Raw genomic sequence first — 57671 nt, forward strand, 5'->3', positions numbered from 1 at the left:
CTCGCCGCCGGCACAGTGCCCGGCAGCACCCCGGCGCAGCGCGAGATGGCCGGCCAGGCACTCGTCGACCTGCGCGTCTTGACCGGCGACGACGGCGCTGTCGCGGCTGCCTGGCACGGCATCTGGAAGTACGTGTGGCCGCGCGACGCCGCCTGGGCCGCGGCCGCCTACACGGTCACCGGACACGGCGACGACGCCGCCCAAGTGCTGCGCCACCTCGCCGGACTGCAGCGCCCCGACGGCACCTGGGAAGCCCGCTACCGGCTCGACGGCGGCAAGGTCGGCGACGGCCGCGCCGCCCAGCTCGACGCCAACGGCTGGATGCCGTGGGCGACCTGGTTCTGGTACGTGCGTCAGCGCCCGGAGGACCCCGGGGTCCGCGGCACCCTCGCCGCGCTGTGGCCCGCCGTCCGCACCGCCGCCGACAAGGCCGCGGACTCGCTCGGCCGCGACGGCCTGCCGCCGGCCGCGCCCGACTACTGGGAGACCCGCACCGACCAGCAGACCCTCGGCACCGCCGCGCCGCTGCTCGCGGGCCTGCGCGGCGCCGCCGACCTGGCCCGCCGCACCGGCGCGGCCGCCGAGGCGCAGCGCTGGTCGAGCGCCGCCGAGCGTCTCGCCGGAGCGGTACGCAAACGTTTCGGCACCCACGGGTACAACCGGACGCCGTCCGAGCGGAGCGGTGCCGACGCGGCCGTGGTGTGGCTGGGCCCGCCGTTCGCCGCGCCGGACCCCGGGGTGGCCGCGGCGGCGGCCCGGACCGCGCACGAACTCACGCTGCCCAACGGGGGAATTCTGCCGGGCAAGGCGTGGCGCGGCGACCCGCATGCGGCGTGGACGCCGGAGACGGCCGGTTTCGCGCTGTACGCCGCGGCGTCCGGCGACCGGGCGGGCGCGGACGCGTACCTCGACTGGCTGGCGGCGCATCGCACCGCGGCCGGGTCGCTGCCGGAGAAGGTCGACGTGCACGGGCAGCCCGCGTCCGTCGCGCCGCTGGCGTGGACCGCGGCGACGGTGCTGCTGGCGCTGGCCGCGCAGGAGCAGCCGCTGCCGGTGCCGCCGGGCTGACCGGTCCGCCAACCCGTCGGCACGTCGGCCCCTGAGTCAGTCGGCCCCTCGGTCGGCCCGTAAGTCGGCCCGTAGTCGAGCGGTCGGTCAGCTGTGGTGGGCGCCCGGGCGGCGGTCCGCGGGCAGGGCGCAGGCGGGGGTCCCGCCGGGGAGCTTGTAGCGGTTCTCGGCGATGAGGCGGTAGACCGCGGCCGCGGTCTTGTCGACGCCGGGGAGCTGGAGCACCGCGCCGGGCAACGTCCAAGGGCCGCGTTCGAAGGCCAGGAGCTTGGCGAACGCCTCGGCGCCGCCGTACACGTCCCCGATCGGGGTGACCAGCAGGACTTCGTGCTGGGCCCGTTCCGCGGTCACGCCGAGTTCGTCGAGGTCGGCGAACTGCCAGGCGACGACCTCGACATCGGGGCCGACGAGGCGCTCCAGGACCTCGACGGACTTCGTGCAGAAGCCGCAGTCGCCGTCGTAGACGAGGACGGGGCGCTGTTCCGCCGGTGCGTGTGCTGCCGTCGCTGCCATTGCTGCCTGCCTTCACCGCCGGCCCGGACGCCGGCGCGGTCGGGTGTCGCGGCCGTTGTGGCCCTGCGTGCTGCGTGCTGCGTGCTGTGTGGGTCGGCCGGGTGCTCAGTCGACCGGCCACGCGTCGGCGATCATCGCGCGCGTGTCGGCCAGCAGCTGCGGGAGCACCTTGGTGTGTCCCACGACCGGCATGAAGTTGGTGTCGCCGCCCCAGCGCGGGACCAGGTGCTGGTGCAGGTGCGCGGCGATGCCCGCGCCCGCGACGTGGCCCTGGTTCATGCCGATGTTGAAGCCCTGCGCGCCGGACGCCTTGCGCAGCGCGGTCATCGCGCGCTTGGTGAAGTCGGCGAGTTCGGCCGTCTCCGGCTCGTCGAGGTCCGTGTAGTCGGCGACGTGGCGGTACGGCACGACCATCAGGTGGCCGCCGTTGTACGGGTACAGGTTGAGCACCGCATAGACGCTCTCGCCGCGCTGCACGATCAGCCCGTCGGTGTCGCTCATCGTGGGGATCTCGCAGAACGGGCAGCCGTCCGCGGCCGCGGGGCCACTGGGCTTGCCCTCGCCCTTGATGTAGGCCATCCGGTGCGGAGTCCACAGGCGCTGGAACGCATCCGGTTCGCCTACCCCGTTCTGGATCTCCGGCTCGCTCGTCATGGGGGAAATCCTATGCCGCGCCGCCGTCACGCCCCGCGCACGGGTCGGTCGCCGACCGGCGGCCCGCGACGCCGCGGGCCGGGCACCCCGTGCGGGGTGCCCGGCCCGGTGTCCGGCGGGTGGCGCGGTCCGGATCAGACCTGGACGCGGTCCGCGACGGCCTTGGCGATCTCGGCGACCGCGTCGTCGACCGGGATGCCGTTCTTCTGCTCGCCGTTGCGGTAGCGGAACGACACCGCGCCCTGCGACACGTCCTCGTCGCCGGCCAGCAGCATGTACGGGATCTTGGACTTCTGCGCGTTGCGGATCTTCTTCTGCATGCGGTCGTCCGACATGTCGACCTCGACGCGGATGCCCTGCGCCCGCAGCTTCGCCGCGACTTCCTGGAGGTACGGCACGTGGGCGTCGGTGATCGGGATACCGACCACCTGCACCGGGGCCAGCCACGCCGGGAACGCGCCCGCGTAGTGCTCCAGCAGCACCGCGAAGAACCGCTCGATCGAGCCGAACAGCGCGCGGTGGATCATCACCGGGCGCTGCCGGGTGCCGTCCGAGCCCTGGTACTCCAGGTCGAACCGCTGCGGCAGCTGGAAGTCGACCTGGATGGTCGACATCTGCCAGGTGCGGCCGATCGCGTCCTTGGCCTGGACGGAGATCTTCGGGCCGTAGAACGCCGCGCCGCCCGGGTCCATGACCAGGTCCAGGCTCTGCTTCTCGGCGGCCGCGCGGAGCGTCTCGGTGGCTTCCTCCCAGTCCTCGTCGGACCCGATGTACTTCTCCGGGTCCTTCGTGGACAGTTCGAGGTAGAAGTCGTCGAGGCCGTAGTCGCGCAGCAGGTTCAGCACGAAGGTCAGCAGCGAGTCCAGCTCGCCGGCCATCTGCTCCTTGGTGCAGTAGATGTGCGCGTCGTCCTGGGTGAAGCCGCGGGCCCGGGTCAAGCCGTGCACGACACCCGACTTCTCGTACCGGTACACCGTGCCGAACTCGAACAGTCGCAGCGGGAGTTCCCGGTAGGAACGGCCGCGGGCCCGGTAGATCAGGTTGTGCATCGGGCAGTTCATCGGCTTGAGGTAGTAGTCGACGCCCTCGTCGAGCTGCATGGGCGGGTACATGCCGTCGGCGTACCAGTCCAGGTGCCCGGAGAGCTCGAACAGCTTCCCCTTGGTGGCGTGCGGCGTGTAGACGAACTCGTAGCCGGCCTCCTCGTGGCGGCGGCGCGAGTAGTCCTCCATGACGCGGCGGATGATGCCGCCCTTGGGGTGGAAGACCGCGAGGCCGGAGCCGATCTCCTCGGGGATGGAGAACAGGTCCAGCTCGTTGCCGAGCTTGCGGTGGTCGCGCTTCTCGGCTTCTTCGAGGAAACTCAGGTGCGCCTTGAGGGCGTCCTTGCTCGGCCACGCGGTGCCGTAGATCCGCTGCAGCTGCTTGTTCTTCTCGCTGCCGCGCCAGTAGGCGGCGGCGCTGCGCATGAGCCGGAACGCGGGGATGTTGCGGGTCGTCGGCAGGTGCGGGCCCCGGCAGAGGTCCTTCCAGCACAGGTCGCCGGTCTTGGCGTCCAGGTTGTCGTAGATCGTCAGCTCGCCGGCGCCGACCTCGACGTTCGCGCCGTCGTCGCTGGACGCGGCCCCCTTGAGGCCGATCAGCTCCAGCTTGTACGGCTCCGCGGCCAGCTCCGTGCGGGCGTCGTCGTCGGCGACGACCCGGCGGGAGAACCGCTGGCCCTGCTTGACGATCTCCTGCATCTTCTTCTCGATGCGCTTGAGGTCGTCCGGGGTGAACGGGGTCTCGACGTCGAAGTCGTAGTAGAACCCGTCCTTGATGGGCGGGCCGATGCCCAGCTTGGCCTCGGGGAACAGCTCCTGCACGGCCTGCGCCATCACGTGCGCGGCCGAGTGGCGCAGGATGTTGAGGCCGTCCTCGGAGTCCATCGCGACGGGCTCGACCTCGTCGCCGTCCACGACGACGTACGCAAGGTCCTTCAGCTGGCCCGCGACCCGCGCGGCCACCACCGAGCGGTCGCCGCCGAACAACTCGGCGGCCGTCGTCCCCGTGGCCACCAAGCGCTCTTCCCGCTCCGGGTCGCGTTTGATGATCACTCGGGCGTCGGACACAGCCTTCTCCTGACTCATGATGTGAACGGATGCGCCTCCGATGCTATCGGGGCGCGGGAGGAAGACGCGCTGCCCGGGCGAGGACCGGGCCCGCCGTTTGCGCAGTCGGCCTCCACCACCGGCCGCAGCGATAGCACGTCCCGTGCTGCCTTGCGGGCCGCGTTCGTCTCGAACCATGCCTCCCCGCGTGCCAGCTCGGCCGCGATCGGCCGTAGCAGGCACGACCGCTCGGGCTCCGGCAGACGGTCGAGCCACGGCACCGCGCCCGCCGACAAACCCTCGAGGTCGCGCACGTCGACGACGCCCTCGGCCCGGTACTGCGCGACCGCGACCCGGGCGATCAGCGCGTCCGGTGACGCGGCGCCGAGCGCGAGCAGCAGCACCGCGCCGGCCAGCGCGGCGATCCGCGGCAGGTGCCGCGCCGCTCGCCGCACCGGACCGAGCACCACGATCAGCACCAGCAACACGCCCAGCCACAACTCGAACGTGGCCGCGCACAAGCGCAGCCGGGTGAGCCCGGAGTACGCGACGTACAGGCGCAGCCGGTGCAGAGCGGCCACGACGACCGCCAATGCCAGCAGACACAGCACGCCGACCAGCGCCTCGAACAGCCGCCGTCCCGGCGTCCCCCGCCGCGGTCCGTACGCCGATGCCACGGCCGTCGCCGGGCGCCTGCACCGGCTCCTTGTGGAAAGCCGCGGACTGTCCCACGGTCTGCCCCGTCGCCGGGTCCAGCACCCGAAGCCGACCGCAGTCGGTCCTGGCGACCACGATCGGACGACCGTCCGCCACCGCCGGCGCCGCCACTGAGGCCCGCCCGCCCGAGCCCGCGAGGCGGGGCCGCTTCTCCACACCACTTCCCGCCACCCGCCCCGGACCAGCCGCTCTCGGCCCCACCCGCGCCCGTCGTCCGCGCCCGTCGTCCGTGCCCGGCACCGCAGACGGCCCCTCCGTCCATCCGTCCCCAGGCGGACGCCAACTGGATTGCCTACCGCCCGCCCGCCTGCTGGGATGCCGTCATGGGTCCGGGCAGTGCGTCGGAAGGGGCTCCGATGGCCGACATGGCCGCGTTCCGTGCCGCCGTGGCCGCATGGGCGGCCGGCGCCCCCGGCGACGACGCGGCCCGCACGATCGCCGCGGGCCCGCCGATCCGGACGACGGTCCTGCTCGAAGGCCCCAGTGACGTCGCCGCGGTCGAGGCACTGGCGACGAGCCGCGGACGGGATCTGCCCGGCGACGGAATCTGCGTCCTGGCGATGGGCGGCGCGATGAGCGTCGGCCGCTTCGCCCGGTTCCTCGGCCCGAACGGGCTCGGCCTGCATCTCACCGGCCTGTGCGACGAGCGGGAACGCGACTTCTACGTCCGCGGCTGGGCCGGTGCCGGAGCCGACGACCGGGACTTCTTCGTCTGCAGGGCCGACCTCGAGGACGAGCTGATCCGCGCGCTCGGCGTCGACCGGGTGACCGAGCTGATCGCCGCGGAAGGCGACCTGCGGGCCTTGGAGACCTTCCTCCAGCAGCCCGCGCAGCGCACCCGCCCCGCCCCCCAGCAGCTCCGGCGTTTCCTCGGCACCAAGAAGGGCCGCAAGATCCACTACGGTCGCGTCCTCGCCGCCGCGCTGACCCCCGACCGGGTCCCCGCCCCGCTCGCCGGCCTGTTCGCCGTGCTCTGAGGCGCAAGACCGCCCACGGCCGCACAGGACCCGGCCGCCCGTTTTGGCGGCATCGCCACGGATCGTGTCCCGATCGCGCTAGGAGTTACGCCTTTGCGGCCGTGAAATATCCCTCCCGGGGCTTACACGGTCACCCGTTCGGGTGAGAATGGGGCCCGTGACGCATCGGACGGACTTCGTGGCCGCATCGCTGCGGCCCGCCGTTCGGGTGTTGGCCGTGGCGTTGTTCGTGCTCGCCGCCGTGACGGGCGGGGCCTTCCCCGCACACGCGGAGCGCGCCGCCACGCCGCCGCCGGTCGTGCCGTTCACCGGGCCGATCGCCTGCCCGTACCACGTCAGCGGCCCGCACGAGCCGCAAGGCGGCAGCGGAGGCTGCGGCGGCGAGGTCCGGGTGTGCCAGGTGTCCACGGTGCCGCCGCTGCCGCCGGTGGTGGACGTGCCGGACGGCTCGTTCGTGCCGCCGTGGCTGGTCGACCCGGACGGTTCCGGTCCCGCCCTCGGCGCCGCGCCCAGCGCGGTGTTCCACGACCTGCACGACCTCTGCGTCAGTCGGACCTGACCGGCTTCCCGCGCACCCCTGGCACGTCCCGGGGCGAGTGCGCGTGCCCGCAGACCACCGACACATCACGAATGACTTTCCCCGGAGGGGATCATGGCGCCGCAGTCCGGCACCTCGAAGAAGCAGAACAAGGCCGCGAAGAACGCGAAGATGGCGGCCACCCGCCAGCGGGTGGCCGAGCAGCGGGAACGCGACCGGAAGGCCGCCAAGCGGCGTTCCATCCTGATCGGCGGCACCGCGGCCGTGGTCGCGGCCGGTGTCATCGCCGGCTTGGTCGCGGTCGTGATGACGTCCGACGACGGCAAGAGCGGCAACAACCTGTCGGGCAACATCACCGCCGACGTCTCGGCGGCCCCGAACATCACCAGTCCGATCGAGGGCGTGGCGACGTACACGGCGTCGCAGGGCCACGAGCCGAACAAGAACATCACCTACAAGCAGACCCCGCCGGTCGGCGGCCAGCACGACCCGGTGTGGCAGAACTGCGGCATCTACAGCCAGCCCATCCAGGACCGCAACGGCGTCCACTCGATGGAGCACGGCGCCGTCTGGATCACCTACAACCCGTCGCTGCCCGCCGACCAGGTCGCGAAGCTGCAGACCAAGGCGCGCACCGACTTCATGCTGCTGAGCCCGCACGACGGCATGTCGTCGCCGATCACGGTCACCTCGTGGGGCTTCCAGCTCAAGGTCGACAACCCCGACGACCCACGGATCGACGCGTTCATCAAGCAGTACCGGGTCAACAAGCAGACGACGCCGGAGTACGGCGCCGCGTGCACCGGCGGGATCGGGAAGCCGGAGTGAACCGCCGGATGAAGGCGGCCGCGCTCGTCGCGACCGCGGTACTCGGCCTGCCCGCACTCGCCGCGTGCTCCTCGGACGACGGCGGCAAGAAGCCGGCCGCGACGGGCTCCCCCGTCATGCTGGGCGTGCCGAAGGCCGAGGTCGCCAACCCGCCGTCGGACACCTCCGTGGACGCGGGCTTCGCACGCGACATGAAGGTGCACCACACGCAGGCCGTGGAAATGAGCATGATCGTCCGCGACCTGACGCAGGACGAGGAGACGCGGCGGCTGGCGTACGACATCGCCATGACGCAGCAGAACCAGATCGGCCAGATGACCGGCTGGCTCGATCTGTGGGGCCTGACCCAGACGACGATGGCGCCGCCCATGCAGTGGATGAGCCAGCAGGGCATGACCGCGATGATGGGCGACCACACGATGCCGATGGGGACGCCGGGTCCGGACGACCCGCTGATGCCCGGCATGGCGACCAAGGCGGAGCTGGAAAAGCTCAAGACGCTCAAGGGCCGCGAGGCCGAGGTGATGTTCCTGCAGCTGATGATCAAGCACCACCAGGCGGGTGTGCAGATGGCGCAGGACGCCCTCGACCACGCGCAGTCGCAGGTGGCGAAGGACCTCGCCAAGACGATGGTCGTCGGCCAGAACTCGGAGATCGACCTGATGCGCCAGATGCTGGCGGCCCGCGGCGCCTGACGCGGACACCTGTCGGGGCCGGATGCGCACCGCGTATCCGGCCCCCGGCCTTTCCGGGGCTTCCGGCGGTACGGTCAGCCGATTTCGGCCGCGGCTTCGGCCGGTTCCGCGGCGGCGTCCAGCCGCCGCTGCCGCACCGCGCGCACCAGGCGCGCGGGTATGCCGACCAGCAACGGCACCGACGCCCCGAGGGCCATGCCGCAGCCCGCGACCACCAGCGGACTGTCGTGCACGAACTGGCCGGCGAGCGCGCCGAGGGTCAGCGCGTACGACATCGATATACAGGCACCCACCAGCGTGGCTGCCCGGAAGTCCCGCGGCGGGTAACCCACCCGTCCCGCAAGGATGTTGACCGCGGTCCGACCACCGGGCAGGAACCGTGCCGCCACCAACGCGGCCATCCCGCCGCGGTTGAGCGCACTCTCGGCAAGATCGAAGGCCTTCTGCCGCCGCGGCCCGAGGGTCATGTCCCCGCCCCGGCGCAGCTTGGCCCGGCCCACCGCGTACGCGCACTGGTCGCCGACGAAGGCGCCCATGGCTGCCAGCAGCAGCACGAGGGCGAGATAGCCGAAATGGTCGCGTCCGACCGCCGCGGCGGCCATGACGAGTTCGTCGCCGGGGATGATCGGGACCACGGAGTCCGCACAGACGATGAGCGGCAGTACGAACCAGAGCCAAGGCGAGAACAGTAGGCCTGTTCCGGCCGCGGTCACGGGGTGCCTCCGGTCGACCGGTTGGTGCCGGTTAGGTCGATGTCGGTGTCGGTCACCGACCGATCATCGCGCGTCGCCCCACCCACCCCGACAGCGGGTCCCGCCTCACCACTCACCCGGCTCCCCACGAGCCGATGCCCGAAACCCCAGGTGAACGCCCCTCCACCCCCGAACACCCAACGAACTGGACGCCCCGAAGCCCACGCCGCAACAGGAAGACAAGACAAGAGGACACCCACCCGCCCGCAAGCCCACCACAAAGAGCCGGCAAGGGGCGCAGCCCCAAACCCCTCAGATCCGCACTCACCCCAAAAGCGGGGGCAAGGGGCGCAGCCCCAATCCCCCTCAGATCCGCACTCACCCCAAAAGCGGGGGCAAGGGGCGCAGCCCCAATCCCCCTCAGATCCGCACTCACCGCAGAAGCGGGGGCAAGGGGCGCAGCCCCAAGAGGGGGGTGCGGGTGGGCGAAGCCCCCCGCCGCGGCGAAGCCGCCAAAAAACGACGAGGGCGACCCGGTCTGCGCTCTCCGCAGACACAGGTCGCCCAAGCCCGAGTGGGCGATACTGGTTTCGAACCAGTGACCTCTTCGGTGTGAACGAAGCGCTCTCCCGCTGAGCTAATCGCCCGGGTGCAGAAGAACCTTACCGCATCGCCGGGGTGGCCCCGCACCATCGGGCGGGGCCTCGCGGCCTAGGGCAGCGCGAGCCCGTACTTCCATACGTAGAGGCCGGCCGCGGCGGCGATCAGGATGACGCCGACGATCAGGATGATCAGGTTGCGGCGGCGGGTGCGCGGGTCGAGGGCGCGTTGGGCGGCCTTGGTGGCCTGGTCTTTCGTCCAGAGCAACGTGCGCTGCGCCCAGACGAATTCGGTGCCGAGGATGGCCAGGCCGACGAGCACGGCGGGGATGCCGGGGCCGGGGATGACCATCATGATCAGGCCCGCGACGATGACCGCGAACCCGACGATCGCGACGCCGATCTGCCATGTCAGGTGGAGCGGGCGCGAGCGTTTGACGAAGTGCGGTGCGCGCGAGCCGTGTGCCCGCGGGCGTGGCACGGCGCCGTCGGTGTTTTTGGTCTCGGCGTCGGGCGCCTCGCCGACGTTCTTGGTCGCGTCGGCGCTCTCGGCGCCTGCGGCCCCCGTGTCCATGGCCACGTGTCCCCTCGCTGTCGTGTCGCTGCCGTGCCGGTCGGTGCGTGGTTCCGCGCCGCTTCCCCCGACGACGCGCCCCGCCTGACGCTCCTTGGGCTGCTCTTGGCAACCTGCTGAGCTGCCGTTGGGCTCCGCTTGGGCGCGTGTTGGTACGGGGCGTCCACGGTACAAGGGCTCGCCGCCCGGCGCCGCCTCCGTTTTGCATCGGTTGTGCCACAGGAGGTTGCGGGTTGCGTCACGGGTGTCATGGGGCACCCGGGACGGGGCATCGGTACCGCATGCGCAACCCGTATCAGAACACCTGTTCGGCGAAGTCCGGCGGTCGCCGGAACTACGCCGTACGGCTGCGCGGGACGGGAATCCCGGGTTTCCGGGGACCGTCGCCCTTAAGGATGACCCAGAGCCGCGTATATCGGGCAACGACGTTTACGAACCGCGCGTAGGTGGGATGTTGCGAACGCCGAGTGCGAATCCCCGAGCGCACACTGAGCGAAAGGCCATGGCGCTTATGAACACCACGGTGAGCTGCGAGCTGCACCTGCGCCTCGTCGTCTCCGCGGAGTCTTCGCTTCCCGTCCCCGCGGGACTGCGCTACGACTCCTCGGACCCCTACGCAGTGCATGCCACTTTCCACACCGGTGCGGATGAGACGGTCGACTGGGTGTTCGCCCGCGATCTGCTCGCCGAAGGGCTGCGCCAGCCCGCAGGCACCGGCGATGTCCGCGTCTGGCCTTCCCGGAGCCACGGCCAGGGCATCGTGTGCATCGCGCTGAGCTCCCCCGAGGGCGAAGCGCTTCTCGAGGCCCCCGCGCGGGCCCTCGAATCCTTCCTGAAGCGCACCAACGCCGCGGTCGCGCCGGGTGCCGAACACCGGTACTTCGACCTGGACCGCGAGCTGTCGCAGATCCTCGCGGAGAGCTGACCGGGGCTCGCGCCCCTCGTCGGCCGCGCAGCGGAGCCGACCGGCCCCCCACTCGGGGAAGAGGGCCCGGTCGGCTCCGTCGTCTCTGGAGGCGTTCCGGAGGCCTCCGGGGCCGGACGGACGGACGCCGGCACGTCGTGGACGTGCCGGCGTCCGCATTTCTTGGAACTGCCGTCTTTTGGGTTCCCCTTGGGTTCGACTTGTTCCGGACCTGATTGCGGTTGACTGATCGGGGCCCGCGCCGACTTTCCCGGTATTTGCGCATACCTATTCGCGGGAGCGCATCCCGGGCTTTGCGGAACGCGTGCCGGGGTCGGGCGAGTTCGCCGGAGAAGGCGGACGGGGCGGTCTCGGGATGCGGACGAGCGCGTATCAGCGGACAATACGGCCGCAGGGCAGATGCCCGATATGCACTAACCCACGCGCATTATCCGGTTGCCCGCCGGTCAGATTCCGCGACGCTTGAGGATCTCTTCGATCTCCGCGAACTCGTTGCCCAGGCCGGTGTCGTCACGCCCCCGGCGCGGTTGCTTCTGCTTGGCGGGCTTGGGCTGCCGGCCGGCCGCCGCCTGGCCGCCGGACTGCTGCGCCTGCGCTTGCCCCGTGGGCAGCGAACGCCCGGCACCGCCGGTCAGGCCCGCCAGCCCGGCCCAGTCGGTGTCGCCGCCGGCCCGCGCCTCCGGACGGGACTCCCCCGCACCCCCGCGCCGCGCGCCGACCATGCGCACGACCAGCAGGATCGACACCCCGACGGCCAGAATGGCGACCCCGGCCCAGGCCTGGATGCCGAACGCGAGGTTCGTCGCCCAGTCGGTCAGCGCGCTGCCGACCCGGCGGCCGAGCGTCGCCAGCCCGGTCAGGTACATGCCGATCGGGAGCAAGCCGATCCCGACCCACCGCGCCGCCTTGAGGTACCCGCCCCGCTGCGCCGACCGCACCGCCCACACGAAGCAGAGCCCGGTCAATGCCGCGCACACCGCCCCCGTCACCACGCCCGCGCCGGACATGTCGCGCTCCCTCCGCATTGGAACAACTCCCATAGTGCCTTGCGGGCCGCGCTGCGGTGGCGGTCGACGGGGTGGGGCGGGGACGGCCGAGGGTCGCCGTCGGTGCTGGGAGACTGGGCGGATGACTGGTCGTGTGGTGTCGCGGATCGACGTGTGGTGTGAGTTGCAGTGTCCGGATTGCCGGACCGCGCTGGGTGACCTGGCCTTGCTGCGGGACCGCTTCGGGGACGAACTCGTCGTCGAGCTGCGGCATTTCCCGCTGGAGAAGCACAAGCACGCGCACATCGCCGCACAGGCCGCGGAGGAGGCCCGGGCGCAGGGCGCGCTGTGGCCGTACGTCGAAGCCGTGCTGGCGCGTGTGGAGGACCTGGCGAAGGCGAAGGGGGCCGCTGCCGAGCGCCTGCTGGTGGAGATCGCGCGGTCGGTGGGCCTGGATGCCGACGAGCTGGAGTTGGCGCTGATCGACGGGCGGCACATTTTCCAGGTGGACGCCGACGAGGCGGAGGGTGCGGCGATCGGCGTGAAGGGGACGCCGACGTACGAGGTCGCGGGCCGGCTGCTCGACGGCAGCAAGGACCAGACGGGGCTGCGGGAGAAGATCGAGGAGCTGCTGGCGGCGGCCGGACAGGGCGCCTGAGCACGGAGCAAACGGCCGCGCCCGCGGCCGGACACGTCACGCGGCGCCTGTCAGGCGAAGCGCCGGTTCACAGGATGGCCTTGCCGAGCTGGCGGCTCTGTGTCCGGTAGCCCAGCGCGGCGGCGAGGTGGCGGGGGCCGGGTGCGGGGCCGAGGAGTTCGAGGCCGAGTTCGCCGAGGCCGGCGCGGTAGGCGAGGTGCTCGGCGGTGCGCAGGAGGAGGCGGCCGTGGCCGCGGCCTTGGGCTTCCGGGGCGACGTCGAGGGCACGGATCTCGGCGCGGCCGGGTATGCCGGGCGAGGGGGCGGCCCACAGGGTGCCGAGGAGGCTGCCGCCGGAGTCGGTCAGGGCGTAGGCGGGCATTCCGGTGTCCGCCGGTCCCCCTGCCGGTGGTTCCTCGCTGCCCAGGCGGGCTGCGGTACGGAGGTCGGCGTGTCGGGGCTGCCAGCCGGCGGCGGTGAGGTCGGCGGTGTAGCGGGCGCGGGCGCCGGCGGTGTAGGCGGCGTGTTCATCGGCGCTCATCGGGGCGAGGGTGAGGCCGGGCGGCGGTTTGGGGAGGGTGCGGGCGGCGCCGAGGCCGCCGCGGACGCGGGCCAGGAGGTAGCGGCTGTCGAAGACGTAGCCGAGGGTGGCGGCGAGACGTAGGCCGGCGAGGTTGCCTTCGGGGACTTCGACGGCGACGCGTCCGCAGCCGCGGCCGCGGAGTATCTCCTCGGCGGCGAGCAGCGCGACGCAGGCGTGGCCGCGGCGGCGGCGCGAGGCGAGGATCTCGACGTGGTCGATCCAGCCCGTGCCGGGGCCCCAGGTGCCGTAGGTGGCGAGGTGGAGGCGGCCGATGGGGCGGCCGTTGGCGCAGACCGCGTACCAGTCGCCGGGGTCCGGGTCGGCGTGGTGGGCCGGGGGTGCGGGCCGGAGCGTCGTGGTCACCTGGGCATCCTCCGATCCGGCGGGGCGGCGTGCCCGGCGACGTTGCCACGTCGGGCTCGACGGCGCGGCCGCGCGGGGCGGCGACGCCGTCGAGGTGGTGCTGCCCCGGGGCGGCGGGTGTCAACCGGGGCGGTGCGGCGGCCGGAGGTCCGGCGAACGTCAGGGGTCGATGTCGTCGGCTGCGCGGGCGGCGAAGGCTGCCATCGCGGCGCGGGTCAACGGTCCTGGGGTGCCGGGGAGTTCGCGGTCGTCGACGCGGTCGACGGGTTGGATGTCGCGGAGCGAAGAGGTGATGAACACCTCGTCGGCGTCGGCGAGGACGGCGAACGGCAGGTCGGCTTCTTCCGCGTCGGTCCATTCCAGGACGAGGGCGCGGGTGATGCCGCCGAGGCAGCCGGCCGCGAGGGGCGGGGTGAGGAGCTTGCCGCCGATGCCGACGAAGACGTTCGAGCCGGTGCCCTCGCAGAGGTTGCCGGCGGTGTTCGCGAAGACCGCTTCGGAGGCGCCGCGGCGGGTGGCGTGCGCGAGCATGACGACGTTGTCGGCGTAGCTGGTGGTCTTGAGGCCCGCCGTGGGCGCGTTCTCGTTGCGCGTCCACGGGACGGTGGCGATGGCGGCGCGGTCGGCCGGGGGCCGGGACGGGCCGACGGCGACCACGAGGGTCGCGGGGGCGCCGCCGCGGTCGGAGCCGAGGGGGGCCGCGCCGCCGGTGTAGGTGACGCGCACGCGGGCGCCGCCGTCCGTCGGGTTCGCGGCGAGGACCTGCTCGCATGCGTCGCGGACGAGGTCGTGGTCCGGGTCGGGCAGGCCGAGGCCGCGGGCGGACCGGGTGAGGCGGTCGAGGTGGCGGGTGAGCGCGAAGGCTTGGCCGTCGACGGTCTTCATCGTCTCGAAGACGCCGTCGCCCACGGTGAACCCGTGGTCGACGACGGAGACGGTGGCATCTTCCGGGTGGACGAGGCCGCCGCCGGTGCTGTCGCCGAGCCAGATCTTCATGCGGGTCCTCGGTCTCCTTCGGGTCGTGCGGTGCGCGGGGCTTCCGGGGCCCGGCCGGGGCCGTCGTCGCCCGCGGCGACGGACAGCAGGTGCCAGGCCTTGAGTTCGGTTTCGTCCCATTCGCCTTGCGGGTCGGAGCCGTAGGTGATTCCGGCGCCGGTGCCGAAGCATAGGCGGCCCTCGGCGTCGATGGAGAAGGTGCGGATGCCGACGGCCAGCTCGCCTTCGCGGCGGTCCGCGTCGACCCAGCCGACGGCGCCGCAGTAGGGGCCGCGCGGGACGGGCTCCAGTTCGGCGATGATGCGCAGCGCACTCGATTTCGGAGCGCCGCTGACCGATCCGGGCGGGAATGTCGCGGCGAACAGCTCGGGCCATCCGGCGCCGTCGGCGAGACGGCCTTCGACGAGGGAGACGAGGTGCACCAGCCCGGGGTGCTTCTCGACGATGCACAGGTCGGGGACGGTGACGGTGCCGGTCGCGCTGGTGCGACTCAGGTCGTTGCGCACCAGGTCGACGATCATGATGTTCTCCGCGTAGTCCTTGGGCAGTAGGTCGGCTTCGGTCCGGCCGGTGCCCTTGATCGGCCCGGACTCGATCCGGTCGCCGCGCCGGCGCAGGAACAATTCGGGTGAGGCGCAGGCGACGTGGATGCCGTGTCCGGGCAGGCGTATGACGCCGCCGTACGGTGCCGGGTTGCCGCGGGCGAGGCGGGCGGCGAGGCCGGTGATGTCGGCACGTGCCGGATCGGGCAGCGGAGCGGTGAGCATGCGGCACAGGTTGGCCTGGTAGACCTCGCCCTGCTCGATGGAGCCGCGGATGCGGCGGACGCCCTCGCGGTAGGCGTCGGCGTCCAGCGAACTGGTCCACGCGTCGGGCGCGGGGCCGTGCCACGGGGCGGGGGGCAGCGGGCCTTCGCGGACGTCGTCGAACCGGGCGCACACGAGGCCGCCTTCGAAATCCGCGACGACCGCCCAGAATCCGTGCGAGTCGAGAGCGGCCGGGTCGTCGGTGACGTCGCGCAGCCCGGTCGCCAGGCGGCCGCCCAAGTGGGCGAGCGCGGGAAGGTCGTTGGTTTTCACGGGACCCACGGAAATCGTCGGGGCGGGATGCGGGGCGGACACCTATTGTATGGATGATCCCGACTCCTCACGGTGCGGGACCGCTGCTGCACATGCCGTCCGGACATCGTGATCTGGTCACCCGTTCCGGCGAAGACCGGCACACGGCATGATGCGGTGTCGGGGGGCGAGGAGATGCTTGTGCGCCCGCGGTGGTGGGCGGGACGGACGGCCGGGGCGGACTCCGCGAACGGACGGCCGGAAGCCCTTCCACCGCCAGGCCTGTGGCCTGATTCCCACGCAGTGCCAACCGACTGGCTGTTCGCCATCGACGTCACCGAAGGGTTCCATTCGTGCTCTGTCCCGCTTGCGGCACCTGGTCCACCCAGGCCGACCGCTGCTCGCACTGCGGCGCCGCACCGGCCGCGCCGCCGGCTCCTGTTCCGCCGGCCGGCGCCGCGACTTCCCAGCCTGCCGCGGCGCCCGCGCCGTACGGGCAGCCGTCGCCCGGACAGGCCCTGCCGAATCCTTACGGCGCCGCACCGGGCGCCCCGTCCGCGCCGCCCATGCCACCCGGGTACGCGGCGCCGGGGCAGCCGCCTGGGCAGCCGATGATGCCGCCGGCGATGCCGGGGCAAGCGCTATACCCGTACCCCGGGCAGATGCCGGCCCCGGTGGGGGCGCCCATGGGTGCGCCGATGACCGGGCAAATGCCGATGCCGGGGCAGATGCCGATGTACGGCGCACAGCAGCCGTACGGACAGGCCCCGTTCGCGCCCCCGGCCGTGCCGGGCTACGCGGCGCCGGGCTACGGAGGTGCGTACCCGCAGGTGGCCGGGGCCTACCCCGGTGCTCCGGCCTTCCCGGGCTGGCGCCCGCCGCAGCCGTTCAAGCCGCTGCGCGGCCTCGCGACGGCCGTGTACGCCCTGTTCGCGGTGACCGCGATCGGCGCCGTGGTGACGCTGATCGCCTACGTCATGCGCGCGTCGCTGCTGAACGACCTGATCGACGACCCGAGTTCGGTGTCGGTGAGCGAGGCCAACAACGCGGACGACTTCGTCACGGCCGCGGGCGGGCTGACCGGCACGGTGGCCCTCGCCGCCGGCGTGGTGTTCGTCATCTGGTTCTACCGGGCGCGCTGCAACGTCGACCTGTTCGGCCCGTCGCGCCAGCGGCTGGCGCGCGGGTGGGCGATCGGCGGCTGGTTCTGCCCCGTGGTGTGGTGGTGGTTCCCGAAGCTGATCGCGCACGACGTGTGGAAGGCGAGCGACCCGCAGGCGGCGGAACGCGGCGGCGCGACGCCGGGGCGGAAGCCGCTGCTCTGGGTGTGGTGGGTGCTGTGCCTGCTCGGGTCCGGCGCGACGATCGGGACGCTGTTCCTGTACCCGAACCAGGACGACATCACGGTCGACGACGCCTCCGACCTGCGGACGGCCGACTACGTGTCGGGCGGCACGCAGATCCTGATGGTGCTCGCGGCGGTGGCCACGATTCTCGTGGTGCGCAAGATCACGACGTTCCAGCACGCCCGCGAGGCGGCCGCGTTCGCCGCGATGGGGCTCACGACCGACCCGGCGGCGGCCTGGGCGGGCGCCGCGCAGGTGCCGGCTCCGGCGGGGGCGCCCGCGGTGGAGACGGCCGCGGAGGCGGGCCCGGTCGCCGGCGCGACCGCGCAGACCGCACCGCCGATGCCGACGGCGGCTCCGACGGTGACGGCCGAGGCCGCGGAGGCGGCTGCGGAGTCGGCTGCCGAGGCCGGTGCCGGCGCGGCAGCACTGTCGCTGACCAAGGACGACACCGCGGCGGACGCCGGCGATTCGGCGCCGGAGGCGGCCGCGGCGACGACCGTACTGCCCGCGGCCGGACTCGACGCCGAGACGGACGAGTCCGCCGCACCTGCGGCAGCAGTCCCGAGCACGGACATCAAGCAGACGGACGCCGAGGGGACCGACGCCGAGGAGGCAGTCACCCCGGCGGCCGCGACCACGGTGCTGCCTGCCACCCCGGCCGAGGAGCCCGCCCCGTTCGCCGCACCCGCGAAGGCGGAGATCGGCACGGACGCCGAGGAAGCCGCCGCCGCCCCGGCCGCGGCGGAGACCACGGTCCTCCCGGCCGCACCGGCCGACGCCACCCCGGTTGACGCCACCCCGGTTGACGCCGCATCGGCCGGACCCGCGGATGCCGCGCTCGGCACGGACGCGGAGGAGGCCGCGGCTGCCCCGGCCGCCGCCGAGACCACAGTTCTGCCCGCTGCCCCGGTCGACGCCGCACCGGCTGCGGACGCACCCGCCGACGCGGCGACCACGGTGGTTCCGGCCGCCGCCGCGACACCGGCCGAGGACACGGCCGACGAGGCCCCCGCCGCCGCCCCGACGACGGTCCTGCCCGCCGTGGACACCGCGTCCGCGAACGGCACCTCGACGGCCCCGGCCGCCGACTCGGCCGACGGCGCCACCCCGGCCCGCCCCGCCGACGCCGGAACCGAGGCCCCGTCGGAAGGCCGACGCTCCTGACCGCACGCCGCTGAACCACCCCCAGGTCCCCTGGGACACACGGCCCGGCTGCCGATGACGGCAGCCGGGCTTGGTGTTTCTCGGAAACGGGCGCCGAGCGGATCCGCCCCCCAAGTGGGTGCCGCGCGAGGTGACGGAGGCCGAAGATCGTGCCCGGCCCGCGGACGGCAACCGCAAGGGCGGGAGTGGCCGGTTTGCCGTCCCCGTGCGGCTTGGGAGATGGAGGCATGTGCTGCCGGGTGCACGGATCCGGCGGCGGACGGTCTGGCGCTACACCTCGTGTGGGACGCCGCCCACAGCTGAGCAACCTCCTCGACGACACCCCGGCCCGTCCTGACGCACTCCGCTGCGCCGCCGCACCTGCGCGTCCCCCGTCGGCCGGACGGGGAGGCGATCCGCCCGACGTCAACCAGGACTTCCCGGCGTAGTCGCGGGGCGCGAGGTACCCGCCGTGACCGAGTCCGGGTGGGTGGATGACCCGGAGTGAGCGCGGGACGATGGCCGACCGCGCAGCTCGAAGGCAGCGCCGGGTTGCAGGTAAGTGGCTGCGTGGGGCAAGCAAGCCTGCGGCCGCCCGGTGGCCGGGTCGACGGCTGACCGCTGACCGCTGACCGCTGACCGCTGACGAGCATGGAGTGGGCCGCTACCGGGGCCTGCGACGCCGCGCGCTGCCGGGAACCGTGACCGAACGGGCGTCGCCGCCGAGCGGTTGCCGCGACGGGTCACGTGCGCCGGCCGGCGTCGACGTGGCCGCCGGTTCGACTCGCGAAAGCCCGCGCCGACTGCCCCGCGTCTCCCGCGGCACCGCCTCACCGCACAGCGGGCGGTCGGCCGTGGCCGGGCAGCCCGCCCCCGTCACGCAGCCGGAGCCGGGACACATCACGCACGCTCGCCGGGAACAGACCAGGGGACCGAAGCAGGGCATCCGGTGCGGAGCGGGCGTGACGTCACCGACGACCCCCCTTCCCTCGTGCCTCGGCAGCGCCCCTGCCCGTCTGCCCCCGCCTGCCCCCTCCCTGCCCCGTGACCTGCGCATTCGCCCCCCGCACGCCCTTCACCCCGGCAGGGTGGACATTTCGCCCAGGGGACCCGGGTCGGGGAAACGGAATTTGTCCTGGCGTGGGTTTCCGCTAAAGTTCATCACGTCGCCGGGACACGGAAACGCGAAACGGTCGGCACGCGGACGTGGCTCAGTTGGTAGAGCATCACCTTGCCAAGGTGAGGGTCGCGAGTTCGAATCTCGTCGTCCGCTCGGAAGAAGCACAGGGATCGGCAACGGTCCCAAGCTTGGTGGAGTGGCCGAGAGGCGAGGCAACGGCCTGCAAAGCCGTCTACACGGGTTCAAATCCCGTCTCCACCTCTGGAGTGAGTTCCGGTCCGCCGGAACGATCTTCCCCGCGCGATTAGCTCAGCGGGAGAGCACCACACTGACACTGTGGGGGTCACTGGTTCAATCCCAGTATCGCGCACCACCCGATCGGTCGGGCCGCTTTCGGAGCCATCCGGGGCGGCCCTGATCATGAGGGGTGCAGCACCGTAGTAGGATCACCGTGGATCGCAAGATCCGTCCCGCGCGATTAGCTCAGCGGGAGAGCACCACACTGACACTGTGGGGGTCACTGGTTCAATCCCAGTATCGCGCACCGCAGTTGCACGACGCGCAAGGGCCGCCGGAGGGAACTCCGTCGGCCCTTCTTCGTGTTGGCTTTTGGATAGCATGACGTGCCCGGCGACCGGGCACCGCCGGGAGCTTCCTCGACCGACAGGCCTGCCCCTATGACCTTCCTGAGCCGACGGCGTGCCGGCGACCGGGGGGCGATCGCCCCCGAGCCGCGGCCGGGCGACCGCCGGGCCATGGTCGCGGCGTACGCCGCGGTGCTGGCGATCGCGGTGATCGATGCCCTGGTGGATCCGGCGATTCCCGGCGCGGTGTCGCTCGGCCTGATCGCGCCGGCCGCGGCGGGTGTGTGCAGTCGGCGGCAGGTGGCCGGGCTCGCGGTGGTGTCGACGTTGACCGCGGCGCTGTTGGTGACGTGGTGTGAATCCACCACGGTCACGTCGAAGTTCATCCACGTGACGGTGGTCGCCTCGCTCGGTCTGGTGGCGCTCGGGGTGACGTCGACCCGGCTGCGGCGTGAGGCGCAGTTGCGGCATGCCCGTTCGGTCGCGATGACGTTGCAGAGTGCGGTGTTGGAGCCGGTGCCGCCGCGGCTGCCGGGGCTCGACCTGGCGAGCCTGTATATGGCGGCGGAGGCCGAGACGCTGGTCGGCGGCGACTTCTACGCGGTGGTGGACGGGCCGCACGGCATCCGGATGCTCATAGGAGACGTGCGCGGCAAAGGCCTTCCCGCGGTGCACACGGCGGCGGCGCTGATGGCGGCGTTCCGGGAAGCGGCGTATTACGAGAAGGATTTGACGGAGGTCGCGAGCCGATTGGAGGGGCGCATCCACCGGTTGGCGGCGGAGCGCACCGGGCCCGCGGGCGAGCGGTTCGCGACGGCGCTGCTGATGGCGTTCGACGAGACGGACACGCTGCGGCTGGTCACGTGCGGGCACACCGCGCCGATCCTGCTGCGTGAGGGCACCGCGACCGAGCTGGAACTCCCGGACATCGCCCCGCCGCTGGGCTTGTCCACGCTGTATCCGGGCGGGGTCCGGTACGTGGAGCACACGGTCGCGTTCGGTCCCGGCGACACGCTGGTGGCGACGACCGACGGCATCAGCGAAGCACGCGACGCGGAGGGCCGGTTCTACCCCGCCGCGGCTCGGCTCGCCGGGTGGAGCAGGGCGTGGCCGCAGCACATCGTGCTGCACCTGTACAGCGATCTGCGCGGCCACACGGGCGGCCCGTTGCAGGACGACGCGGCGGCCCTGGTGCTGCAGCGTCCGCGGAAGGAGCGGTCGGCGGGGGGTCGGCGGCGGGTGCCGCATTTGATCTGACCGGTCGGCCGCGGACCGGAGTTGCAGCGGCCGCGGCGGTGTGTTGTCAGATCTCTTTCACGTGGCGGCAACATGCCGCGACGGTCGCGGAAACAGCGCCGCCCTCTACTGGGTGGCGACCCGCCGGGACGGCGGGGCGCGGCTAGGGTTCCGCCGCCGGGTGCCGAAACGGCGCGCGGCGGGGCTGGTCCGAGAGCCGCAGGCGGGGCCGACGCCCCGTTCCACGGCGGGAGAAAAGCCCGGGAGGCCAGGTCGATCCGGTGTGTCCGGATCCCGGTCCCGGGAGCTGCCCGTGCCGTGTTCGCTTCTTCGTTCCTCCGGTGCCCAGGGCGCCCGGGTCCCGTGGCGGTGTCGCCCGGGGCCGGTGCGCGGGGTTCGTGCTGCCGCTTTCCGTCGTGAAAGGACCGCGCCATGACCATGCTCAGTGCCCCGTCGGGGCCTCCCCCCGGACCGGATCCGGCGGGCCGCGCCGATGCCGCGGATCTCGCGTCGTTCGGCTATGAACAGCAGTTGCACCGGAAACTGGGCTCGTTCGCCTCGTTCGCGGCCGGGTTCTCGTTCGTGTCGATCCTGACCACGGTTTTCCAGTTGTTCGCGTTCGGGTTCGGGTTCGGCGGGCCGGCCTTCTTCTGGACGTGGCCGCTGGTGTTCGCCGGGCAGCTGCTGGTCGCGTTGTGTTTCGCCGAATTGGCGGCGCGCTATCCGATCGCCGGGTGCGTGTACCAGTGGTCGCGACGGCTTTCGACCGGGGTGACCGGGTGGTTCGCGGGCTGGCTGATGCTGATCGGGCAGGTCGTGTCGGTGGCCGCGGCGGCGATCGCGTTGCAGGTGGTGCTGCCGCAGGTGTGGTCGGGGTTCCAGGTCGTGGGCACGGACACGGCGCTGGCGTCGGGGGACGGTGCGGCGAACGCGGTCCTGCTCGGCACCGCGCTGATCGTGGTGACGACGACGATCACCGCGGTGGGCGTCAAGGCCATGTCGCTGGTCAACAGCGTGGGTGTGGCGTGCGAACTGGTCGGTGTGGCGCTGCTGGTGGTGCTGCTGTTCGGGCATGCCGAGCGGGGGCCGTCGGTGGTGACGCAGACGGGCGGGGCCGGAGGCGGCGGCGGGTATGCCGGGGCGTTCCTCGTGTCGGCGTTGATGGCGGCGTATGTGATGTACGGCTTCGACAGTGCGGGCGAGTTGGCCGAGGAGACGAAGAACCCGCGGCGTACCGCGCCGCGGGCGATCGTGCGGGCTTTGGCGGTGTCCGGTGTGGCGGGGTTGCTGCTTCTGCTGGGTGCGTTGATGGCGGCGCCGAGCCTGTCGGACGGTGAGCTGGCGGCGGGCGGACTGCCGTACGTGGTGACGTCGCAGCTCGGCACCGGGCTGGGCAAGGCGCTGCTGGTCGACGTCGCGGTGGCGATGTTCGTCTGCACGCTGGCGATCCAGACGGCGGCGACGCGGCTGGTGTTCTCGATGTCGCGGGACGGCGTGCTGCCGGGTTCGGCGCGGCTGGCAAAGGTGTCGCCGCGGACCGGGACGCCGGTGCTGCCCGCGCTGGTCGTCGGGTTGTGCGCGGTGGCGCTGCTGGTCGTGAATGTGGGGCGCGCGGAGCTGTTCACGGCGCTGACGTCGGTCGCGATCGTGCTGGTGTACCTGGCGTACTTGCTGGTCACGCTGCCGATGCTGAGGGCGCGCCTGCGGGGCCTGCTGCCCGCGCAGGAGGGGTTCTCGCTCGGCCGGTTCGGTGTGGTGGTGAACATCGGTGCGGTGGTGTACGGCCTTTTGATGACGGTCAACATCGCCTGGCCGCGGGCGGAGGTGTACGACCCGGCCGGCGGCCACTGGTACTTGGCGTGGTTCGCCGTCCTGTTCCTCGCGGGCGCGCTCGCCGCGGGTGCCGGCGCCTATGCGTGGGTGCGCCGCGAACGCCCGGACGCGGAGACCGGTGCGGAAGCCCGTGCGGAGGCCCGGGCCGCGGCGGTGGCGTCGTGACGGCGGCGCACGGGGCGGCGGCGTCCGCCACGGCTGTCGGCTTCACGCACGAGGTCGCGGCGGGTGCGGCGTGGGCGGTGCGGCTGCGCCGGCATCGGGCGCTGCGCCTGACGTGCCTGGACGGCGGCGCGAACGTGTCGGTGCTGATGTACGCGGCTGCCGACCCGCTGGAACGGCTCGATGTCCCCGACACCTTGAAGGCGCAGATGTCGGCGTGTGTGCGTGCCCCGATGGTGCTGATGTCGGACATGGGGCGGGCGCTGGCCTCGGTGACCGGTTCCTCGCTCGACTGGCACGACGCGGTGACCGGGCACAGCACGGACGGGCAGGTGGCGGCGCGGTTCGGGCCGTCGGACTACGCGGCGGACCGCAACGCGTGGCGGCGCAGTGCCCGGTCGGGGCTGACGGACGAGCTGGCGAAGCACGGCCTGGGGAAGCGCGACCTGCACGCGACGGTGAACTTCTTCAGCAAGGTCGTGCCGACGGGTGACGAGCGGGGCTCGCTGGTCTTTGCGCCGGGTCATGCGGCGGCCGGGGACTGGGTCGAACTGCGCACCGAGCAGGACGTGCTGGTGGTGCTGTCGAGTGCGCCGCATCCGCTGGACCCGAATCCGGTGTGGGCGCCGGCGCGGGTGGCGGCGTCGGTGTCGGCCGTGGCGGCGCCGGGGCCGGACGACGCGTCGCGGGTGTTCCGGGCGGAGTCGGGGCGGGCGTTGGCGGCGGCGGAAAGGACGTTCGTATGAGCGCGGGGAGCACGCGGGACGCCGGGCAGTTGTTCGACGTGACGGTCGGTGCGGGCGACGGGTGGATCGGCGAGGTCCCGGCGGGCGGCCGGCTGCGGATTGTCGACCTGTGCGGCAACCAGGCCGTGGACACGTTGTTCTTCGACGCGCACGACTACGCGAACCGCTACAGCGCGGTCGACACGGTGCGCGAGCAGGGCGCGGTCTACCTGACGACGGGCTCGGTGCTGCTGTCGGTCGACCTCGATCCGCTGGCCGTCGTCGTCGCGGACACGTGCGGGCGGCACGACACGCTCGGCGGCGCGTGCTCGCAGGAGAGCAACGTGGTGCGGTACGGGGAGCACACCCGGCACCAGCACGCCTGCCGCACCACGTTCGTGCGCCAGGCGACGGCGTGGGGGCGGGGGCTGGAGAAGCGGGATCTGACGCACAACGTCAACTTCTTCATGAACGTGCCGCTCACTCCGGACGGCGGGCTCACGTTCGAGGACGGCGTCTCGGCGCCGGGGAAGTACGTGGAGCTGCGGGCCGAGCGCGACGTGCTGGTGCTTGTGAGCAACTGCCCGCAGCTGAACAACCCGTGCAACGGCTATGACCCGACGCCGGTGCGGCTCGCGGGGTGGTCGTCGTGACCGCGGCGACGCAGGCGAACCCGGCCGAGGTCCTGTGTGCCGGAGCCGCGACCGCGTTCACCGTCCTCTCCCCCGGTTTGCAGTCGTTGGTCGTCGACCTCGACGGGCGCACCGGGCTGTGGGGTGTCGGCGTCCCGCCGTCGGGGGCGTTCGACGACCGGTCGTTCGCGCTGGCGAACGCGGCGGTGGGGAATCCGCGGTCGGCCGCCGGAATCGAGGCGGTCGTGCGCGGGCCGGTGCTGCGGTGCGAGCGCCGGGTCCTGGTGTGCGTGACCGGGGCGGTCGCGGATGCGCGGCTCGACGGGCGGCCGGTGGTGCCGGGCCGGGTGACCGTGGTGGCGCCCGGGCAGGTCCTGGACCTGGGGGCGGCGGACGGGCCGGGCATGCGGCAGTACCTGGCGGTCGGCGGCGGCATCGCGGTGCCCGCGGTGCTGGGGAGCCGGACGACGTTCCTGCTGGGCAAGTTCGGCGGTTTGGCGGGCCGGGCGCTCGCCGCCGGGGACGCCCTGCCGGCCGGGTCGGCGGAGAACCTGGCGGCGCCGGTCGATGTGACGCCGGTGCTGCCGGAGCTGACCGACCGGTGGGAGCTTCGGGTCGTGCCGGGTCCGCACGGGGCGCCGGTGCATCTGGCGGACGGCGGGCCCGCCAAGCTGTTCGCCGCCGAATGGCGGGTCGACCACCGCGCCGACCGCACGGGTGTGCGGCTGGTGGGTCCGGCGCCCGCGTGGGCGCGGGCGGACGGCGGTGAGGCGGGGCTGCATCCGAGCAACATCCACGACAGCGCCTATCCGGTCGGCGGGATCATGCTGTCCGGCAACACCCCCGTCGTCGTGGGCCCGGACGGGCCGAGCCTCGGCGGGTTCGCGGTGCCGGCGGCGGTGATCCGCGCGGACCGGTGGAAGCTCGCGCAACTGCGGCCGGACGACCGGGTTCGCCTGGTGCCGGTGACTCCGGCCGAGGCGGCGCGCGCGAACCGGGCGCGCGCGGCGGAACTCGCCGATCCCCGCGCCGCGGCCGCGCGGTGGGAGGCGGCCGGTCGGCACGCGTCGGACGCGCCGGCGTCGGGCGCGGGGCCGGAGCGTCCGGACGCGCTGGTGGAGGTTCCGGCGTCCGGGGTGCGACCGGCGCTCACCGTGCGGTATTCCGGCGACCACCATGTCCTGGTCGAAGTAGGCCCGCCCCGCCTGGATCTGACCGTGCGCCTGCAGGTCCACCTGCTGGCACGCGCGTTGGCCGACCGCGGTTTCGGGGTCGGCGGCCCGGCGGGCGTGGTCGAAATGGTGGAGGGCGTGCGCTCGCTGCTGCTGGCGTTCGACACCGCGCGGCTCGACGCGGCGGTCCTGGCCGAGGCGATCGGCGCCGCATGGGCGTCGTCCCCGGACCCGCGCGGCGTCGAACTCCCCGTTCGCGAGGTCGTGCTGCCGATCTCGCTCGACGATCCCGCGGCGCACGAGGCGATGGCCCGCTACCAGCGCGGCGTGCGTCCGGATGCGCCGTGGTGTCCCGACAACGTGGAGTTCATCCGGCGGGTCAACGACTTGCCGTCGCGCGACGCGGTCTTCGACGTCGTGTCCGCCGCGACGTACCTTGTCCTGGGGCTCGGGGACGTGTATCTGGGCGCGCCGGTGGCCGTGCCACTCGACCCGCGGCACCGGCTGGTGACCACGAAGTACGACCCGGCGCGCACCTGGACGCCGGAGAACGCGGTCGGTATCGGCGGGGTCTACCTGTGCGTGTACGGCATGGAGGGCCCCGGCGGCTACCAGCTGGTCGGACGTACCGTCCCGGTGTGGCGGCTGACCGGCCCCCGCGACGAGTTCCCGTGGCAGCTGCGGCTCTTCGACCGGCTGCGGTTCCGGCCGGTGCCGGGTGACGAGCTTCTGCGCCTGCGGGCGGACATCGCCGCGGGGCGGGCCGACCTGGAAACGCATACGGCCACGTTGACGTGGGCGGACCTGACCGCCGCGAACTCCCTGATCACCGAGGAACTACGCCGCGAGGCGGACGAGTTCACGAAACGACGGCAGTCCGCGTTCGCCGCGGAACGCGAGAGGTGGGCGGCCCGGTGACGGTCTGGATCAACCGATATCCCGAGGAGCGGGTGCGGGCCCGCGAGCGGTCCGCCCCGGCCGACGGCCCGCTCGCCGGGGTGCGCTTCGCGGTGAAGGACAACCTCGACGTGGCGGGGCTGCCGACCACGGCGGCATGCCCGGCGCTCGCCGACCGGGTGGCGGAGGCGGACGCCGAGGCGGTGGCGCGGCTGGCGGCGGCCGGGGCGGTGCCGGTCGGAAAGACGAACATGGACCAGTTCGCGACGGGGCTGGTCGGCACGCGCAGCCCGTACGGCGCGTGCCACAGCGTGTTCGCCGCGGACCGCGTCTCCGGCGGCAGCAGTTCGGGCAGCGCGGTGGCCGTGGCACGCGGCGACGTGCCGCTGGCGCTGGGCACCGACACGGCGGGCTCGGGACGGGTCCCGGCGGCCTTCAACGGCATCGTCGGGATCAAACCGACCCGCGGCCTGGTGTCCGCGCGCGGCCTCCTGCCGGCCTGCCGCTCCCTCGACTGCGTCACGGCGTTCACCCGCACGGTCGCCGAGGGACGCACCGCACTGCGGGCGATGGCCGGGTTCGACCCCCGCGACCCGTGGTCGCGGGCCGCGCCCGCGGTGCCGCCGCCGGGCATCGCGGCATCCCTGCGCGTCGCCGCCGTTCCGGCCGGACCGCTCGACCTGGACCCGAAGCACGACGCGGCATGGCAGGCCGCGGTGGCGCGGGCCCGGACCGTGTTCGACGCCGTGGTCGAGGTCGACATCGCACCGTTCCTGGCCGCGGCCCGACTCCTGTACGCGGGACCGTGGCCCGCCGAGCGCTTCGCCGCGTTCGGGTCGCTCCTGACCCCGGACGGGCCGCACCTCGACCCGACGGTGCGCCGGATCGCCCTGGCCGGGCGGGACGTCGGCGGTGCCGACGTGTTCGCGGGCCTGGACCGGCTCGCGGAACTGCGGCGCGCGACCGAGCCCGTGTGGTGGGAGGTCGACACGCTGATGCTGCCGGTCACGCCGGGGCATCCGACGCTCGCGGAGGTGGCGGCGGATCCGGTGGGGGTCAACGCGCGGCTCGGGACGTACACGAACTTCGTGAACCTGCTGGACCTGGCGGCGGTCGCGGTCCCCGCCGGCACGCGGGCGGACGGGCTGCCGTTCGGCGTGCAGTTCGTCGCGCCCGCGTTCGCGGACGAGCCGCTGCTCGACGCGGCGGCGCGGTGGTGCGGCGAACCGTACGCGGACCCGGCCCCGGCTCCCGGCCGGGTCCTGCTCGCGGTCGCGGGCGCGCACCTGAGCGGACTCCCGCTCAACGGGCAGCTGCTGTCCTTCGGGGCGCGCCTGCACCGCCGTACGCGGACGGCCGCCGGATACCGCCTGTTCCGGCTGCCCGGCCCCGGGATTCCCCGGCCGGGGCTGGTCGCGGGCGGCGACGGGCCTGCCGCGGGCATCGCGGTCGAGGTATGGGACGTGCCCGAGCAGGGCGTGGGGTGGCTGCTGTCGCAGATCCCGGCGCCGTTGGGCCTGGGGCGGGTGGCGCTCGCGGACGGGACGTCGGTCGCCGGGTTCGTCACCGTGGAAGGTGCGGTGCGCGACGCCGAAGACGTGTCGCGGTACGGGAGTTGGCGGCGCGTCCTGGCTGCGGCGGACGGCTCGCCGGGGTGAGGGGGACGGTTCCGCACCGGTGCCCGGGTCCGTAGCATGCCGGGCATGTCAGGGGCATCGGGGCGGGAAAAGCCGTACGGGAGCGTCGTGTTGGGTGCGGCGGCGCTGGTGTTCCTGATCGGGCCGCTACCCGTGGCGTTGCGGAACGACGCGTCGCCGTTCGAGGCGGGGAACGCCACGTCGGACGGCGGGCCAGGGCCGGTGCCCACGCCGACGGTCCGGTCGGGGACGCAACTGCCGTCCGACGAGGACGATTTCCCGGGCCCGACGCGGACGCCCCGGGTCCCGGCGACGCGGGAGCCGTCGCCCAGCCGGGCGCGCGACCCGCAGGCGGACGCGTTCGCGGCCGCGGCGCGGGTGGGGACGTGCCTCAACGCGTACAAGACCGGCTACCGCGACGGCGCCGCGTGGAACTCGGACGTGCCGGTGATGGTGGACTGCTCGGCGGATGCGGCGTATGCGCGGGTGGCGGGCGTGAATTCGACGTGCCCGAGCGGGGAATCGGCCTATGCGCGGTTGTCGTACGGCGACGTTTCGCTGTGCCTGGAGCGCCGGTTCCAGCAGGGCCAGTGCTTCCTGGTGAAACGGACGGGCGGGCCGGACAGTGCGCCGGAGTATTCCGCGAACCTGTTCACGTGGGTGGACTGCGGGGCGGACCGTATTCCGGCGGACTTCGATTCGATGCTGGTGATCACCGGGGTGTTCCGGGCGCCGAGCACGATCCCGCGCGGGGCGTGCTCGCGTGCGGCGAACGACCGGACGCGGTACTGGACGTGGGTGGTGAGCGATATGAACGCGCTGATCTGCGCGACGTACCCGGCCCGGTGACGGGTGTGCGGGGCGTCAGTCGCGGGTGGATGCCCACACGAGGCCCAGGCTGAGCGCGATGACGGGGATCGCGCGCCCGCCCGCGAGGAAGAAGTAGGCGCCGGTGATCGCGGCGACGACGCAGTAGGCGGCGGTGACGTACGAGAGCGCGAGTTGGAGCTTCTCGGGGCCGTGCCGGTTGAGGCGGACGACGAGGGCGAAGAACACCGCCGCCCACAGCGCGGCTCGGCCTTCGCCGAACGAGATCTTCTCGTAGACGTCGACGGCCGCTTTGTGCCAGTCCTTGTCGGACACGCTGACGAGGGCCTTGTAGAGCCGACCGGTGCCGCTGGGCGTCGTGCCGTTGCCGGACGCGGCCTTGAGGTCGGCCCGCCAGAGTTCGGAGAGCGCGAGGACGGCCAGGCCGGCTGCGTGGGCGGCTTTGACGGGGGTGTCGTGGGGTCCCAGACGGGGTGGGGCTTCGGTTGTGGCCGAGGGTGGTTCAGGGGTGAGCGGATCGGTCTGGTAGTCGTCCCCGTTTGACACCATGAGGCCAGCGTACCCAGGCGAATTCGCCAACTGGAGGGTGTATGGGCCGTGTTGATCACTCGGGCTGCGCAGCGGCCAAGGCGGCGCGGAGGGCCGTGACGGTGGGGGCGCCATCGGTAGACGCGTCGGGGTTGCGGCAGATGCGGCAGGTGTAGCCGGTCGGGGCAAAGCCGGACCGACGGCACCCCCGGCGTAGCGAGCGAGCGCGCCGTCAGCCCGTCTGACTTGCCTCACCGGTCGCGCCCTCGCCGGTCGCGCCCCTACCGGCTGCGGACGGCTCCCTCGGCTCGCCAGCCGGCGTCGGCGTCGGCGTCGGATCCGGAGTGGGAACGGGACTCGGGGTCGGCGCAGCCACGCTCCCGCGGGGCTTGGGGGCCGTCTTCTTCGCCGTGGGCTTGCGGTCCGGCTCCGGTACGCCGAGGCTCCGCAGTTCCTCCGCCGTCCAGCCGCCTGCCAGCGCCTCCGACCAGGCGTCGCGGACGCGTTGTTCGCCTCGTGCCGCGGCGCGCTGCAGGGGTTCGAGTTCGGTGGTCGCCGCGGTGAGTTCGCGGATCAGTTCGATGCGGCGGTCCAGCAGGGCGCGGGCCGCCGCCTCGGCGTCGCTCATCAGAGTGTCGTCAACCATGTGCGTAGAGTAGTCATATGACGTGCGCAGCCGAAATCGCCGCACGCCGGAGGCACTCTCACCAGTCCTCCCCCACCCGCCCGTTCGGCAACGCCGGCACGAACCGCTCGTAGGAGATCCGGCAGCTTTCCAAGCGCGCGTACGTCCGGGCCGACAGCGCCACGATCTGTCCCCCGTTCCCAGCCCCGGACAGCGGCGGCATCGGCACAGCGGTGCGGCTCTGCCGGTCGCGGATATACCGCGCGGCGGGGTGAGCGGCCTCCCGAAGACCGCCACCCCGCCGTCGACCGTACGGCGGGTCCCGATTCCCGCCGTACGCCCGGGTCGGCGGTGCCGGATCGCGGCGCCGCCGGGCTTCGCGTGCGGCCGGTCCGTGGCGCTCTCGGGCCGGTCGCCTGCTCCGCATTCCGGGCGGTTCATCCGACTTACCGACTTACTGTCTGTCGGATAGCCGGACTTAGCCCGACTATCGAGGGGTGGCGCCGCCACCTACCGGATGTTTGCGGCGACGCGCGCCAAGACCACCCGTACGGCGTATCGACGGACGCCGATTCTTCATTCTTTCCGCAGCCGTCGCGTCATGGCCCGCAGTTCCGCGTCCCGATCGGCGCGCTCACGCGGATGCCCCGGGGTGTCCGGCCGGGTCTGCCACGGGTGCGGCCCGGCGAGCGGCCGGTACTCGATGCCGAGCGCGTCGAGCCGCGGCACGTGGTCGCGAGCGAGGCGGGCCAGGAACTCCGCGGTGTCGCGCGGGCCGCGGGTCCACAGGGCTTCGGCGAACGCGCACAGGCGCGGGTAGGCCGCATAGTCGACCGCGCGCGGCGAGTCGAGCTGTTCGGCCCACAGCGCCGCTTGGCCGCCGAGCACGTGCCGGGCTTCGGCGGGGGTGAGCGCGTCGGGGACCGGTTCGAAGCCGTGGATGTCGGCGACGGTCACCAGCGTGCCGATCGGGATGGGCTCGCCGGGGTGCTCGCCTTGGCGGTAGTCGAGGTAGACGGACGTGTCCGGGCTTGCCACCACGTCGTGTCCGGCGCGGGCGGCGGCCAGCGTGCCGTGGTCGCCGCGCCAGCCGCCGACGAGCGCGCCGTCCGGGGCGCCGTCCTCGAGGATCTCGTCCCAGCCGAACAGGGTGCGCCCGTGCCCGGCGAGGATGCCGGCGAGTTGCGCGGTGAACCAGTGTCGGAGCGCGCCGCTGTCCGGCAGCCCGAGTTCGGCCGCGCGCGCGAGGGACACCGGGTCGCCGCGCCAAGGTCCGCGCGGGACTTCGTCGCCGCCGACGCAGACGTATCGGGACGGGAAGATCCGGCACACTTCGTCGAGCACGTCGCGGCAGAACGCCAGCGCGGTGTCGGAGGCGGCCAGCACGGCGTCCGAAATACCCCATCCGGTGCGGACCCCGTCGGGTGCGGGTCCGGCGGCGAGTTCGGGGTAGGCGGCGAGCACGGCCTGCGCGTGGCCGGGCAGGTCGACTTCGGGGACGACGGTGATGTGCCGGTCGGCGGCGTACGCCACGATCTCGCGCAGGTCGTCGGCGGTGTAGTAGCCGCCGTGCGGCCGCCCGTCGAACTTCGGCGCGTGCCGAGTGCCGACCATGCTCTCCGCGCGCCACGCCGCCACGTCGACCAGCCGCGGCCATCCGGGCACGGGGAAACGCCAGCCCTGGTCGTCGGTCAGGTGCAAATGGAGGACGTTGAGGTGGTGGACGGCCATCGTGTCGACGAACCGCAGCACGTCCGCTTTCGGCAGGAAGTGCCGGACCACGTCGAGCAGGACGCCGCGCCACGGGTACTTGGGCCGGTCGCCGATCGACACCGCGGGGATCTCCCACGGCCCTTCGGCGATCCGGGCGCGGCGCAGCGCGGCGGGCGGCAGGAGTTGGCGCAGCGTCTGGAGTCCGCGGAAGACGCCGGCGCGGTCGCCGCCGACCAGGACGACGGTGTCGGGGCGCACCGACAGCCGGTAGGCCTCGGTGCCGAGGCCGGCGTCGAGGCCGAGGCTGACCGTGCCGGGCCGCAGCGCGGCGGCGTCCGGCAGCGGGCAGCCGAGTGCGGCTCCGACGACTGCGCGGAACCAGGCGGCTTCGGGGGCTAGTTCGGGGGCCTCGGGGTGGACGTGCAGGCCCGTGGCGGCGTCGAGGCGGAAAGCGCCGTCGTGCCAGGCGAGCCGTTCCGGGAGCGGCACGGGCGTGCGGCGCCCGGCAGCGGGGTCGGGCAGTTCCGGCAGTTCATGGCGGGTGTTCACGCGTTCAGTCCTTCACCGCGCCGCCGAGGCCGGAAACCATGTGGCGCTGCACGAGTACGAAGAAGATCAGCACCGGCACGGTCATGAGGGTGGAGGCGGCCATGATGCCGCCCCAGTCGTTCTCGTCGGGTTTGAAGAAGACGAGGAGCGCCGACGGGAGGGTGCGGTTGTCGTCGTTGCCGATGATGAAGGTCTTGGCGAAGACGAAGTCGTTCCACGCGGTGATGAAGGAGAACACGCTCGTCGCCGCGAGGCCGGGCGCGATCAGCGGGAACAGGATGCGCCACAGGATGGTGAACCGGTTCGCGCCGTCCAGCCGGGCGGCTTCCTCGAGCGAGTCCGGCACCGCGGCGACGAAGCCGCGCAGCATCCAGATCGCGAACGGCAGCGAGAACGCGAGGTGGACCAGCATGAGCGAGCCGAGCGTGCTGAGGCCGACCTGCGGTACCGCGTCGCCCATGTCGCGGACCAGGAAGAACAGCGGGATGGTAAGCGCTTCGACCGGGACCATCTGGGCGACGAGGAACATCACCAGGATCGTGGTGCGGAACTTGAAGTCGAACCGGGTGAGCGCGACCGCGGCGAGGAAGGCGATGGCCGCGGACAGCACGACCACGACCGTCGCCACCAGCAGGCTGTTGAGGAAGTAGCGGCCGAATCCGCTGACGCCGAGCGCGTTGCGGAAGTTGTCCAGCGTGGGCGCCCACGTCCACGGGCGCGGGTGGGCCGAGTTGATCTCGTCGTCGGGCTTGAGTGCGGACAGCACCATCCAGTACAGCGGGAACGCCGCCACGATCGCGGCGATGATCGCGGTGGTGTTCGCGAGGTGCCGGCCGATGCGCCGGTCCCCGGTCAGCCGACGGCCGCGTCCGGTGCGGGGCTTGCGGGTGCCGGCGGCGGGACGGGTCGCGGTTTTCGTCACTGGGCCGGTCGCTGAGCTGGTCGCTGAGTTGGTCGCCGAGTTGGTCGCTGAGTTGGTCGCTGAGTTGGTCGCTGAGTTGGTCGCTGAGTTGGTCGCTGAGTTGGTCACTGGGTTGGTCACTGGGTTGGTCACAGGGCCTCCCCGGAACGGCGCAGCGCGCGGATGTAGACGGCGGTGACGGCGAGCAGGATGAGCGTCATGACGACGCCGATGGCCGAGCCGAGGCTGTAGTCGTCGGCGGCGAACGCCTTCTGGTACGCGTACACGTTGAGCGTGAGGTTCTGTCCCGCGATGCCGCCGCCGTTGGTCATCACGTAGACCTGGGTGAAGACCTTGAAGTCCCAGATGACCGATTGGATGACGACGATCGTGAGGATCGGCCGCAGCATCGGCAGCATGACGCGGCGGAAGGTCGTCCAGGTGCTCGCGCCGTCGAGGCGGGCGGCTTCGAGGACGGAGCCGGGGATGGCCTGGATCCCGGCGTAGAGGGTGATCATGACGAAGGGGAAGGAGTGCCACACCACCACGGCGCCGACCAACGCGAACGCGGGCCATTTGTCGTACATCCAGTTGTGGCCGTCCATGCCGAGCACGTCGTTGACCAGGCCGAGGTTGGTGTCGAAGAGGAACATCCACACCGTGGCGCCGGTCATCGCCGGCGCGGCCCACGCGCCGAGGGCGGCGAACATGAGGATCAGGCGCGGCCACTTGCCGACCCGGGTGAGCAGGACGGCGAGCGCGGCGCCGACGGCGAGGGTGCCGACGACGCAGGCGCCCGCGAAGACCACCGTCTGGGTGAGCACGTCCCAGAACTGCCGGTCGCCGAACAGCGTGCGGTAGTTGTCGAGGCCGACGAACCGGGCCGGGACGCCGCCGGAGGCCTGCTCCTGGCCGAAGTCCAGGAAGGACAGGAGGCCCAGCTGGTAGAGGGGGTAGCCGAACAGCGGGATCAGGACGACCGCGGCGGGCAGCAGCAGGACCAGCGGGACGGGGATCCGGCGTCTGCGGCGCGCGGGGGCGGCGGGCGCGCCCGCGCGCGGGCGGCCGGGGTTGTCGTCCCGGTCCGCCCGCGCGGGGCTCGTGGTGGTGGCGGGCACGTGGAGTCCGTCACTTCCCGCCGAAGGCGGCGTTCATGGCGTCGGCGGCTTCCTTCGACGCGCCGGACACGTCGGCCTTGCCGGTGACGACCTTCTGGAACAGCGTCGGCACGACCGCCTGGGCGTCGATCTTGGCCCACGCGGCGTCCTTGGGCACGAACTTGGTGCCCGCGTTCAGGGTGTCCATGAACGGCTTGAGGAAGGGGTCCTTGGCGACCACGTCTGCGCGGGCGGAGGCGAGGGTCGGCAGGTTGCCCATCGCGTCGAACATCGCCAGCTGGTACTTCTTGCCGGCCAGCACCTTGAGGAAGTCCACGGCGAGCGTGCGGTGCTGGGAGGACTTCATGACGCCGAGGTCGTTGCCGCCGGCGAAGGCGGGGGCGATCGACCCGGGGGTCTGGCCGGGCAGCGGGACGACCGCGTACTTGCCCTTGGCGGCGCCCGCCTCTACGGCGCTGCGCGAGGAGTTGGGGAGGATCGCCATGCCGGCCTTGCCCGCGGCGAACGCCTCGACGGTCTTGCCGCCGGTCAGGTCCGCGCACTGCTCGGGCGGGCAAATGTCCTTCGCGAACAGGTCGGTGTAGGCCTTGACGCCGGCCTGCGACTGCGGCGAGTCGATGGCGGCCTTGTAGGCGCCGTTGTTCTGCGCCGCCAGGTCCCCGCCCGCGGCCCACACGAACGGGAGTCCGCCGTACGTGTATTTTCCGCCGACCGCGATGCCGAGCATGTCCGGCTTGGCCGTCCGGACCTTCTTGGCCGCGTCGACCAGCTCGGCGTAGGACGTCGGGGCCTTGATGCCCAGCTCGGTGAACACGTCGGTGCGGTAGTAGAGCGAGCGGAGGCCGATCCACCAGGGCACGCCGAACTGGGCCCCGTTCACGACGGTGGTGTCCTTGAGGTCCTGCGGCAGGTCGGCGCCCTCGGTCCAGGAGGCGAGGTCGGCGGTGATGTCGGCGAGACCGCCGGCCGCGGCGTAGCCGAACAGGTCGGTGTTGCCGAATTCGACGACGTCCGGGGCGCTGTTCGGGTCGTTGAACGCGCCCTTCATCTTCTCCGCGCGCGGGCCCGCGTCGGTGGGTATGTAGCTGACCTGCACGTCGACCTTGGGATGCGCGGCCTTGAACTCGGCGATGACGTCCGCGACGACCTTCTCCTTGGGGGCGCGGTTCGCCTCGTCGTACAGCCACACCTTGACGGTGCCGGTCTGCTCGTCCGCGGAGTTCTTCTTGGAGGCCGTGCCGGGGGCACATGCGGCGGTGGCGGCGAGGACCGCGCCCGACAGGGCGACAGTGGTCCATCTGCGGATCTTCACGACTTTCCTCCAGGATCTCCGCTGTGCTCGCGGAAGCGGACGGACAGGCCGGTGCGGCGTGATGCGGGACGTTAGGGAGCCGTTCACTTCGGCGGCAATAACCGCGGGCGATCGTTGTGCACTGCAAAACACGGTGCCGCGAAACTGGCACACGGCACGGTGTTGGTCGTAACGTCCCTGGTCATCGCTCTCTGGCCGAACATGGTCTAGACCGCCTGGGCGGAATCGGCGAAGATTTCGACGGCATACGACGGGAGGACGCGGGTGTACGACGTGCTGCTGCGCGGCGGCTGGGTGCTCGACGGCACCGGGGCGCCCGCGTTCCGTGCGGACGTCGCGGTCGAGGACGGCCGCATCGCCGCCGTGGGCGCCCTGCCCGGCGCCGGCGCGGCGACGGTGGTCGACGCCACCGGGCGCTATGTGGCGCCCGGATTCGTCGACGCGCATGTGCACGGCGACGCCGCGGTCCTCGACCCCGCGGTGCAGTTGGCCGCGCTGCGGCAAGGCGTGACCACCTTCGTCCTCGGCCAGGACGGACTGTCGTACGCCCCCGCCACACCCGCCGCCCTGGCCTTCGCCACCCGCTACTTCGCCGCCGTCAACGGCACCCACCCCGGGCTCGGGCCGGGACCGGTGTCGGTCGCCGACCTGCTGGCCACTTACACCGGCACCACCGCGCTCAACACCGCCTACCTGGTGCCGCACGGCACCGTGCGGCACAGCGTGCTGGGCGCGACCGCCCGCGCCGCGGACCCGGCCGGCCTGGCCGCGATGGCCCGGCTGGTCGAGCAGTCCCTCGACGAGGGCGCGTGCGGGATCTCCACCGGCCTCGAATACGTCCCCGGCCGCTACGCCGACACCGCCGAACTCGCCGCACTGGCCGCCGTCGCCGCCCGCCGCGGGCTCCCCCACGTCTCGCACATGCGCGGCTACGAGTCCGCCGCGTCCGGCGCGATGACCGAACTGCTCGCCGTCGCCCGCGCCTCCGGCGTCGCCACCCACGTCTCGCACTACCACGGCCCCGCCGACGAACTCGTCGCCCTGGTCGACGACGCCCGCGCCTCCGGCCTCGACCTGACCTTCGACGCCTATCCCTACCTGCGCGGATGCAGCATCCTCGCGATGGTCGCGCTGCCCCGCGAGCTCGACGACCCCGACCCGGACCGCACCCTCGACGCCCTCGGCGACCCCGCCGTCCGGGCCCGGCTCGCCGCCGAGACCGACCCGGACCTGTGGCCGCGGATCGTCCTCGCGCACGTGCCCTCCGACGACTTCGCCTGGGCGGAAGGCCTGCGGCTGACCGACGCGGCCCGCAAGGCCGGCTCCTCCCCCGCCGCGTTCTGCGCCGAGCTGCTGCTCGCCACCCGCCTCCAGGCCGGCGCCGTGTTCGACCAGCCGCCGACCAACTCGGACGCGTCGGTCCGGGCCCTGCTGCGCCACCCCGCGCACATCGGCGGCTCCGACGGCATCTACATCGGCGGCAGCCCCCACCCCCGCGGCTGGGGCGCGTTCGCCCGGATGCTGGCCCGGCACGTCGTGGAACTCGGCGACTGGACCTGGGAGCAGGCCGCCGTCCACCTCGCCGCCCACCCGGCCCGCCGCTTCGGCCTCGCGGACCGCGGCCTCGTCCGCACCGGCATGGCCGCCGACCTCGCCGTCATCGACCCGCACGCCGTCGCCGACCGCGCCGACTACGGCGACGCCCGGCAGGTCGCCGACGGCATCGCCGACGTCCTCGTGGCCGGCGTCCCCGTCCTGGCCGGCGGCGCCCTCACCGGGCGCACCCCGGGCCGTCCGCTGAGCCCGAGGTGACCCGCCGATGACGAATCCCGCCCGTCCGCGCACCGGCGTGTCCGTGACCGCGATCGGCGACCGCAACCAGTCCGCGTCGCTGCGCCGCGCACTGCTCGTCCTCGAGCACGTCCGCGACCACGCCGGGCACGCGCCCGGGCTCACCCTGACCCAGATCGCCGAGGCGCTCGACCTGTCCAAGAGCACCGTGCTGCGCCTGGCCACCCCGCTGCTCGACGCCCAGTTGCTGACCCGCGACCGGGAATCCGGGCACTTCCGGCTCGGCTCGGGGGCGCTGGCGCTCGGGCAGGCCTACCTGGCCGGGCTCGACCTGCGCACGGTCGCCTCCGACGAGGCGCACCGGCTGATGCGCGAGTGGGGCGGCACGGTGCACCTGTGCGTCCCCGACGCACCGCACGTCGTCTACATCGACAAGGTCGAGAACGAGACCCAGGTGCGGATGGCGTCCCGGATCGGCTCCCGCGCGCCGATGTACTGCACGGCGGTCGGCAAGGCCATGCTCGCGTGGCTGCCCGAGGAAGCCGTCGGCACGGTGATCGCCGCCGGCCTGCCCGCGATCACCGCCCGCACCCTCACCGAACCCGACGCGCTGCGGGCCGAGTTGGCGCGCATACGGACGCGCGGCTACTCCGTCGACGACCGCGAGAACGAACCGGAGGTGCGCTGCGTGGCAGCCCCGATCTTCGACCACGACAACACGGTGACCGGAGCACTGTCGCTCTCCGGCCTGACCTCGCGCGTCACCGCCGCGCGGGTGCGCGACCTCGGCCCGGCCGTGGCCGCTGCCGCACAGCGCGTGTCCCGGACGCTGGGAGCGACGCGATGAGCGGCCTCGGCACGTTCGACGGCTTCGACAAGGGCCTGTGGCTGACCGGCGACGCCGTTCCGGAAGCCGACCTGACGTCCGGCGAACTCTCGCTCTTCGACGGTCCGTTCACGTATCCGGTGATGGTCGCCCGGCAGTCCGCGCTGGGCGCGAACATCGCCACCATGGCCGCGTACACCCGCCGCCACGGCATGCTCTTCGCACCGCACGGCAAGACGTCGATGGCACCCAAGCTGTTCGCCTCCCAACTCGCCGCCGGGGCTTGGGGCATCACCGTCGCCACGCCCAACCAGGCACTGGCCGCGCGGAACTTCGGGGTACCGCGGCTGCTCCTCGCCAACGAGGTGCTGGATCCGCGCGCCCTGCGCTGGATCGCCGCGCAGGTCCGCGACGGCGCCGAACTGCCCTTCTACGTCGACTCCCCCGAGGGCGTGGCGGCCGCCGCGCGCGCGGTCGCGGAGGTGCCCGGCGGCCGGCTGGACGTGCTCGTGGAGCTGGGCCGGCCGGGCGGCCGCACCGGCTGCCGCTCGACCGCGGAGGCCGTGGCGCTCGCCCGCACCGCGGCCGACGCGGGACTCGGCGTGGCGGGCGTCGCCGGATACGAAGGCGGACTCCCCGACGCCGACGCCGTCACCGCATGGCTGCACGAGCTGGTCGCGGTCGGCGACGCCGTCGCGGCGATCGCACCGGGCAAGCCGGTCGTCTCGGCGGGCGGCAGCGCGTGGTTCGACGCGGTCGCAGCGGTGCTCGGCGGACTGCCGGACCGCACGGTGATTCTCCGCAGCGGCGCGTACGTCTCGCACGACGACGGCTACTACCGGCGCGTCACGCCCTTCGTCCGGCACCCGGACGAGGGCACCCTCGACGGCGCCCTCGACGTGTGGGCGCAGGTCCTGTCCGCGCCGGAGCCGGGACTCGCGATTCTCGGAGCCGGGCGCCGCGACGTCCCCTTCGACCTGGACCTGCCCCGGCCCCGCGGCATCCGCGGCGCGGACGGCACCGTCCGCCCGGCGGGTGCCATGGCGGTCGTCAAACTGGACGACCAGCACGCCTACGCGGAGACCCGCGGCACCGACGTCCGACCGGGCGACCTGGTCCGCCTCGGCATCTCGCATCCGTGCACGGCGTTCGACAAGTGGCGGGTCATTCCGGTCGTCGACGACGCGTACCGGGTGACCGACGTGCTGCGCACCTACTTCTGATGCCGTTCCACCGGCTGCCCCTCGGCGTCCGCTCTGCCGCTGCGGCGCCGGCCACGCAATTCTTTCGCAAGAGACGGGGATTCGGATGAACAGCCACGGCGGTCCGTTCGACGTGGTGACGCTCGGCGAGACGATGGCCTTGCTGAGCGCGCCGCGGATCGGCCCCCTCAGACACGCCCGCAGCCTGGACGTCGCGGTCGGCGGCGCGGAGTCGAACGTCGCGGTCGGGCTGACCCGACTGGGGCTGCGGGTCGCCTGGCTCGGGCGCATCGGCGACGACGAGTTCGGGCGTCTCGTGCACGGCACCCTGGCCGGCGAGGGGGTAGACGTGTCCGGGGCGGTCGTCGATCCCGGGGCACCGACCGGGCTCATGGTGAAGGCCCGACGCACCAACACCTCGACCGAGGTGACGTACTACCGGGCCGGCAGCGCCGGTTCGCGGCTGTGCCGGAAGGACGTCGACGCCGCGCTGCTGCGCGGCGCCCGGGTCCTGCACGTCACCGGGATCACCCCCGCGCTGTCCGCCTCGGCGCGGGACGCGGTGGACGCCGCGCTCGCCGAGGCGGACCCCGGCACCCTGGTGTCGGTGGACCTGAACTACCGGCAGGCGCTGTGGGCGCCCGCCGACGCCGCGCCCGTCCTGCGGCGCTTGGTGGAACGCTGCGACGTGCTGTTCGCGACCGAGTCCGAAGCCCGCCTGGTGCTGGGCGACCCGCGGGCGGGCTCCGGCGCCGACGGCCCGTCGCCCGTGGAACTCGCCGTGCAGCTGGCCGATTTGCCGGGCGGCCCGCGGCAGGTGCTGCTCAAGCGCGGCGCGCGCGGCGCGGTCGCGGTGGTCGACGGCGCCGTGTACGAGGCGCCGCGGCACCACGTCGAGGCGGTCGACCCCGTGGGGGCGGGCGACGCGTTCGCGGCGGGCTACCTCGCCGAGCTGCTGGCGGGGTCCGACGTACCGGCCCGGCTGGCGACCGCCGCCGCGGCGGGTGCGTTCGCCGTGACCGTCAGCGGCGACTGGGAGGGCCTCCCGCGCCGCGACGAACTGGCGCTGCTGCAACTGCTGGACGCAGACGACGCCGTCGTCCGCTGATCACCGACCCGCACAAGAGAACGCAAGGAAGAGAAGGCACATGACCCGCATCGAACTCCGCAGCACCGGCGCGCCCGCCCCGGGCGGCACCTACTCGCAGGGCATCGACGCAGGCGCGTTCGTGTTCACGTCGGGGCAGGGCCCGAACGACCCGGAGACCGGCAAGCCGGTCGGCGACGACATCCGCACCCAGACGCGGCGGACGCTGGACAACCTCAAGGCCGTCCTGGCCGAGGCGGGGCTGGACTTCAGCCATGTGGTGAAGGTGACGACGCACTTGCAGCACCTGCAGCGCGACTTCGCCGGCTACGACGAGGTCTACCGCGAGTACTTCGAGGAGCCGTACCCGGTGCGCACGACGGTCGGGTCGGATCTGATGGGCATCCTGGTGGAGATCGACGTGGTGGCGCAGCGGCCGTAGGGCACCGGCCCGGGCCCCGGGCCGAGCGGAGCCGAACGCCGGGCGGCCGCCTCCCGACGCACGTCGCGTCGGGAGGCGGCCGTCTTCGTCGTGCGGCTCGTGTGGCTTGTTCGGGTTGTTCGGGTTGTTCGGGTTGTTCGGGTTGTTCGGGTTGTTCGGGTTGTTCGGGTTGTTCGGGTTGTTCGGGTTGTTCGGGTTGTTCGGCTTACCGCGCCGCGAGCGTGTTCGCGTCCGCGACGACGGTCTTGGCCGCCGCGGTCGGGATGCTGCGCCCGGCCTGGTTGTCCGCCCACTGCGCGATCTGCTTCCAGTGGCCGTGCGCGAGCATCGTGGTCAGGGTCGCGACCGCGTTGTCGTCGGCCTTGGAGGTGAGGATGACGTGCGCGAGGCCGGTCGGGGTGACCGCGACGGTGAACGCCGCGGAGGCGGTGGCCTTGCCGCCCGCGCCGGTCGCCTCGGCGCGCAGCGTGTGCGGGCCCGCGGGCAGCGTCCGCAGGTCGAGGGCGGTTCCGTCGGCGAGCGGGGTGCCGTCGAGGGTGAGCACGGTCGTGTCGGCGCCGGTGGCGGCCGCCCCGGCGAGCGGGGTCTGGGCGCGGTCGAGCGTGGCCCCGTCGGCGATGCCGGTGATGCGCACGGTGGGCGCGGCGGGCGGCTGCGGTGCCGGGCGCTGGAGGAAGGCCGAGTTCCAGCCGGCGAGTTCCGCGGGCCGGTTGGTGATGACCCCGTCCACGCCGGCCGCTTCGAGGGACTGCCAGCGGTTGGCCGCGTCGACCGTCCACACCATGAGCGCGACTCCGGCCTTGTGCAGGTCGGCGATGACGCCCGGCCGCGCGGACAGTGCCGCGTCGGACGGGTTGTAGGCGGCCAGGCCGAGTTCCGCGGAGATCGCCACCGGGTCGGCGTCCAGCGTGCTGCGCAGCAGGCCGCGCGGCAGTTCGGGCGCGAGGTCGCGGACGTGGCGCAGCGCGTCGACTTCGAAGCTCTGCACGAAGACCCGGTCGGTCATGCCGTGGTCGCGGATATCCTGGACGATACGGGCGACTTCGTCGCGGGTGTGGGCGCCCTTGATCTCCAGCAGGAGTTTCCCGCCGCGGGTGCGGAGGTCGTCGAGTTGCGCGGCGAGGGTCGGGATACGGGCACCGGCGTACTGCGGGGCGAACCAGGATCCGGCGTCCAGGGCGGCGAGTTGCGCGGCGGTGAGGCCCCGGATCGCGCCGGTGCCGTTGGTGGTGCGGTTCACGGTGTCGTCGTGCAGGACGTGCGGGATGCCGTCCTTGCTGGGCTGGACGTCGTTCTCGATCCACTCGGCGCCGGCCCGGCGGGCGACCTCGTCGGACGCGAGCGTGTTCTCGGGGGCCGCGGACGAAGCACCGCGGTGCGCGATGACGGTGAGCGGCGAACCGGCCGGGCGCAGGTACCCGCCGGGCGCCAAGGCGGTGATCCGGACGTCGTCGAAGGCCACCTTGGCCCCGTTGACCAGCAGGGCTTGGCCGCCGTCGGCGGAGCGCTGGACGCGGGTGGTGCGCAGGACTTCGCGGCCGTCGAAGAACCAGCGCGCGGTGCTGCCGTGCACCTCGACGGCGACCTTGACGTCGCGTCCGGTGCCGGCCGCGGCGGGTGCGGAGCCGGTGTCGGTGACGTTCCAGGCGTTGGCGGCGGTGCGCTGGGCGAACTCGATGCCGTTGGCGGCGGTGGTGCCGGTGCGCATGGTGGCGATCGACCAGGGGACCGCGCCGTCGGCGGGGACGTCGAGGCCGAGTGCGGTCCAGCGGGCCGCGTCGGCGGCGGTTTCGAAACGGGCGGTGGCCTCGAAGCGGAAGTCGGCGAGGTGGCGGCCGAAGGTGATGCGGCTCTGCTGCCCCGAGGACGTGGAATTCCCGTACAGGCGGCCGCCGCTGACGGCCCATTGGCCTTCCACGGCGGTCCAGCCGTCGGGCAGGCGGCCGGACGAGAAGTCCTCGTCCACCACGACGTCGCCGGGCTTGGGCGCGGTCTTGGGCGCGGTCGCAGACGGGGCGGCGGCGGTTGCGGAGGCATTGTCGGGGACGTTTTCGGGGACGTTCTCGGGGGCGGCGGCCGCGACGGTGAGCGGCAGGACGGCGGCGGCCAGCACCGCCGCGCCCAGCATCGTGGCCCGGCGGGAACGGGCCGGGGTGTGCGTGATCGGCATGGCCGCGACGCTAGGAAGCCGAGGTCAACGCCCGGCGACGCGGCGGCCAAGCCCCCGGCAACGCAGATCGACGTCTTTTGCTCGTCGATTACCGGCAGATGACTGCCTCCTTGCCAACTGCGGTGCCGGGGGGCTGTGCGGGACTCGTCAGCGAGCGGCGGGCGCCGCCGGCAGTACGTCGCCGTCCAGGAGCTGGCCCGCGAGCCGGAACAGCACCGCTTCGTCGCCGTAGGCGGCGGCCAGCTGCACCGACATCGGCAGCCCCTCGGGGGTGCGCCCGCCGAACGGGACGGCCGCGGCGGGCTGCCCGGTGACGTTGAAGAGGCTGGTGAACGCGGCCATCCCGCGCATGCCCTGGAGGGTGGCCGCGGCGTCGCCGTTCGGGTCCAGGCGCCCGAGCGGCGGCGGGGTCACGGCCATCGCCGGGGTGAGCAGCACGTCGATGCCGTCCATGAAGCGGGCGATGAGCCGTCCGGTGGCGTGCATGCGCTCGATGCCGTCGAGGTACTGCGGCAGCGTGATCTTGCGGGCGTGGGCGACGACGATTGCGGTGGCCCCGTCGAGGTCGTCGTCGCGCAGGTCGCGGCCGAGTTCGGCGAGGCGCTTGTCGACGGTGCGGGCGGTGTGCGGGCCGCTGACGGCGGCGACGATCTCGCCGGGCCGGACCAGGTTCGCGGGCCAGGAGAGCTGTTCGATGCGGTGGCCGAACGAGGCGAGGCGGGCGGCGGCGTCCGCGGCGGCGCGGCGGCACGCCGGGTCGACCTCGACGGCCGGGTCGGGGGCGTCGACGAGCAGGCCGATACGCAGCCGGCCCGGGTCGGCGCCGACCTCGTCGCGGTAGGGGCGGCGCGGTGCGGGGGCGGCGTACGGTTCGCCGGGTGCGGGCGCGCCGAGGATGTCGAGGAATGCGGCGCTGTCGCGCAGGCTGCGGGTGACCACGTGGGCGCCGGACAGTCCGGCCCACGCGTCGGCGGTGTCCGGGCCGAGGCTGACCCGGCCGCGGCTGGGCTTGAGGCCGAAGAGGCCGCAGCAGGCGGCCGGGATCCGGATCGATCCGCCGCCGTCGGTGGCGTGCGCGAACGGCACGATGCCGGCGGCGACCGCGGCGGCGGAGCCGCCGCTGGAGCCGCCGGTGCTGTGCGCCGGGTTCCAGGGGTTGTGCACGGCGCCGGTGAGGCCGGGTTCGGTGCTGGTGCCGAAGCCGAATTCCGGGGTGCCGGATTTGCCGAGGATCGCCGTGCCGGCGGCGCGCAGCCGGGCGACGACGGTGCTGTCGTGGTCGGCGGGGGCGGCGTCGGCGAACAGCCGGGAGCCGTTCTTGGTGGGGAGGCCGGCGACGTCGCAGCCGAGGTCTTTGATCAGGGTCGGCACTCCGGCGAACGGCCCGCGCGCGTCCGCGGCACGGGCCTGGTCCTCGGCCGGGGTGACGACGGTGTTGAGGGCCTGCCGGTCGGCCAGCACGGCGAGTGCCGCGTCGAGGACTTCGGACCGGGTCACTTCCCCTTTGGCGACCAGTGCCGCGATGCCCGTGCCGTCCAGCTGCGTGTACTCGTCCGCGCGCAATTCCGCTCCTCCCGCCGGGCCCCCGTGGGAAGGACGCTAGGCGAAGACGGAGGAAAAGTGCAGGGGGCACACAGTCGCGCGGGCCCCGTGCGTGCCGTCCGTCACGCCCGCTCCCCCTGCTTATCTGACTCTCCGTCAGCTATGGTGGCAAAGCAGGGTGGACACCCCTGACGCGGCCCACTCCACCCCGGAAGGCGCTGGTCAGGGGGCTCATCCCGGCGGAACGCGGCACCACCATGGACGGAGACACAATGCGCGTCGGAGAGGTCGTTGGCGCCGACCGGACACGGTACGGCAAGCCCCTGGACGGGATCCGGGTCCTCGCCATCGAGCAGATGCAGGCCCTGCCCTTCGCGACCCAAATGCTCGCGCGCTTCGGCGCCGAGGTGATCAAGGTCGAATCCCCCGGAACCGGTGATTCCGGCCGCGGCTCGCTTCCCGCGATGTCCGACCCGGACGGCCGCAAGGTCGGAATCACGTTCCTGCGCAACAACCTCGGCAAGCGCAGCATGACCGTAGACCTCAAGAACCCCGAGGGCCTCGCCCTCGTGCGCGAGCTGGCCAAGAAGGCCGACATCGTGTGCGAGAACTTCAAGGCCGGCGTCGCCGCCCGCCTCGGGCTCGGCTACGAGGACATCAACAAGATCAACCCGCGGGCGGTCTACCTCTCGGTGTCCGGCTTCGGCAACACCACCGAGACCCCCTACGCGGGCTGGCCCGCCTACGCCCCCGTCGCCGAGGGCATGGCCGGACTCTACGAGTTCAAGCGCACTCCCGGCGTCGCCCCCACCGTGTCCCCCCTGGGCGCGCTCGGCGACACCGGCTCCGCGCTGTTCGCGATCATCGGCGTGCTCGCCGCCCTGCGGCACCGCGACGCCACCGGCGAAGGCCAGTACGTCGACATCTCCATGTACGACGCGATGGTCGCGCTCAACGACGCCGGCCTCAGCTACTGGTCGATGGGCATGAAGGACCCCGGTCTCGCGCCGCTCATCAACCACTCGTTCAAGGCGTTCGACGGCTACCTGATCATCCAGTGCGGCCGCCCGCACATGTTCAAGGGCCTCGCCGAACTGGTCGGCCACCCCGAGTGGGTCGACGACCCGCGCCTGGCCGGTCCGCAGGACTGGTTCAACCACATCGAGGACGTCATCCGCCCCGGCATCGAGAACTGGGCCGCGGACAAGACCCGTCTGGAGGCGTGCGCCGCGCTCAGCGCGGTCGGCGTCGCGTCCGGCCCGGTCTACAACCCCGGCGACGTGATCGACGACGACCACATCAAGAACCGCAACATGGTCGTCGAGATGTCCCGCACCGACGGCAACCCCGAGCCGGTCCTGTCGCCCGGCAACCCGGTCAAGCTGTCCAAGATGGCCGAGGGCCCGGAAACCCGCGTCCCGTGGCTCGGCGAGCACACCGAGGAAATCCTGCGGGACGAACTGGGGTTGTCCGAAGAGGAGATCACCCGGCTCGCGGCAGTCGGCGCCACCGGCTGACAGGGGCCGGCACCGACCGGCACAGTACTGCCGAACAAACGCACGGCCTGAGCACACGCACAGCTCTGATCGGAACTGCTGGAATGCGACGACTCGGCGGGCCACGCTGCGGGGCCCGTACCGCGAGCGTCGACGAGCGGAAGTGACGGTACCGACCACGATGACCACACCGAACCACGGAGGCGCCGTGCGCGGCATCCTGGGCTACGGCGCGTACCTGCCGTACCGCCGGCTCGACCGCAAGGGCATCGCCCCGGTCGCGGGCACCGGCGGCGGCCGCGGCACCCGCACCGTCGCGTCGTTCGACGAGGACACCACGACCCTCGGCGTCGAGGCGGCCCGCAACGCGCTGCGCGACACCCCCGGGGCCGCGCCGCGTTCGCTGCTCTTCGCCACGGTCGCGCCCGCCTACGCGGACCGCACCAACGCGACCGCCATCCACGCCGCGCTGCGCCTCGACGGCGGCGTGCCCGCGATCGACGCGACCGGCTCGGTCCGCTCCGCGGCCGGCCTGCTGCGCCTGGCCCTGGACGGGTCCGGCAGTGCCCTGGTGATCGGCGCGGACATCCGCGGCGGCCTGCCCGGCAGCGGCGACGAAGCAGCCGGCGGCGACGGCGCCTCCGCGCTGCTCGTCGGCTCCGACGCGGACGGCCCGGTCCTCGCCGAATACCTCGGCGGAGCCAGCGCGACGGCCGAGTTCGTCGACCGGTGGCGCACCCCCGGCGACACCCGGTCGAAGCTGTGGGAGGACAAGTTCGGCGAGAACCAGTACCTCGCCGCGGGCCGCACGGCGTGGACCGACGCGCTCAAGGCCACCGGCCTGACCGCGGACCAGGTCGACCACGCCGCGGTTGCGGGCCTGCACGCCCGCGCCGTGGGCGGCCTCGGCCGCAAGCTCGGCGTGCGCGAAGGGGTGCTCGCGGACGACCTCGCCGCGACCGTGGGCACCACCGGCGCCGCACACCCGGGCGTGCTGCTGGCGTCGGTGCTCGACTCCCTCGCCGGCACGGAGGCGGCGGTCGGCAAGATCGTCGCCGTGGTCGTGCTGTCCGACGGCGCCGAGGTGTTCCTGTTCCGCACCACCGAAGCGCTCGCCGCGCACGCCCCGTCGCGGCCGGTCGCCGCGCAGGTCGCGGGCGGCGCGCCGATCGCCTACGGCAAGTTCCTCGCGTGGCGGGGCACCCTCCAGGTCGAGCCGCCGCGCCGCCCGGAGCCCGCCCGCACCTCGTCGTCCGCCGCGGTCCGGTCCCTCGACTGGAAGTTCGGCTTCGTCGGCTCGCAGGACCGCAGCTCCGGCGCGGTGCACCTGCCGCCCGCCCGCGTGTCGATGCGCGGCGGCACGGTCGACGACATGGACGCGATCCCGATGGCGGACTCTGTCGGCACCGTGAAGACGTTCACGATCGACCGGATGGCCTACTCGCCGTCCCCGCCGGTCGTGTTCGCGGTCGTCGACTTCGACGGCGGCGGGCGCCTGCCGATCGAACTGACCGACATGGACGCCGACCAGGTCAAGATCGGCGACCGGGTCGAGCTGACGTTCCGGCGCATCGGCACCGCGGACGGCATCCACAACTACTTCTGGAAGGCCCGCCCGGTGCGGACCGCTTCCTCCGAGTCGGCGCAGGAGGCCTGACCATGGGATCCCACGGCATCAAGGACCGCGTCGCCATCGTCGGCATGGGCTGCACGCCCTTCGTCGAGGCCTGGGACAAGGGCACCGACGACCTGCTGATCGACGCCGCGCAGGACACGTTCAAGTCGGCCGGCATCGCCAAGGACGACATCGACGCGTTCTGGCTCGGCACCGCGCAGACCGGCATGAGCGGCATGGTGCTGTCCAAGCCGCTGCAGCTGCAGAACAAGCCGGTCACGCGCGTCGAGAACATGTGCGCCACCGGGTCGGAAGCGCTGCGGCAGGCCGCGTACGCGGTCGCGTCCGGCGCCTACGACGTGGCGATGGCGATCGGCGTCGAGAAGGTCAAGGACGGCGGCTACCAGGGCCTCAACGCCTTCCCGGTGCCCGGCGACGGCACCGCCCGCACGCTGACCGCGGCCGCGATGTTCTCGATGGTCGCGCCCGCGTACGGGCACAAGTACGGCGTCTCCGAAGAGGAGATGCGCTCGGTCCTGTCGCACATCGCGTCGAAGAACCACTACAACGGCGCCCGCAACCCGCGCGCGCAGTTCCGCAAGGAGATCGCCCCGGAGAAGATCTCCGCGATGCCGAAGCTCGCCGGCCAGCTCGGCGTCTTCGACTGCGCGGGCGTCGCGGACGGTGCCGCGGGCGCGATCGTGGTGCGGGCCGAGGACGCGTACAAGTACACCGACAAGCCGCTGTTCATCAAGGCGCTGTCGATGGTCGCGGGCAACGGGTCGGGCGTCATCGACCCGGACTACGACTACACGACGTTCTGGGAGATCGCCGAGTGCGCGCGCGACGCGTACGCCCAGGCCGGGGTCACCGACCCGCGCAACGAGATCGCGATGGCGGAGGTGCACGACTGCTTCACGCCGACCGAACTCGTCCTCATGGAGGACCTGCAGTTCGCCGACCGCGGCACCGCGTGGAAGGAGGTCCTCGCGGGGGCCTTCAACCTCGACGGCCGGCTCCCGGTCAACCCGGACGGCGGCCTGAAGTCGTTCGGACACCCGGTCGGCGCGTCCGGCCTGCGCATGATGTTCGAGGCGTGGCTCCAGATGCGCGGCGAGGCCCCGGCCGAGCGGCGCATCCCGGAGACCGGCCGCAAGCTCGCGCTGACCCACAACCTGGGCGGCTACCCGGGCGAGATGGTGTCGTTCATCTCGATCCTCGGCAACGAGCTGGGCTGACCCTCCGCCGCAGCACGCGGCACGCAGCACCGGAAATCCCGTCCGCAAGGGCGGGATTTCCGCATGTCAGGGGGTCTTTGGCGGGGCCCGGCGGCGGTGGTTGACTTGAAGCCGGGTTGAACTCCTAGGCTCGGCTGGACCGGGTGCCGAAGCCGGGGGAGCCGCCGGGACGGCGGCCGGCGCCAACGAAAGGGGCGTGCGATCGTGAGCGTCAAGCATTATCCCGCCGAGGTGCTTGCCACCCAGCCCATCGGCTTCTGGACGGGCACCGCGGACCGCGCCATCGTCGCCTACCTGCGCCGCACTCTCGCCAAGGAGCAACTCACGCTCCCGCAATGGTGGTCGCTCCACCAGATCGCCGCCTTCCCGGGCCACTGGACCTGGGACACCCTCGCCGCCCGCCTCGCCCCGTTCGCCTGCCCCGGCATGGAATTCGGCCCGGTCTTCGCCGGACTCGTGGTCCGCGGCTGGGCCGACGACCGGGACGGCGCCGTCCGGCTCACCGCGGCCGGCGACGCCGGATTCGCCAAGGCCCGCGCCCGCATGGAGAAGGCGCACGCCCGCATCCGCGACGGGATCACGGAAGCCGAGTTCGTCGCCGCCGTGGACGTCCTGCGCCGCATGGTCGACAACGTGGGCGAGGACAGCGACCTGCTGTAAGTCCCGGCCGCCCGGCCCGGTCCGCTGCCCGGGTCCGTCTCCGCGCGCTATCCCGCGGTCTGCCCGCTCCCTTGTCCCGCCGGCTGTCCCGCCGACTGTCCGGCCGGCTGTCCGGTCGCCGCAAGCAGCCGGCTCTTGAGCCTCGCGAAGTCCGCCTCGTTGAACTCGTACGGCACCGTGCCCGCGTCCCCGTAATCGTCGTACGTCGTGTACGGCGTCACCGTCAGGCACACGAACCCGCCCTGCGCGTCCCGCCATTCGAGCCCGGCCTCGTAGCCCTTGTCCGGCGCCAGCGAACGGCACGGCACCGCGCCGTGGTCCGTGCCGAACACCGCGGTGATTCTCCAGCGCGCGGCCGGCGCCCCGCAGTCCACCGTCGCGGGCCGCGGCGCCGAGCCCATGAACCCGTCGAACGCGGCCAGGCAGGTGCCGACCTGGGCGTCGGGCTTCGGATCCGCGTCGTCCCGCAGCACGAACCGGTACACCGGATACGCCGCGGCCGCCGCCAGCACCAGCACCGACGCCCCGACCCGGAGCCCGCGGCGGCGCCCCGGCACGGCACGCCGCGGGGCACGGTGCCCGGCACCGGCATCGGACGGTGCCGGGGCGGGCGCGGGGTCGTACGGGCGTGCACTGGACGGTTTCACCATGCGTGTCTCCGGGGCGTTGCTGGGACTGGCGAATCGCGGGTGCGTCGTGCGGTAGCCCCGCACCCTATCCACGCCGCCCGGCACACGGAATGGTCTAAACCAAATTGATGCGCAGCGGTTTGCGCCCGGCGCCGAGCGGCATCCCCTCCGGCACCCCCGCCGCCTCCTCCGGCCGGTCGGAGGCACGGTCCGCAGGTCGGACTTCCGTCTGATCGGGCGTAGTTCTCAGGACTCACGCGCGAACCGCCTTGAAGCTGACGTGCAACCGGACTCCTCGCCGCAATCATGGAGAGAAAGGGGGCTGCGTCCGCGGCCTCCCGGCACACAGCGTCGCGAGGGAGACGTGCACCATGCTCAAATCGGTCCTGGTCGTCGGGGCGTCCGTGGCCGCATTGGCGGGGATCGGCGTGGTGGCCGGCGTGCCGATGGTGCACGGGTGGCTCGACGAACGCCACGAGCAGGAGGGCACTTACCCCACAGGCAAAGAGGCCAAGGCGGATCGCGTGGCCATGCCGGTGTGGCTGCCCGACGGGGCGACCGACGTGCATTTCAAATTCCGCACCACCGACGGCAACCGGATCCTGACCGCGCGGCTGCCGGACGGCAAGCTGCCCCCGGCGTGCGTGCCGGCTGCGGGGCACCACCGGCCGGGGCTCACCGCGGCGTGGTTCCCGCAGGGTGTGGTGCACAAAGAGACGGTGCGCTGCGGAAAATACTGGGGCTACACCGAGAAGAACACGTTGTACGCGTGGCAGCGGGACCGCGACGCGGGCAACGAACACGCGGCCGAACCGGTCCACCTGCCCTGACGGTTTCCCGCGGGAGATAACGCTTCCGGGCACCGGCACGGGCGGACTTCCACCGGTCGTGCCGGGGCACCGCTCGACATGCCGGTGCCCGGGCGGTCTGCCCGCACCCCTGTAGCGGGCAGCCTCGCAGGCAAACAATAGAACAGGTTCTATGGTTCGGGAAACCGACCGGTTCCGGTTCGTCCGGGCTTTTTCCCCAGGCAGGCTTACAGCGTAAGGCTGCCGGGCGCCTGCGGTTCGGGTCCTGCACCAATCCGCGGAATTTCCCGCGGAAATCGACGGGCTCTGCGGGCGGGATGATGCAGATTTTCCGGTATTTGCCGGTATTTTCCGTGGTTCCGCCGAAGGCGCCGCACTCACCGGCCGAGCAGGTCGTGCTCCCGGATCAGCCAGCAGATCGCGGTCAGCCGCAGTGCGGCGAAGTCGTAGCCGACGGGTTCGCGCCAATCGGCCTCGGCAAGGACGTCGGTGAAACCGAGGACGTAGTCGACAAGGTCCTCGCGGTCGACCGTGCGCGGCTTGGGGAGGGCCAGGACGGGCCCGTACGGCTGCGGACCGCGCTGCCCGGGGATCAGCGCATCGCACACCGCGGCGGCGTGCTGATCGACGGCCGCGACCAAGCCGGGATCGAAGGCGAACTCGGCCAGGCGCGGCGAGTACGCGGACGCTATCCCGGCCAGCGGCGAGCCGGGCTCGCCGGCGTCGGGGGATATGTCCACCAGTCGACTGTAACGCGGAGTATCGACACACCTCGCCGATTCCGCGATCCCGCACGTCCGCGATGCGAGCATCGGGAACATGACCGACCCCAACGCCTGGTACTTCTGCCTGAAGCACCACACCGCCGAGCAGGGCGCCGGATGCCGCGCCCTCGACCGCCTCGGCCCCTACCCGGACCGCGCCGCCGCCGAACACGCCCTGGAAAGCACGGCCGAGCACACGCGCGAAGAAGACGCCAAGGACGCCGCCTGGGAAGACGGCGCCGGGCCGGAGAGGCAAACCTGAGCCCCGCTCCCCCTCACCCCCGAGCCGAGCCCGGAACCCCCACCGGGCCCGGCTTACCCGCGCTACGCCACCGGCGCGAACTCGTCCGGCTCCCCGACCGGCTGCTCGCCGATGTCGACGCGCGACGGCTCCGGGTCCTTCGGCGTGCGGGCCGCGCCGCGGCCCTCGGCCAGCTTCGCCAGACCCATCACCACCCGCAGATGCGGATCGTCCGCCACGTGCACCGGCATCCCCGTCGCGGACCGCACCAGATCGTCCAGGCCCGGGATCAGCGCGCCGCCGCCCGTCAGGATGATGCCGCGGTCCGCCAGGTCGACCACCAGGTCCGGCGGCGACCGGCGCAGCACGCCGGTGATGCCGTCGATCAGCGCCGCCAGCGGCGTGCCGATCAGGTCGCGCACTCCCCCGGCGTCGATCGCGACGTTGCGGGCCAGCCCGCTGCCGACGTCCTTGCCGGTGACGGTCATCGGCTGCGCCTCGGCACCGCTCAGCCGCAGGTAGATGTCGCGCACGGCGCCGTTCGGCAGGATCACGCCGTGCTGGCTCAGCAGGTGCTCGGTAATCGCGTGCTCGATGGCGTCGCCGCCGACGTGCACGATCGTGGACGCCACCACCGCGCCCAGCGACAGCACCGCGATCTGCGACGTGGCCGCCCCCACGACCACGACCATCGCGGCCTCCGGCACGTCGACGGTCAGGCCGCAGCCGACCGCGGCGGCCACCGGGACGTCGACGAGTTCGACCCGTTTGATGCCCAAGCCCTGCATCGCCAGGGTCGCGGCGCGCCGGGTCAGCGGGCCGCTGTCGTGCGGGACCCCCACGATGGCCCGCATGGTGCTCGGAAGCCGCCAGATCGGCGCAAGCCGACGGCTCATCAGGTGGCGCAGCATCGACTGCGCCAGTTCGGCGTCCACGACGGTGCCGCTGGCGATGGGCCGGGCGACCCGGATGTGGTCGGGCGTGCGGCCGACCATCCGCGCCGCGACCGAACCGACCGCGACGAGGCTTCCGGTCCGCGTGTCGACGGCCGCCAGGCTCGGCTCGTCGACGGCGAGGCCGTGATTCTTGAGGTGGATACGTGTCCGTGACGCCCCCAGGTCCACGGCCACATGGCAACGCCGCATTGCGGCGGGATCGACTCCCACGGGATCCTCCCGTTCGGTACGACTCAGCACTCCGCCGCGGGCTGTGCGGCTTTGCGCCGCGGGACGTACTGCGGAACGAGATTCCATCCTGTGTCGGGACCAACCGGTCCGCGCGCCGACTGCGCCGTGCGGGTGACGCGCGCCGGGGGCGGCGGAGGGTCAACACCCGCCCGTGCAGCCGGTTCCGACCGGTGCCGGCCCCGAACGGCCCAGCGCGCCGGTCGATTCCGGTCACCGCCGCGGTTACTCCGGATGGGCGGAGCGCGGAACGCCCGAGCCTCCACCAATGTGGTGAAAACACCCCCGGCGCGCGGTTGCGTATGCGAGAGTCGGTGCGGCGGCACGGGACGGGCCAAGGCGGGTGCATGCACGAGCGGCCGGAGTTCGACGCGGCGGATCTGACGGCGATGATGTCAAGGGTGGCCCAGCTTCGCGCGCAGGTCGACGGCTTGCGGGACGGCTACGTGGCGCACCGGGCGAGCCGGAACGCGCACGTGTGCGAACTCCTCGCCGAGAGTCTCGAACAGTCCCTCGACCACCTCGCCCGGCTCTGCGCGCCGATACGCGACGACTCCCCCACCCGCGAGCACTCCGGGTCGGCGGCGCCCCGCCGCCCGGCCGGATCCGGCGGGTCGCCCGGCCCGGTGCCGGACGTGTTCCGGTCGCAGCGCTACCTGCGCCCGCGCCTGATCGACACCGTCGTCGGCGAGACGCTCCTCCCCGCCCGGCCGACCGCACCGCGCGACCTGCTGCTGCCGCCGGACGAACCGGTGCGCGGCCGCGGGCACGACGTCCACCCGTCGGTCGACCGCCCGCTGCCCGGCGGCGCCGAGCCGCCCGACGACGAGACCGCCGCCGACTCCGGCATCCCGCAGCAGCGCGGCAACGCCGGTCTCCTCGCCAGCGCCGAATGGCATCTCGACACCGACGAGATCCGCTGGTCCGACGAGATGTACGTGATCTTCGACCGCGACCCGATCTGCGGCCCGCTGCGCCTCGACGACCTGCCCCGCCACGTGCTGCCCGGCGATCTGCCCGCGGTGCAGGCGCTGGTGACCGGACTGCTGGAGGAACTCGTGCCCGTCGAGGGCGAGTTCCGACTGCTGCGCCGGGACGGCACGACGCGTTCGGTACATCTGGTCGGCGAGCCGGTGCTGAACGCGGACGGCACCCCGCGCAGTGCCTGGGCGATCCTCCGCGACGTCACCGAACTGCGGTGGACGCAGGCCGCGTTGACGGAGACCCGCGAGCAGTTGGTGGCGCAGCGGCAACTGGCGCGCGACGAGCACCGCATCGCGTCCCAGTTGCAGCAGGCGGTGATGCCGCGGTGGACCCGCGCCATCGCGCTGCCCGGGCTGCACGTCGCGACGCGCTACTTCCCCGCGGAGGCGACCGCACGCGTGGGCGGCGACTGGTACGACGGAATGGCGCTGCCCGACCGGACGGTCCTGGTCAGCCTCGGCGACATGGCCGGGCACGGCCTGGCCGCCACCGCGGGGATGACGACCCTGCGCAGCGCGCTGCAAGGCTTCGCCGTCACCGGGGCGTCGCCCGGCGAAATGCTGTACTGGCTCAACCGGCTGCTGTTGCACGCGCTGCCCGCGGAGGCGATCGCGACCGCGATGTGCGGGCGGTACGACCCGGAGCGCCGGGTGCTGACATGGGCGCGCGCGGGACATCCGGCACCGCTGCTGTTCCGCGGCGGCCGCGGCCGCGTGCTGCCCGCGCCCCAAGGCCTGGTGCTGGGTGCGCACGACGAGCCGGTGTACGAGGAAGCGCGGCTGGAACTGCGCGCCGGGGACGTCCTGTTGTGCTTCACGGACGGGCTCGTGGAGCGCCGCGGCCACGATATCGACGAGTCGCTGGACGGGCTGCTGGGACTCGCCCCGCTGATCGCCGAGGCGGACGCGCCGTCGTGTGTGGACCTGGTCGTCAGCCGCCTGGGCACCACCGACTACGAGGACGACGCGTGCGTGATGGCGCTGCGGGTCGAGTGAGTCGGCGGCACGCCGCCGGGTGAACCGGGTCGGGTGAACCGGGTCGCGTGGGCCGGGTCGCGTGGGCCGGGTCGCGTGGGCCGGGTCGCGTGGGCCGGGTCGCGTGGGCCGGCCGCCTTCGCGGAACGGGTGGATGCCCGGGCCCGCGTGGGGCCCGGGCGCGCCGCGGGATGCCGCTCGGGGTCAGGCCGTCGTCGGCCCGGACAGTCCGCCGCGTTCGGCGATCTCCTCGTGCAGGTCGCGAATTTCCGGGACGTCGGTGTAGCGCCCGGTGAGCTTGCGCATGTCGGTGAGCCGGTCCCAGGTGCGGTGCGAACTGACGTCGCGGGTGGCGTCGACGGCCATCCGGGCGTAGCGGGCGCCCGCGTCGGGCTGCCCGTCGATGAGGTAGGCCGAGGCCAGGGAGATCAGGTCGAACGTCTGCGACCGGGCGTGGCCTTGGGCACGCAACTCCATGGCCTTCTGGGCATGTTCCTGCGCGGGCCGGACGGCGGACGGGTCGGTTTCGGCGAGCGTCCGGTAGACGAGGGCCTGCATGCCGTGCAGGTCGGCGGTGTCGAAGAAGCCGACCCAGTCCGGGTCGTCCTGCGGTTTGCCCGTGGTGAACTCGCTCTCGGCGAGGCCGAGGGTGCGGCGGCAGGCGGCGCCTTGGCCGAGCGCGGCCTGGGCCCAGGCTTCGACGGTGCGGAACATCGCGCGGGTGGTGGCCGTGGCCCGGTCGCCCGCGGTGTGCTGGGCGAGTTCGATGAGGGCCAGGGCGTCGCGGGGCTTTCCGAGGTGCACCATCTGGCGGGCGGCCCGGGAGAGGGCCTCGGCGGCGCGCGGCAGGTCGCCGGCTTCGCGGGCGGCGTGCGCGCCGATGACGAAGTAGTTCTGCGCGGTGGGATTCAGGCCGACATCGTGGGACATCCAGCCCGCGAGCACCGCGAGGTTCGCGGCGACCGCCCACAGCCGCCGGGTGACCGGGGCCGGGTTGGCCGCGGTGAGCAGGTTGCCGACCTCGTTCAACTGGCCGACCACGGCCTTGCGTTGCAGTCCTCCGCCGCGGTTGGCGTCCCAGGCGCGGAACACCGTGACGGCGTGTTCGAGGGCGGCGACCTCGTCCGCGCCGACCGGCCCCGCGTCGACGGGCGCGTACGAGGCGCGGTTGCCGAAGCTGCCGCGCTGCGGTGGCGGGACGACCGGGCGGGGGCCGTCCCCGCCGAGCCAGCGGTCGAAGTTGGTGACCAGGACGGGGCCTGCGACCAGGGCGAATCCCGTACCGACGAAACCGCGCCGATTGAGCATGAGGTCCATTCCCGTGAACTCGGTCAAGGCGTCCACGGTGCGCTTGGTGCTCCACGGCAGTTCCTCGGGGATGGCGGGAACGTGGTGGCGGAGGCGCCCGGTGAGGCCCAGATCCTCGGAGGTGACGACACGTCCGAGTCGCTCGGTGAACAGCGCGGCCAGCACCCTCGGCACGGGATCGCGGGGGCACTCGCCGTCCTCCAGCCAGCGCCGCACCCGGGAGGTGTCGGTGGCGAGCTGGGGGTGCCCCATGCTCGCCGAGCGCCGGTTGACCAGCCGGGCGAGTTCGCCTTTGGACCAGCCTGTCAACGCGAACAGTTCCACCAGCTTGGTGTTGCGTTCGCGCCGCATGTGGCCCCGCCCCTCTTCCGGCCGCGGGCCGGCATCCGCTGTCTGATTCCGTGTGTGGTCCGAGTTGTCCGAACGGCGGACGGACCAGGGTCCGGTCCGCCGTCGGTGGTGTCCGCAGGATGGTGCGTCCGCGGTTCACGGCGAGCCCCCAGGCCGCTCGGCTTGACTCCGAGGCTAGTGCGGGGCGCGGAAGCGGAACCGGATTCGCCAGGGTTCGCCACGGTCCGCCACATGGATCACCACCCGGCGCCGACGGTGTCGTGGATGGTGGATCCGGTCCGTGGGCACCCACCCGCCGACGCGGCCGGGTCCACCACCGGGGTCCGCCCCGGGGGCCCGGGCGAGGCACCACACGGTACGGCCGAACCCGGCGGCCCACAACCGCGGTTCCGGCCACCCGGTCCGCGCGGACGGCGCGCACGGAGAACGCACCGCCCGCGCGGCACCGGGCACCGGCCGGAACCGGGCACGACAGGCACGGACCCAGACCGAGATCCACAGACCCGCACAGGAACAGACCCGCACAGGAACAGACCCTCAGACCACCGAGCGAGTACCAGCACAGGCACCTGTCAGCACCACGATCGGAACCACGGCACGGCACCGGTCCACCGGTGCCGGCGGCCGGGCCGGGGCGGCCCCCAGGACGCTCCGGCCCGGCCGCCGCGCCGGATCGTGCGGAGCCGCACCGCGGCCGTCGGCGTCGGGTCGGGCGAGGTGTCGGGCACTCCGGGAGCTTCCCGGGAGGCCCGCACCGCGCCCGGCCGGAAGCCGGCGGAGGCGGGCTCCGCAGGGCCGGTG

49 protein-coding genes and 5 tRNA genes (1 of these 54 running past the window's edge) are annotated in these 57671 nt (G+C 73.0%); 31 read left to right on the forward strand and 23 right to left on the reverse strand.

Annotated elements, in window-relative coordinates; translation table 11 throughout:
* Positions 1-1068, forward strand: partial view of a glycoside hydrolase family 15 protein gene (locus ACPA54_RS27315; RefSeq protein WP_423534041.1) — the 3' portion only. It extends 231 nt beyond the left edge of the window; only the last 1068 of its 1299 coding nucleotides appear in the window; its start codon lies off the left edge, out of view; the stop codon is at positions 1066-1068.
* 87 nt (positions 1069-1155) lie between these two features.
* Here the strand turns inward: ACPA54_RS27315 and ACPA54_RS27320 are convergent, their stop codons facing one another.
* From ACPA54_RS27320 to ACPA54_RS27335, 4 genes are all read right to left on the reverse strand, one after another.
* A complete protein-coding gene (locus ACPA54_RS27320; RefSeq protein ID WP_423534042.1) occupies positions 1156-1581 on the reverse strand; it encodes a thiol-disulfide oxidoreductase DCC family protein in 426 nt (141 codons plus the stop codon).
* A gap of 105 nt (positions 1582-1686) precedes the next feature.
* The gene (locus tag ACPA54_RS27325; protein ID WP_345677847.1) at positions 1687-2235 is read right to left on the reverse strand and encodes an HIT family protein; all 549 of its coding nucleotides are present in this window, start codon (positions 2233-2235) and stop codon (positions 1687-1689) included.
* Between the two features lie 134 nt (positions 2236-2369).
* The gene (thrS, locus tag ACPA54_RS27330) at positions 2370-4346 is read right to left on the reverse strand and encodes a threonine--tRNA ligase (RefSeq protein ID WP_423534043.1); all 1977 of its coding nucleotides are present in this window, start codon (positions 4344-4346) and stop codon (positions 2370-2372) included.
* A 14-nt stretch (positions 4347-4360) separates the two neighbouring features.
* Positions 4361-5002, reverse strand: coding sequence for a DUF4153 domain-containing protein (locus tag ACPA54_RS27335; RefSeq protein ID WP_423534044.1), 642 nt, complete (start codon positions 5000-5002; stop codon positions 4361-4363).
* Between the two features lie 396 nt (positions 5003-5398).
* Between ACPA54_RS27335 and ACPA54_RS27340 the strand changes: the two genes are divergently transcribed.
* The 4 genes from ACPA54_RS27340 to ACPA54_RS27355 all read left to right on the forward strand — a co-directional run bounded on the left by ACPA54_RS27340 (position 5399) and on the right by ACPA54_RS27355 (position 8080).
* Complete coding sequence (locus ACPA54_RS27340) at positions 5399-6019, forward strand: TOPRIM nucleotidyl transferase/hydrolase domain-containing protein (protein ID WP_423534045.1); 621 nt, start codon at positions 5399-5401, stop codon at positions 6017-6019.
* 157 nt (positions 6020-6176) lie between these two features.
* Positions 6177-6578 (forward strand): hypothetical protein, encoded by a 402-nt coding sequence (locus tag ACPA54_RS27345; RefSeq protein ID WP_423534046.1) that lies wholly within the window; start codon positions 6177-6179, stop codon positions 6576-6578.
* A 93-nt stretch (positions 6579-6671) separates the two neighbouring features.
* Complete coding sequence (locus ACPA54_RS27350) at positions 6672-7385, forward strand: DUF3105 domain-containing protein (protein ID WP_423534047.1); 714 nt, start codon at positions 6672-6674, stop codon at positions 7383-7385.
* An 8-nt stretch (positions 7386-7393) separates the two neighbouring features.
* Positions 7394-8080: a DUF305 domain-containing protein gene (locus ACPA54_RS27355; RefSeq protein ID WP_423534105.1), complete on the forward strand. Its 687-nt coding sequence runs from the start codon at positions 7394-7396 to the stop codon at positions 8078-8080.
* Positions 8081-8154: 74 nt separating this feature from the next.
* Here the strand turns inward: ACPA54_RS27355 and ACPA54_RS27360 are convergent, their stop codons facing one another.
* From ACPA54_RS27360 to ACPA54_RS27370, 3 genes are all read right to left on the reverse strand, one after another.
* Entirely contained in the window at positions 8155-8793 is a 639-nt protein-coding gene (locus ACPA54_RS27360; RefSeq protein WP_423534048.1) for a DedA family protein, read from the reverse strand.
* Positions 8794-9347: 554 nt separating this feature from the next.
* Positions 9348-9419, reverse strand: a tRNA-Val gene (locus ACPA54_RS27365).
* 64 nt (positions 9420-9483) lie between these two features.
* A complete protein-coding gene (locus ACPA54_RS27370) occupies positions 9484-9945 on the reverse strand; it encodes a TIGR02611 family protein (RefSeq protein ID WP_423534049.1) in 462 nt (153 codons plus the stop codon).
* A gap of 511 nt (positions 9946-10456) precedes the next feature.
* On the opposite strand from ACPA54_RS27370, the gene ACPA54_RS27375 reads away from it, so the two are divergent.
* Complete coding sequence (locus ACPA54_RS27375) at positions 10457-10870, forward strand: SsgA family sporulation/cell division regulator (RefSeq protein WP_345680424.1); 414 nt, start codon at positions 10457-10459, stop codon at positions 10868-10870.
* Between the two features lie 446 nt (positions 10871-11316).
* On the opposite strand, the gene ACPA54_RS27380 is transcribed toward ACPA54_RS27375, so the two are convergent.
* Positions 11317-11877 carry a hypothetical protein gene (locus ACPA54_RS27380; protein ID WP_345680376.1) on the reverse strand — a complete coding sequence of 187 codons (561 nt, stop codon included), beginning with the start codon at positions 11875-11877 and terminating at the stop codon, positions 11317-11319.
* Positions 11878-11998: 121 nt separating this feature from the next.
* Here ACPA54_RS27380 and ACPA54_RS27385 point away from each other — a divergent pair, with 121 nt between their 5' ends.
* On the forward strand, positions 11999-12514 hold the full coding sequence (locus ACPA54_RS27385) for a DsbA family protein (RefSeq protein WP_423534050.1): 516 nt from the start codon (positions 11999-12001) through the stop codon (positions 12512-12514).
* Between the two features lie 67 nt (positions 12515-12581).
* Here ACPA54_RS27385 and ACPA54_RS27390 read toward each other — a convergent pair whose 3' ends face one another.
* The 3 genes from ACPA54_RS27390 to ACPA54_RS27400 all read right to left on the reverse strand — a co-directional run bounded on the left by ACPA54_RS27390 (position 12582) and on the right by ACPA54_RS27400 (position 15514).
* Entirely contained in the window at positions 12582-13439 is an 858-nt protein-coding gene (locus tag ACPA54_RS27390; RefSeq protein ID WP_423534051.1) for a GNAT family N-acetyltransferase, read from the reverse strand.
* 159 nt (positions 13440-13598) lie between these two features.
* A complete protein-coding gene (locus ACPA54_RS27395) occupies positions 13599-14435 on the reverse strand; it encodes an aminotransferase class IV (RefSeq protein WP_423534052.1) in 837 nt (278 codons plus the stop codon).
* Positions 14432-15514, reverse strand: coding sequence for a chorismate-binding protein (locus ACPA54_RS27400; protein WP_423534053.1), 1083 nt, complete (start codon positions 15512-15514; stop codon positions 14432-14434). Before ACPA54_RS27400 ends, ACPA54_RS27395 begins: the two co-directional genes overlap by 4 nt.
* Before the next feature lie 677 nt (positions 15515-16191).
* On the opposite strand from ACPA54_RS27400, the gene ACPA54_RS27405 reads away from it, so the two are divergent.
* From ACPA54_RS27405 to ACPA54_RS27460, 12 genes are all read left to right on the forward strand, one after another.
* Complete coding sequence (locus tag ACPA54_RS27405) at positions 16192-18006, forward strand: DUF4328 domain-containing protein (RefSeq protein WP_423534054.1); 1815 nt, start codon at positions 16192-16194, stop codon at positions 18004-18006.
* Positions 18007-19185: 1179 nt separating this feature from the next.
* Positions 19186-19258, forward strand: a tRNA-Gly gene (locus ACPA54_RS27410).
* Positions 19259-19295: 37 nt separating this feature from the next.
* Positions 19296-19366, forward strand: a tRNA-Cys gene (locus ACPA54_RS27415).
* 37 nt (positions 19367-19403) lie between these two features.
* Positions 19404-19478, forward strand: a tRNA-Val gene (locus ACPA54_RS27420).
* Positions 19479-19577: 99 nt separating this feature from the next.
* Positions 19578-19649: transfer RNA gene (locus ACPA54_RS27425), tRNA-Val, on the forward strand.
* 133 nt (positions 19650-19782) lie between these two features.
* A complete protein-coding gene (locus tag ACPA54_RS27430) occupies positions 19783-20946 on the forward strand; it encodes a PP2C family protein-serine/threonine phosphatase (protein WP_423534055.1) in 1164 nt (387 codons plus the stop codon).
* A 411-nt stretch (positions 20947-21357) separates the two neighbouring features.
* Positions 21358-22923: an amino acid permease gene (locus tag ACPA54_RS27435; protein WP_423534056.1), complete on the forward strand. Its 1566-nt coding sequence runs from the start codon at positions 21358-21360 to the stop codon at positions 22921-22923.
* A complete protein-coding gene (locus tag ACPA54_RS27440; protein ID WP_423534057.1) occupies positions 22920-23666 on the forward strand; it encodes an urea amidolyase associated protein UAAP1 in 747 nt (248 codons plus the stop codon). Before ACPA54_RS27435 ends, ACPA54_RS27440 begins: the two co-directional genes overlap by 4 nt.
* Positions 23663-24298, forward strand: coding sequence for an urea amidolyase associated protein UAAP2 (locus tag ACPA54_RS27445; protein ID WP_423534058.1), 636 nt, complete (start codon positions 23663-23665; stop codon positions 24296-24298). The genes ACPA54_RS27440 and ACPA54_RS27445 overlap by 4 nt, the downstream gene beginning before the upstream one ends.
* Complete coding sequence (locus tag ACPA54_RS27450; protein ID WP_423534059.1) at positions 24295-26367, forward strand: 5-oxoprolinase/urea amidolyase family protein; 2073 nt, start codon at positions 24295-24297, stop codon at positions 26365-26367. The genes ACPA54_RS27445 and ACPA54_RS27450 overlap by 4 nt, the downstream gene beginning before the upstream one ends.
* A complete protein-coding gene (atzF, locus tag ACPA54_RS27455) occupies positions 26364-28004 on the forward strand; it encodes an allophanate hydrolase (protein ID WP_423534060.1) in 1641 nt (546 codons plus the stop codon). The genes ACPA54_RS27450 and atzF overlap by 4 nt, the downstream gene beginning before the upstream one ends.
* A gap of 45 nt (positions 28005-28049) precedes the next feature.
* Positions 28050-28832, forward strand: a complete 783-nt coding sequence (locus ACPA54_RS27460; RefSeq protein WP_423534061.1) for a hypothetical protein — start codon at positions 28050-28052, stop codon at positions 28830-28832.
* A 15-nt stretch (positions 28833-28847) separates the two neighbouring features.
* Here the strand turns inward: ACPA54_RS27460 and ACPA54_RS27465 are convergent, their stop codons facing one another.
* The 6 genes from ACPA54_RS27465 to ACPA54_RS27490 form a co-directional block, all read right to left on the reverse strand.
* The gene (locus ACPA54_RS27465; RefSeq protein ID WP_423534062.1) at positions 28848-29360 is read right to left on the reverse strand and encodes a hypothetical protein; all 513 of its coding nucleotides are present in this window, start codon (positions 29358-29360) and stop codon (positions 28848-28850) included.
* 211 nt (positions 29361-29571) lie between these two features.
* The gene (locus ACPA54_RS27470) at positions 29572-29985 is read right to left on the reverse strand and encodes a hypothetical protein (protein WP_423534063.1); all 414 of its coding nucleotides are present in this window, start codon (positions 29983-29985) and stop codon (positions 29572-29574) included.
* Positions 29986-30540: 555 nt separating this feature from the next.
* Complete coding sequence (locus ACPA54_RS27475; RefSeq protein ID WP_423534064.1) at positions 30541-32226, reverse strand: beta-N-acetylhexosaminidase; 1686 nt, start codon at positions 32224-32226, stop codon at positions 30541-30543.
* A 4-nt stretch (positions 32227-32230) separates the two neighbouring features.
* The gene (locus tag ACPA54_RS27480; RefSeq protein WP_423534065.1) at positions 32231-33148 is read right to left on the reverse strand and encodes a carbohydrate ABC transporter permease; all 918 of its coding nucleotides are present in this window, start codon (positions 33146-33148) and stop codon (positions 32231-32233) included.
* A gap of 128 nt (positions 33149-33276) precedes the next feature.
* Positions 33277-34245, reverse strand: coding sequence for a carbohydrate ABC transporter permease (locus ACPA54_RS27485; protein ID WP_345680400.1), 969 nt, complete (start codon positions 34243-34245; stop codon positions 33277-33279).
* A 10-nt stretch (positions 34246-34255) separates the two neighbouring features.
* Positions 34256-35557 carry an extracellular solute-binding protein gene (locus ACPA54_RS27490; RefSeq protein ID WP_423534066.1) on the reverse strand — a complete coding sequence of 434 codons (1302 nt, stop codon included), beginning with the start codon at positions 35555-35557 and terminating at the stop codon, positions 34256-34258.
* Between the two features lie 264 nt (positions 35558-35821).
* On the opposite strand from ACPA54_RS27490, the gene ACPA54_RS27495 reads away from it, so the two are divergent.
* From ACPA54_RS27495 to ACPA54_RS27515, 5 genes are all read left to right on the forward strand, one after another.
* The gene (locus tag ACPA54_RS27495) at positions 35822-37369 is read left to right on the forward strand and encodes an N-acyl-D-amino-acid deacylase family protein (protein ID WP_423534067.1); all 1548 of its coding nucleotides are present in this window, start codon (positions 35822-35824) and stop codon (positions 37367-37369) included.
* Between the two features lie 7 nt (positions 37370-37376).
* Positions 37377-38195 (forward strand): IclR family transcriptional regulator, encoded by an 819-nt coding sequence (locus ACPA54_RS27500; RefSeq protein ID WP_423534068.1) that lies wholly within the window; start codon positions 37377-37379, stop codon positions 38193-38195.
* Complete coding sequence (locus tag ACPA54_RS27505) at positions 38192-39397, forward strand: alanine racemase (RefSeq protein ID WP_423534069.1); 1206 nt, start codon at positions 38192-38194, stop codon at positions 39395-39397. The genes ACPA54_RS27500 and ACPA54_RS27505 overlap by 4 nt, the downstream gene beginning before the upstream one ends.
* Positions 39398-39482: 85 nt before the next feature.
* A complete protein-coding gene (locus ACPA54_RS27510) occupies positions 39483-40484 on the forward strand; it encodes a sugar kinase (RefSeq protein WP_423534070.1) in 1002 nt (333 codons plus the stop codon).
* Positions 40485-40524: 40 nt separating this feature from the next.
* Positions 40525-40905 carry a RidA family protein gene (locus ACPA54_RS27515; protein ID WP_423534071.1) on the forward strand — a complete coding sequence of 127 codons (381 nt, stop codon included), beginning with the start codon at positions 40525-40527 and terminating at the stop codon, positions 40903-40905.
* A gap of 205 nt (positions 40906-41110) precedes the next feature.
* On the opposite strand, the gene ACPA54_RS27520 is transcribed toward ACPA54_RS27515, so the two are convergent.
* Entirely contained in the window at positions 41111-43075 is a 1965-nt protein-coding gene (locus tag ACPA54_RS27520) for a glycerophosphodiester phosphodiesterase (protein ID WP_423534072.1), read from the reverse strand.
* A gap of 147 nt (positions 43076-43222) precedes the next feature.
* Positions 43223-44638 (reverse strand): amidase, encoded by a 1416-nt coding sequence (locus ACPA54_RS27525; protein WP_423534073.1) that lies wholly within the window; start codon positions 44636-44638, stop codon positions 43223-43225.
* A gap of 251 nt (positions 44639-44889) precedes the next feature.
* Here ACPA54_RS27525 and ACPA54_RS27530 point away from each other — a divergent pair, with 251 nt between their 5' ends.
* The 4 genes from ACPA54_RS27530 (at position 44890) to ACPA54_RS27545 (ending at position 49626) form a co-directional block, all read left to right on the forward strand.
* A complete protein-coding gene (locus ACPA54_RS27530) occupies positions 44890-46134 on the forward strand; it encodes a CaiB/BaiF CoA transferase family protein (RefSeq protein ID WP_423534074.1) in 1245 nt (414 codons plus the stop codon).
* Positions 46135-46294: 160 nt separating this feature from the next.
* Positions 46295-47770 (forward strand): OB-fold domain-containing protein, encoded by a 1476-nt coding sequence (locus ACPA54_RS27535; RefSeq protein ID WP_423534075.1) that lies wholly within the window; start codon positions 46295-46297, stop codon positions 47768-47770.
* A 2-nt stretch (positions 47771-47772) separates the two neighbouring features.
* Positions 47773-48966, forward strand: coding sequence for an acetyl-CoA acetyltransferase (locus ACPA54_RS27540; RefSeq protein WP_345680411.1), 1194 nt, complete (start codon positions 47773-47775; stop codon positions 48964-48966).
* A 204-nt stretch (positions 48967-49170) separates the two neighbouring features.
* On the forward strand, positions 49171-49626 hold the full coding sequence (locus tag ACPA54_RS27545) for a MarR family winged helix-turn-helix transcriptional regulator (protein ID WP_423534076.1): 456 nt from the start codon (positions 49171-49173) through the stop codon (positions 49624-49626).
* 47 nt (positions 49627-49673) lie between these two features.
* Here the strand turns inward: ACPA54_RS27545 and ACPA54_RS27550 are convergent, their stop codons facing one another.
* A complete protein-coding gene (locus tag ACPA54_RS27550; RefSeq protein WP_423534077.1) occupies positions 49674-50276 on the reverse strand; it encodes a hypothetical protein in 603 nt (200 codons plus the stop codon).
* Between the two features lie 350 nt (positions 50277-50626).
* Here ACPA54_RS27550 and ACPA54_RS27555 point away from each other — a divergent pair, with 350 nt between their 5' ends.
* The gene (locus tag ACPA54_RS27555) at positions 50627-51085 is read left to right on the forward strand and encodes a hypothetical protein (RefSeq protein ID WP_423534078.1); all 459 of its coding nucleotides are present in this window, start codon (positions 50627-50629) and stop codon (positions 51083-51085) included.
* Between the two features lie 356 nt (positions 51086-51441).
* Here the strand turns inward: ACPA54_RS27555 and ACPA54_RS27560 are convergent, their stop codons facing one another.
* Complete coding sequence (locus tag ACPA54_RS27560) at positions 51442-51804, reverse strand: DUF6401 family natural product biosynthesis protein (protein WP_423534079.1); 363 nt, start codon at positions 51802-51804, stop codon at positions 51442-51444.
* Positions 51805-51883: 79 nt separating this feature from the next.
* On the opposite strand from ACPA54_RS27560, the gene ACPA54_RS27565 reads away from it, so the two are divergent.
* Complete coding sequence (locus ACPA54_RS27565; RefSeq protein WP_423534080.1) at positions 51884-52090, forward strand: hypothetical protein; 207 nt, start codon at positions 51884-51886, stop codon at positions 52088-52090.
* A 62-nt stretch (positions 52091-52152) separates the two neighbouring features.
* Here ACPA54_RS27565 and ACPA54_RS27570 read toward each other — a convergent pair whose 3' ends face one another.
* Positions 52153-53235 carry a rod shape-determining protein gene (locus ACPA54_RS27570; RefSeq protein WP_423534081.1) on the reverse strand — a complete coding sequence of 361 codons (1083 nt, stop codon included), beginning with the start codon at positions 53233-53235 and terminating at the stop codon, positions 52153-52155.
* A 365-nt stretch (positions 53236-53600) separates the two neighbouring features.
* On the opposite strand from ACPA54_RS27570, the gene ACPA54_RS27575 reads away from it, so the two are divergent.
* Positions 53601-55232 (forward strand): PP2C family protein-serine/threonine phosphatase, encoded by a 1632-nt coding sequence (locus ACPA54_RS27575; RefSeq protein WP_423534082.1) that lies wholly within the window; start codon positions 53601-53603, stop codon positions 55230-55232.
* Positions 55233-55415: 183 nt separating this feature from the next.
* On the opposite strand, the gene ACPA54_RS27580 is transcribed toward ACPA54_RS27575, so the two are convergent.
* Complete coding sequence (locus ACPA54_RS27580) at positions 55416-56870, reverse strand: DNA-binding protein NsdB (protein ID WP_423534083.1); 1455 nt, start codon at positions 56868-56870, stop codon at positions 55416-55418.
* Between the last annotated feature and the right edge of the window lie 801 nt (positions 56871-57671).

The organism is Uniformispora flossi (genome assembly GCF_049534875.1).
Taxonomy (GTDB): domain Bacteria; phylum Actinomycetota; class Actinomycetes; order Streptomycetales; family Streptomycetaceae; genus Yinghuangia; species Yinghuangia aomiensis.

Coding starts and splice junctions, on each gene's coding strand:
- ACPA54_RS27320 (WP_423534042.1), bottom strand. CDS start 1,581: ATGGCAGCGACGGCAGCACACGCACCGGCGGAACAGCGCCCCGTCCTC.
- ACPA54_RS27325 (WP_345677847.1), bottom strand. CDS start 2,235: ATGACGAGCGAGCCGGAGATCCAGAACGGGGTAGGCGAACCGGATGCG.
- ACPA54_RS27340 (WP_423534045.1), top strand. CDS start 5,399: ATGGCCGACATGGCCGCGTTCCGTGCCGCCGTGGCCGCATGGGCGGCC.
- ACPA54_RS27350 (WP_423534047.1), top strand. CDS start 6,672: ATGGCGCCGCAGTCCGGCACCTCGAAGAAGCAGAACAAGGCCGCGAAG.
- ACPA54_RS27355 (WP_423534105.1), top strand. CDS start 7,394: ATGAAGGCGGCCGCGCTCGTCGCGACCGCGGTACTCGGCCTGCCCGCA.
- ACPA54_RS27370 (WP_423534049.1), bottom strand. CDS start 9,945: ATGGACACGGGGGCCGCAGGCGCCGAGAGCGCCGACGCGACCAAGAAC.
- ACPA54_RS27375 (WP_345680424.1), top strand. CDS start 10,457: ATGAACACCACGGTGAGCTGCGAGCTGCACCTGCGCCTCGTCGTCTCC.
- ACPA54_RS27380 (WP_345680376.1), bottom strand. CDS start 11,877: ATGTCCGGCGCGGGCGTGGTGACGGGGGCGGTGTGCGCGGCATTGACC.
- ACPA54_RS27385 (WP_423534050.1), top strand. CDS start 11,999: ATGACTGGTCGTGTGGTGTCGCGGATCGACGTGTGGTGTGAGTTGCAG.
- ACPA54_RS27395 (WP_423534052.1), bottom strand. CDS start 14,435: ATGAAGATCTGGCTCGGCGACAGCACCGGCGGCGGCCTCGTCCACCCG.
- ACPA54_RS27405 (WP_423534054.1), top strand. CDS start 16,192: ATGACCGGGCAAATGCCGATGCCGGGGCAGATGCCGATGTACGGCGCA.
- ACPA54_RS27430 (WP_423534055.1), top strand. CDS start 19,783: ATGACCTTCCTGAGCCGACGGCGTGCCGGCGACCGGGGGGCGATCGCC.
- ACPA54_RS27435 (WP_423534056.1), top strand. CDS start 21,358: ATGACCATGCTCAGTGCCCCGTCGGGGCCTCCCCCCGGACCGGATCCG.
- ACPA54_RS27445 (WP_423534058.1), top strand. CDS start 23,663: ATGAGCGCGGGGAGCACGCGGGACGCCGGGCAGTTGTTCGACGTGACG.
- ACPA54_RS27460 (WP_423534061.1), top strand. CDS start 28,050: ATGTCAGGGGCATCGGGGCGGGAAAAGCCGTACGGGAGCGTCGTGTTG.
- ACPA54_RS27465 (WP_423534062.1), bottom strand. CDS start 29,360: ATGGTGTCAAACGGGGACGACTACCAGACCGATCCGCTCACCCCTGAA.
- ACPA54_RS27470 (WP_423534063.1), bottom strand. CDS start 29,985: ATGGTTGACGACACTCTGATGAGCGACGCCGAGGCGGCGGCCCGCGCC.
- ACPA54_RS27500 (WP_423534068.1), top strand. CDS start 37,377: ATGACGAATCCCGCCCGTCCGCGCACCGGCGTGTCCGTGACCGCGATC.
- ACPA54_RS27505 (WP_423534069.1), top strand. CDS start 38,192: ATGAGCGGCCTCGGCACGTTCGACGGCTTCGACAAGGGCCTGTGGCTG.
- ACPA54_RS27510 (WP_423534070.1), top strand. CDS start 39,483: ATGAACAGCCACGGCGGTCCGTTCGACGTGGTGACGCTCGGCGAGACG.
- ACPA54_RS27515 (WP_423534071.1), top strand. CDS start 40,525: ATGACCCGCATCGAACTCCGCAGCACCGGCGCGCCCGCCCCGGGCGGC.
- ACPA54_RS27520 (WP_423534072.1), bottom strand. CDS start 43,075: ATGCCGATCACGCACACCCCGGCCCGTTCCCGCCGGGCCACGATGCTG.
- ACPA54_RS27530 (WP_423534074.1), top strand. CDS start 44,890: ATGCGCGTCGGAGAGGTCGTTGGCGCCGACCGGACACGGTACGGCAAG.
- ACPA54_RS27535 (WP_423534075.1), top strand. CDS start 46,295: ATGACCACACCGAACCACGGAGGCGCCGTGCGCGGCATCCTGGGCTAC.
- ACPA54_RS27540 (WP_345680411.1), top strand. CDS start 47,773: ATGGGATCCCACGGCATCAAGGACCGCGTCGCCATCGTCGGCATGGGC.
- ACPA54_RS27550 (WP_423534077.1), bottom strand. CDS start 50,276: ATGGTGAAACCGTCCAGTGCACGCCCGTACGACCCCGCGCCCGCCCCG.
- ACPA54_RS27555 (WP_423534078.1), top strand. CDS start 50,627: ATGCTCAAATCGGTCCTGGTCGTCGGGGCGTCCGTGGCCGCATTGGCG.
- ACPA54_RS27565 (WP_423534080.1), top strand. CDS start 51,884: ATGACCGACCCCAACGCCTGGTACTTCTGCCTGAAGCACCACACCGCC.
- ACPA54_RS27575 (WP_423534082.1), top strand. CDS start 53,601: ATGCACGAGCGGCCGGAGTTCGACGCGGCGGATCTGACGGCGATGATG.
- ACPA54_RS27580 (WP_423534083.1), bottom strand. CDS start 56,870: ATGCGGCGCGAACGCAACACCAAGCTGGTGGAACTGTTCGCGTTGACA.